This is a genomic window from Neorhizobium sp. AL 9.2.2 (genome assembly GCF_013317225.1).
Classification (GTDB): Bacteria; Pseudomonadota; Alphaproteobacteria; order Rhizobiales; family Rhizobiaceae; genus Neorhizobium; species Neorhizobium soli.
In genome coordinates this window covers 1-57,671 of the sequence record NZ_JAALXU010000009.1, presented here as the reverse complement: position 1 = coordinate 57,671, position 57,671 = coordinate 1, and the positions used below count along the sequence as shown (strand labels likewise).

The 57,671-nt window shown below is 60.5% G+C and carries 50 protein-coding genes, 2 tRNA genes and 1 rRNA gene (1 of these 53 running past the window's edge); 40 read left to right on the top strand and 13 right to left on the bottom strand.

Going from position 1 to position 57,671, the window contains the following annotated elements:
* From G6K99_RS18025 to modC, 5 genes are all read left to right on the top strand, one after another.
* Window positions 1–163, top strand: the 3' end of a protein-coding gene (locus G6K99_RS18025) for an isocitrate lyase (RefSeq protein ID WP_174197873.1). Its footprint begins 1,430 nt before the window's first position; only the last 163 of its 1,593 coding nucleotides appear in the window; the start codon falls outside the window, past its left edge; the stop codon is at window positions 161–163.
* Window positions 164–230: 67 nt separating this feature from the next.
* A complete protein-coding gene (locus G6K99_RS18020; protein WP_174197375.1) occupies window positions 231–407 on the top strand; it encodes a hypothetical protein in 177 nt (58 codons plus the stop codon).
* Window positions 408–639: 232 nt separating this feature from the next.
* The gene (gene modA / locus G6K99_RS18015) at window positions 640–1,383 is read left to right on the top strand and encodes a molybdate ABC transporter substrate-binding protein (RefSeq protein WP_244631561.1); all 744 of its coding nucleotides are present in this window, start codon (window positions 640–642) and stop codon (window positions 1,381–1,383) included.
* 48 nt (window positions 1,384–1,431) lie between these two features.
* Window positions 1,432–2,133: a molybdate ABC transporter permease subunit gene (gene modB / locus G6K99_RS18010; protein WP_174197373.1), complete on the top strand. Its 702-nt coding sequence runs from the start codon at window positions 1,432–1,434 to the stop codon at window positions 2,131–2,133.
* Complete coding sequence (modC, locus tag G6K99_RS18005) at window positions 2,130–3,200, top strand: molybdenum ABC transporter ATP-binding protein (protein ID WP_174197372.1); 1,071 nt, start codon at window positions 2,130–2,132, stop codon at window positions 3,198–3,200. The genes modB and modC overlap by 4 nt, the downstream gene beginning before the upstream one ends.
* 84 nt (window positions 3,201–3,284) lie before the next feature.
* Here the strand turns inward: modC and G6K99_RS18000 are convergent, their stop codons facing one another.
* On the bottom strand, window positions 3,285–4,634 hold the full coding sequence (locus tag G6K99_RS18000; RefSeq protein WP_062454408.1) for an MFS transporter: 1,350 nt from the start codon (window positions 4,632–4,634) through the stop codon (window positions 3,285–3,287).
* Window positions 4,635–4,938: 304 nt separating this feature from the next.
* Here G6K99_RS18000 and cyoA point away from each other — a divergent pair, with 304 nt between their 5' ends.
* Genes cyoA through G6K99_RS17970 form a run of 6 tightly spaced genes read left to right on the top strand, consistent with a single transcriptional unit; the run spans window position 4,939 to window position 11,764 of the window.
* Entirely contained in the window at window positions 4,939–6,060 is a 1,122-nt protein-coding gene (gene cyoA / locus G6K99_RS17995; RefSeq protein WP_244473942.1) for a ubiquinol oxidase subunit II, read from the top strand.
* 11 nt (window positions 6,061–6,071) lie between these two features.
* Window positions 6,072–8,075 (top strand): cytochrome o ubiquinol oxidase subunit I, encoded by a 2,004-nt coding sequence (gene cyoB / locus G6K99_RS17990; RefSeq protein WP_062454404.1) that lies wholly within the window; start codon window positions 6,072–6,074, stop codon window positions 8,073–8,075.
* A gap of 5 nt (window positions 8,076–8,080) precedes the next feature.
* Window positions 8,081–8,701 carry a cytochrome o ubiquinol oxidase subunit III gene (gene cyoC, locus G6K99_RS17985; protein WP_062454402.1) on the top strand — a complete coding sequence of 207 codons (621 nt, stop codon included), beginning with the start codon at window positions 8,081–8,083 and terminating at the stop codon, window positions 8,699–8,701.
* Complete coding sequence (cyoD, locus tag G6K99_RS17980; protein ID WP_062454400.1) at window positions 8,698–9,099, top strand: cytochrome o ubiquinol oxidase subunit IV; 402 nt, start codon at window positions 8,698–8,700, stop codon at window positions 9,097–9,099. Before cyoC ends, cyoD begins: the two co-directional genes overlap by 4 nt.
* A gap of 7 nt (window positions 9,100–9,106) precedes the next feature.
* Window positions 9,107–9,862, top strand: a complete 756-nt coding sequence (locus G6K99_RS17975; protein ID WP_174197371.1) for an SURF1 family protein — start codon at window positions 9,107–9,109, stop codon at window positions 9,860–9,862.
* A gap of 33 nt (window positions 9,863–9,895) precedes the next feature.
* A complete protein-coding gene (locus tag G6K99_RS17970; protein ID WP_174197370.1) occupies window positions 9,896–11,764 on the top strand; it encodes an adenine deaminase in 1,869 nt (622 codons plus the stop codon).
* Between the two features lie 7 nt (window positions 11,765–11,771).
* Here G6K99_RS17970 and G6K99_RS17965 read toward each other — a convergent pair whose 3' ends face one another.
* Genes G6K99_RS17965 through G6K99_RS17955 form a run of 3 tightly spaced genes read right to left on the bottom strand, consistent with a single transcriptional unit; the run spans window position 11,772 to window position 14,663 of the window.
* The gene (locus tag G6K99_RS17965) at window positions 11,772–12,806 is read right to left on the bottom strand and encodes a proline racemase family protein (RefSeq protein WP_174197369.1); all 1,035 of its coding nucleotides are present in this window, start codon (window positions 12,804–12,806) and stop codon (window positions 11,772–11,774) included.
* 21 nt (window positions 12,807–12,827) lie between these two features.
* Window positions 12,828–13,856: a cyclopropane-fatty-acyl-phospholipid synthase family protein gene (locus tag G6K99_RS17960; protein ID WP_174197368.1), complete on the bottom strand. Its 1,029-nt coding sequence runs from the start codon at window positions 13,854–13,856 to the stop codon at window positions 12,828–12,830.
* Window positions 13,857–13,868: 12 nt separating this feature from the next.
* Window positions 13,869–14,663, bottom strand: a complete 795-nt coding sequence (locus tag G6K99_RS17955; protein ID WP_174197367.1) for a DUF1295 domain-containing protein — start codon at window positions 14,661–14,663, stop codon at window positions 13,869–13,871.
* 197 nt (window positions 14,664–14,860) lie between these two features.
* Between G6K99_RS17955 and G6K99_RS17950 the strand changes: the two genes are divergently transcribed.
* Genes G6K99_RS17950 through G6K99_RS17930 form a run of 5 tightly spaced genes read left to right on the top strand, consistent with a single transcriptional unit; the run spans window position 14,861 to window position 19,080 of the window.
* Window positions 14,861–16,222 carry an NAD(P)/FAD-dependent oxidoreductase gene (locus G6K99_RS17950; protein WP_062577453.1) on the top strand — a complete coding sequence of 454 codons (1,362 nt, stop codon included), beginning with the start codon at window positions 14,861–14,863 and terminating at the stop codon, window positions 16,220–16,222.
* Window positions 16,219–17,034 (top strand): DUF1365 domain-containing protein, encoded by an 816-nt coding sequence (locus G6K99_RS17945; RefSeq protein WP_062454385.1) that lies wholly within the window; start codon window positions 16,219–16,221, stop codon window positions 17,032–17,034. The genes G6K99_RS17950 and G6K99_RS17945 overlap by 4 nt, the downstream gene beginning before the upstream one ends.
* Complete coding sequence (locus tag G6K99_RS17940; protein WP_174197366.1) at window positions 17,021–18,253, top strand: cyclopropane-fatty-acyl-phospholipid synthase family protein; 1,233 nt, start codon at window positions 17,021–17,023, stop codon at window positions 18,251–18,253. Before G6K99_RS17945 ends, G6K99_RS17940 begins: the two co-directional genes overlap by 14 nt.
* Complete coding sequence (locus G6K99_RS17935; RefSeq protein WP_113110204.1) at window positions 18,246–18,626, top strand: DUF2147 domain-containing protein; 381 nt, start codon at window positions 18,246–18,248, stop codon at window positions 18,624–18,626. The genes G6K99_RS17940 and G6K99_RS17935 overlap by 8 nt, the downstream gene beginning before the upstream one ends.
* A 37-nt stretch (window positions 18,627–18,663) precedes the next feature.
* Entirely contained in the window at window positions 18,664–19,080 is a 417-nt protein-coding gene (locus G6K99_RS17930; RefSeq protein ID WP_062454982.1) for a DUF2177 family protein, read from the top strand.
* A gap of 48 nt (window positions 19,081–19,128) precedes the next feature.
* Here G6K99_RS17930 and G6K99_RS17925 read toward each other — a convergent pair whose 3' ends face one another.
* Window positions 19,129–21,672 (bottom strand): DNA translocase FtsK, encoded by a 2,544-nt coding sequence (locus tag G6K99_RS17925; RefSeq protein WP_174197872.1) that lies wholly within the window; start codon window positions 21,670–21,672, stop codon window positions 19,129–19,131.
* A gap of 362 nt (window positions 21,673–22,034) precedes the next feature.
* On the opposite strand from G6K99_RS17925, the gene paoA reads away from it, so the two are divergent.
* Genes paoA through paoC form a run of 3 tightly spaced genes read left to right on the top strand, consistent with a single transcriptional unit; the run spans window position 22,035 to window position 25,840 of the window.
* Window positions 22,035–22,682 carry an aldehyde dehydrogenase iron-sulfur subunit PaoA gene (gene paoA, locus G6K99_RS17920; RefSeq protein WP_062454375.1) on the top strand — a complete coding sequence of 216 codons (648 nt, stop codon included), beginning with the start codon at window positions 22,035–22,037 and terminating at the stop codon, window positions 22,680–22,682.
* Window positions 22,679–23,629 carry a xanthine dehydrogenase family protein subunit M gene (locus G6K99_RS17915; RefSeq protein ID WP_174197364.1) on the top strand — a complete coding sequence of 317 codons (951 nt, stop codon included), beginning with the start codon at window positions 22,679–22,681 and terminating at the stop codon, window positions 23,627–23,629. Before paoA ends, G6K99_RS17915 begins: the two co-directional genes overlap by 4 nt.
* A 3-nt stretch (window positions 23,630–23,632) precedes the next feature.
* Entirely contained in the window at window positions 23,633–25,840 is a 2,208-nt protein-coding gene (gene paoC, locus G6K99_RS17910; RefSeq protein ID WP_174197363.1) for an aldehyde oxidoreductase molybdenum-binding subunit PaoC, read from the top strand.
* 56 nt (window positions 25,841–25,896) lie between these two features.
* Here the strand turns inward: paoC and G6K99_RS17905 are convergent, their stop codons facing one another.
* Entirely contained in the window at window positions 25,897–26,295 is a 399-nt protein-coding gene (locus tag G6K99_RS17905; protein ID WP_062577462.1) for a hypothetical protein, read from the bottom strand.
* Window positions 26,296–26,547: 252 nt separating this feature from the next.
* Here G6K99_RS17905 and G6K99_RS17900 point away from each other — a divergent pair, with 252 nt between their 5' ends.
* Entirely contained in the window at window positions 26,548–27,315 is a 768-nt protein-coding gene (locus tag G6K99_RS17900) for an EAL domain-containing protein (RefSeq protein WP_113110206.1), read from the top strand.
* Window positions 27,316–27,565: 250 nt separating this feature from the next.
* On the opposite strand, the gene G6K99_RS17895 is transcribed toward G6K99_RS17900, so the two are convergent.
* The 4 genes from G6K99_RS17895 to secA all read right to left on the bottom strand — a co-directional run bounded on the left by G6K99_RS17895 (window position 27,566) and on the right by secA (window position 33,310).
* Window positions 27,566–27,650 (bottom strand) — tRNA-Leu (locus tag G6K99_RS17895).
* Window positions 27,651–27,732: 82 nt separating this feature from the next.
* Window positions 27,733–28,962, bottom strand: a complete 1,230-nt coding sequence (locus tag G6K99_RS17890; protein ID WP_244631559.1) for a GNAT family N-acetyltransferase — start codon at window positions 28,960–28,962, stop codon at window positions 27,733–27,735.
* Between the two features lie 53 nt (window positions 28,963–29,015).
* On the bottom strand, window positions 29,016–30,437 hold the full coding sequence (locus G6K99_RS17885) for a lipopolysaccharide biosynthesis protein (protein WP_371816231.1): 1,422 nt from the start codon (window positions 30,435–30,437) through the stop codon (window positions 29,016–29,018).
* Window positions 30,438–30,598: 161 nt separating this feature from the next.
* On the bottom strand, window positions 30,599–33,310 hold the full coding sequence (secA, locus tag G6K99_RS17880) for a preprotein translocase subunit SecA (protein WP_092664569.1): 2,712 nt from the start codon (window positions 33,308–33,310) through the stop codon (window positions 30,599–30,601).
* Window positions 33,311–33,571: 261 nt separating this feature from the next.
* Between secA and G6K99_RS17875 the strand changes: the two genes are divergently transcribed.
* The 6 genes from G6K99_RS17875 (at window position 33,572) to G6K99_RS17850 (ending at window position 37,608) form a co-directional block, all read left to right on the top strand.
* A complete protein-coding gene (locus tag G6K99_RS17875) occupies window positions 33,572–34,450 on the top strand; it encodes a peptidylprolyl isomerase (RefSeq protein ID WP_062454286.1) in 879 nt (292 codons plus the stop codon).
* Between the two features lie 57 nt (window positions 34,451–34,507).
* Complete coding sequence (gene argJ, locus G6K99_RS17870; RefSeq protein ID WP_174197362.1) at window positions 34,508–35,749, top strand: bifunctional glutamate N-acetyltransferase/amino-acid acetyltransferase ArgJ; 1,242 nt, start codon at window positions 34,508–34,510, stop codon at window positions 35,747–35,749.
* A gap of 8 nt (window positions 35,750–35,757) precedes the next feature.
* Window positions 35,758–36,528: an N-acetyltransferase gene (locus G6K99_RS17865; protein WP_062454968.1), complete on the top strand. Its 771-nt coding sequence runs from the start codon at window positions 35,758–35,760 to the stop codon at window positions 36,526–36,528.
* 8 nt (window positions 36,529–36,536) lie between these two features.
* Entirely contained in the window at window positions 36,537–36,941 is a 405-nt protein-coding gene (gene mutT / locus G6K99_RS17860; RefSeq protein WP_062577544.1) for an 8-oxo-dGTP diphosphatase MutT, read from the top strand.
* 111 nt (window positions 36,942–37,052) lie between these two features.
* Window positions 37,053–37,373: a hypothetical protein gene (locus G6K99_RS17855; RefSeq protein WP_062454284.1), complete on the top strand. Its 321-nt coding sequence runs from the start codon at window positions 37,053–37,055 to the stop codon at window positions 37,371–37,373.
* Between the two features lie 61 nt (window positions 37,374–37,434).
* The gene (locus tag G6K99_RS17850) at window positions 37,435–37,608 is read left to right on the top strand and encodes a Flp family type IVb pilin (protein WP_062454283.1); all 174 of its coding nucleotides are present in this window, start codon (window positions 37,435–37,437) and stop codon (window positions 37,606–37,608) included.
* Window positions 37,609–37,635: 27 nt separating this feature from the next.
* On the opposite strand, the gene G6K99_RS17845 is transcribed toward G6K99_RS17850, so the two are convergent.
* Window positions 37,636–38,514: a methyltransferase domain-containing protein gene (locus G6K99_RS17845; protein ID WP_174197361.1), complete on the bottom strand. Its 879-nt coding sequence runs from the start codon at window positions 38,512–38,514 to the stop codon at window positions 37,636–37,638.
* 93 nt (window positions 38,515–38,607) lie between these two features.
* Here G6K99_RS17845 and G6K99_RS17840 point away from each other — a divergent pair, with 93 nt between their 5' ends.
* From G6K99_RS17840 to G6K99_RS17815, 6 genes are all read left to right on the top strand, one after another.
* Window positions 38,608–39,366 carry a ComF family protein gene (locus G6K99_RS17840; protein ID WP_244631521.1) on the top strand — a complete coding sequence of 253 codons (759 nt, stop codon included), beginning with the start codon at window positions 38,608–38,610 and terminating at the stop codon, window positions 39,364–39,366.
* Window positions 39,367–39,422: 56 nt separating this feature from the next.
* Window positions 39,423–39,680 (top strand): glutaredoxin 3, encoded by a 258-nt coding sequence (gene grxC, locus G6K99_RS17835; protein WP_062454280.1) that lies wholly within the window; start codon window positions 39,423–39,425, stop codon window positions 39,678–39,680.
* A gap of 12 nt (window positions 39,681–39,692) precedes the next feature.
* Window positions 39,693–40,553 carry a carbon-nitrogen hydrolase family protein gene (locus tag G6K99_RS17830; protein ID WP_174197359.1) on the top strand — a complete coding sequence of 287 codons (861 nt, stop codon included), beginning with the start codon at window positions 39,693–39,695 and terminating at the stop codon, window positions 40,551–40,553.
* Complete coding sequence (locus G6K99_RS17825; RefSeq protein ID WP_174197358.1) at window positions 40,550–40,978, top strand: DUF1178 family protein; 429 nt, start codon at window positions 40,550–40,552, stop codon at window positions 40,976–40,978. Before G6K99_RS17830 ends, G6K99_RS17825 begins: the two co-directional genes overlap by 4 nt.
* A gap of 143 nt (window positions 40,979–41,121) precedes the next feature.
* Window positions 41,122–41,195: transfer RNA gene (locus tag G6K99_RS17820), tRNA-Ala, on the top strand.
* A gap of 149 nt (window positions 41,196–41,344) precedes the next feature.
* Entirely contained in the window at window positions 41,345–42,436 is a 1,092-nt protein-coding gene (locus G6K99_RS17815) for an acyltransferase family protein (protein WP_174197357.1), read from the top strand.
* A 3-nt stretch (window positions 42,437–42,439) separates the two neighbouring features.
* Here G6K99_RS17815 and ubiG read toward each other — a convergent pair whose 3' ends face one another.
* On the bottom strand, window positions 42,440–43,186 hold the full coding sequence (gene ubiG / locus G6K99_RS17810) for a bifunctional 2-polyprenyl-6-hydroxyphenol methylase/3-demethylubiquinol 3-O-methyltransferase UbiG (RefSeq protein WP_174197356.1): 747 nt from the start codon (window positions 43,184–43,186) through the stop codon (window positions 42,440–42,442).
* 291 nt (window positions 43,187–43,477) lie between these two features.
* Between ubiG and G6K99_RS17805 the strand changes: the two genes are divergently transcribed.
* From G6K99_RS17805 to clpB, 7 genes are all read left to right on the top strand, one after another.
* Window positions 43,478–44,371, top strand: a complete 894-nt coding sequence (locus G6K99_RS17805) for an SH3 domain-containing protein (protein WP_092664587.1) — start codon at window positions 43,478–43,480, stop codon at window positions 44,369–44,371.
* Window positions 44,372–44,664: 293 nt separating this feature from the next.
* A complete protein-coding gene (locus G6K99_RS17800; protein ID WP_062454275.1) occupies window positions 44,665–45,939 on the top strand; it encodes an aspartate kinase in 1,275 nt (424 codons plus the stop codon).
* A gap of 81 nt (window positions 45,940–46,020) precedes the next feature.
* The gene (ptsP, locus tag G6K99_RS17795) at window positions 46,021–48,288 is read left to right on the top strand and encodes a phosphoenolpyruvate--protein phosphotransferase (RefSeq protein ID WP_174197870.1); all 2,268 of its coding nucleotides are present in this window, start codon (window positions 46,021–46,023) and stop codon (window positions 48,286–48,288) included.
* Window positions 48,289–48,320: 32 nt separating this feature from the next.
* A complete protein-coding gene (gene prfA, locus G6K99_RS17790; protein ID WP_174197355.1) occupies window positions 48,321–49,403 on the top strand; it encodes a peptide chain release factor 1 in 1,083 nt (360 codons plus the stop codon).
* Window positions 49,400–50,314, top strand: a complete 915-nt coding sequence (prmC, locus tag G6K99_RS17785) for a peptide chain release factor N(5)-glutamine methyltransferase (protein ID WP_174197354.1) — start codon at window positions 49,400–49,402, stop codon at window positions 50,312–50,314. Before prfA ends, prmC begins: the two co-directional genes overlap by 4 nt.
* A gap of 314 nt (window positions 50,315–50,628) precedes the next feature.
* Entirely contained in the window at window positions 50,629–51,633 is a 1,005-nt protein-coding gene (locus G6K99_RS17780) for a DUF4167 domain-containing protein (protein WP_174197353.1), read from the top strand.
* 394 nt (window positions 51,634–52,027) lie between these two features.
* Window positions 52,028–54,628, top strand: a complete 2,601-nt coding sequence (clpB, locus tag G6K99_RS17775) for an ATP-dependent chaperone ClpB (protein WP_174197352.1) — start codon at window positions 52,028–52,030, stop codon at window positions 54,626–54,628.
* Between the two features lie 68 nt (window positions 54,629–54,696).
* Here the strand turns inward: clpB and G6K99_RS17770 are convergent, their stop codons facing one another.
* Complete coding sequence (locus G6K99_RS17770; RefSeq protein WP_174197351.1) at window positions 54,697–56,631, bottom strand: M23 family metallopeptidase; 1,935 nt, start codon at window positions 56,629–56,631, stop codon at window positions 54,697–54,699.
* Between the two features lie 744 nt (window positions 56,632–57,375).
* Between G6K99_RS17770 and G6K99_RS17765 the strand changes: the two genes are divergently transcribed.
* Window positions 57,376–57,671 (top strand): 16S ribosomal RNA (locus G6K99_RS17765); the annotation flags it as partial.

Here is a 57,671-nt window from a genome sequence, read left to right as displayed (position 1 = left end):
CGCCGGCGTTCAGCGGCAGGAAATTCGCCAGGGGATCGCAGCGGTGAAGCACCAGAATATGGCCGGTTCGGATCTGGGCGACGATCACAAGGAATATTTTGGTGGCGATGCGGCGCTGAAGGCGGCTGGAGAGCACAATACGATGAACCAGTTTGCAGCTTGAGCTGCAGGATCATACGCCTCGAAGGAGCGATGCTCCTTCGAGGTACACTTTCAACGGAGGAGCTGAAATGTCGACAAATACTGAGACCAAGACGTCACAACCCGAACGATCGAGAGCCGTCTTCTCAAACCAGGACTTCGAACTCATCCGGGTCGCGATCAGTCACTATTTGCAGGAAATCAAGGAGCAGCCGGAGGCGGTAAAATACTCGAACCTGTACCACCGGCTCGGTCGCGTTGTTTGAACCCGCAAAGCAGCACCGGTGATTAAGACCATCGGTGCGGCACTCGATGCTGGTGCTTGGGGCCGATTGCTGTGGAGCGTTCTGGATTGGCTTACCCAGCGAGATATTTCGCGGAATATATCCCTTGGCAAAAATTCCGCGTGCGATATATCGAGATGGATATCTTGCTTATGCCTGGGAGCGCGATTGGATGAATGGTAAGACTCGACGTTCCTATGTTTTTCAAGGGTTGATGACCGTCCTCGCAGCCTCCTTGTCTCTCGCCTTGCTGGCTGCTCCGGCCGCGGCGGATGAGAAGGTGACGGTGTTTGCTGCAGCCAGCATGAAGAATGCGCTCGACGCTGCCAACAAGGCCTATGGCAAGCCGGTGACCGCCTCCTATGCGGCAAGCTCGGCGCTCGCCAAGCAGATCGAAAGCGGTGCGCCGGCAGACGTGTTCATCTCCGCGAATCTCGACTGGATGAACTATCTGTCCGACAAGGCTCTGGTGAAGGAAGACACAAAGTCCAACTGGCTCGGAAATCAAATCGTGCTGGTCGCGCCCAAAGAGAATGCCGCACCGGTCGATATCATCAGGGGTCTCGACCTTGCCCGGCTTCTGAACGGCGGCAAGCTTGCCATGGGTGAGCCGAATTCGGTTCCTGCGGGCAAATACGCAAAGTCGGCGCTGGAAAAGCTCGGCATCTGGTCGTCGGTCGAAAAAAGCGTCGCCGGTGCCGAAAGTGTGAGGGCAGCCCTCGCGCTGGTGTCGCGGGGAGAAGCGCCTTACGGCATCGTCTATGCAACCGATGCCGCTGCCGATCCGGGTGTCGCGGTGGTCGGAACCTTCCCTGCGGACAGCCACGCGCCAATTATCTACCCGATTGCGATTCTATCGGATTCAAAATCGCCGGATGCCGCGGGTTATCTCGATTACCTGAAGTCCGCCAAAGCCGCGCCTTTCTTCGAAAAGGAAGGCTTTACGGTTCTGAAGTAAGCCAGTTTGACTTGGGCCCCTTGGGCTGATGTCTGAAGGGAAGCAGCGTTGGACTGGTTGGTACTCAGCGAGGAGGAATGGACGGCGGTGCGCCTGAGCCTTCGGGTCTCGAGCGTGGCCGTCCTTGTCAGCCTTCCGCTCGGCATTCTCGTCGCCTATGTCTTGGCGCGCGGAAAATTCTGGGGCAAATCGATCCTCAACGGCATCGTGCTTTTGCCGCTGATCCTGCCGCCTGTTGTGACCGGATTCCTGTTGCTCATCGTCTTCGGCAGACGTGGCGTGGTGGGCTCGTTCCTCGCGGATTATCTCGGCATCGTCCTCTCCTTTCGCTGGACGGGTGCCGCCCTTGCCTGCGGGGTGATGGGATTTCCCCTGATGGTCCGCTCGATCCGATTGTCGATCGAAACTGTGGATCGGAAGCTGGAGGAGGCGGCCGGCACGCTTGGCGCCAGTCCCCTCTGGGTCTTCCTCACCATTACCCTGCCGCTCATTCTTCCCGGCATTATCGCCGGCATGATTCTCGCCTTCGCAAAGGCCATGGGTGAATTCGGTGCGACGATCACATTCGTGTCCAATATCCCCGGCGAAACGCAGACGCTGTCGGCAGCGATCTACACGTTCACGCAGGTTCCCGGCGGTGATGTCGGCGCCATGCGTCTTACCATCGTGGCGATCGCGATCTCGTTTGCGGCGCTGCTCGCGTCCGAATTCATGGCCTATCTGGTCGGACGCAAGGTGGCGGTCGAATGACGATGATCGTGGACGTGCGGCAGTCGTTTAAGAGCTTCGTGCTCGACGCATCCTTCACCTCGACAGGCGGCGTGACGGCGCTGTTCGGCCGCTCGGGATCCGGTAAGACATCGCTGGTGCGCGCCATTGCCGGCCTCTCCAAACCGCAGCGCGGACGGATCGAGATCGACGGCGATGTCTTGCTGGATACCGAACGTGGCATCTTCGTGCCAATGCACAGGCGTCGCTTCGGATATGTCTTCCAGGAAGCACGGCTCCTCCCGCATCTAAGCGTCCGTCAGAACCTTCTTTACGGAAAATGGTTCGCGCCCAAGTCAGGGCAGGTCGAGAATATCTCGCATGTCGTCGAACTGCTCGGCATCGGTCCGCTCCTCGACCGCCGGCCGGGCAACCTTTCCGGTGGCGAAAAGCAGCGTGTGGCAATCGGCCGAGCGCTTTTGTCGTCACCCAGACTGCTCCTGATGGACGAACCACTCGCAGCGCTCGACGACGAGCGAAAGGCCGAAATCCTGCCCTATCTGGAGCGGATGCGCGATGAGACCGCGATGCCCATCGTCTATGTCAGCCATTCGGTAGCGGAGGTGGCGAGGCTCTCGGACCGCGTCGTGATGATGAGCGACGGTCGCGTGGAGATATCAGGCACACCGTCGGATGTGCTGTCCGGCAGCCAAGTGCTGGCCACAGAGCGCCGCGAAGCCGGCGTGGTGCTTTCCGGAACCGTCGAAGCGATCGATTCGGCGCATGGCTTGGCGACTGTGCGGCTTTCGTCCGAAGTTCTCGTCGTTTCGAACGCGCGGGCGCAGGTTGGACAGAGCGTCAGGCTCCATGTGCCGGAGCGAGATGTGATGCTCGCCACCAGGAAGCCCGAAGGGCTGAGCGCCCTCAACATTCTGGAAGGGCAGATCGCCCAGATGGATGCCGAAGGGGAGGGCATGGTGCGCGTCAAGATCCGGTGTGGCGAAGACGTGGTGCTTGCCCGGATCACCGGCCTGTCGGTTGAGCGTCTTGCACTTCAAGCCGGACTTCCCGTCTATGCGGTGATCAAGACCGTCGCCCTGGCACGGTAATTGGCCGGGTAAGCTGTGCCCGAAATAAAAAGGGCCAGCGCTGGCTGACCCTTTTCGTCTGTCTATAGGCTTTAACCCGTTCGATCAGGTCGCGACACCCTGCGGGCTGTCGGCCGACCTGTCGGGTGCACGGCTGAGCATCAGGGCGACGATCGTGCAGATGGCACCCGAAATCAGGTATCCGCCGATGAAGATGATGCCGAACTGGCTCGCGAGACCGAGCGCGGTCAGTGGCGCAAAACCTGCGCCGACCAACCATGCGAGGTCGGAGGTCAGGGCCGAACCGGTGTAACGGTAAGGCTGGCTGAAGCGCGACGAAACCGAACCGGAGGCCTGACCAAAGGAAAGGCCGAGGATGGCAAAGCCGATGATGATGAATGCATCCTGGCCGGTACCGCCCGCATTCAGCAGGAACGGCGCCGTAAAGCTGAAGATGGCGATGATCACCGCACCAATGATCAACTGGCGGCGACGACCGATCCTGTCTGCAAGAAGACCGGAGATCACGACCGTCACGAGTCCGAGCAAAGCACCGATGACCTGGACGAACAGGAATTTCCCGGCGCTCTGGCCACCGAAAAGTGTCACCCAGCTCAGCGGGAAGATCGTTACAAGGTGGAACATCGCGAAGCTTGCAAGCGGGGCAAAGGCGCCGAGAACGACGTCGCCCCCGTGAACGCGCAGCACTTCCAGAACCGGCTTTGCCTGCAATTCGTGCGCTTCGAGCGCATCGCCGAACTCTTTCGATGCAACAATGCGCAGACGAGCAAACAGGGCCACAACGTTGATGGCAAACGCGACGAAGAACGGATAGCGCCAGCCCCAGCTCAGGAAGTCGGCGTCGGAGAGATTGAAGACGAAATAGCCGAACAGGACGCTCGCGAGCGCAAACCCGAATGGCGCGCCGAGCTGCGGGATCATCGCGTAAAGGCCGCGGCGGTTCGGGGGTGCATTCAGTGCCAGCAGCGATGCAAGACCGTCCCAGGCTCCACCCAGCGCAAAACCCTGGCCGAGACGGAACAGCGCCAGCAGAGCCGGCGACCAGTATCCGATCGTCTCATAGCCGGGCAGGAAGGCGATCGAGGCCGTCGAGCCACCGAGCACGAGAAGGGCAATCGTCAGCTTCGTGCCGCGTCCATAGGTACGGTCGACCCACATGAAGACCACCGAGCCAACAGGACGCGCGATGAACGCGAGCGAGAAGATCGCAAACGAGTAAAGCGTGGCGGTGACCGGGTCTCCGGCAAACGGAAAGACCACGCGAGGGAAAACCAGGACCGAGGCGAGGCCGTACACGAAGAAGTCGAAAAATTCCGACATTCTGCCGATGACGACCCCGATAGCAATATTGCTCGGTTCGACCGGCTTGTCGTCGTGGATCTGCCGGGCATCCCGTTCCATCTCTGTGGATGTAGGATTGGCAAGTTGGCTCATGAATGTGTTCTCCTGCACGTCTGTTTCCACATGAGAATGTCGGGCGTACCAGCTGTCAATCAAGACGTCGCGCAAAAAGCATATTTTGGGCGGATTTTGGTGTTTTCTGAGGCACCCATGGCAACAGATGGACATTGAGGCGGAGTTGATGTTTTTGCAACGACCATCATCAATCCACACACCCCGCTTGCATTGCAGCGCGAAAAAGTTATTGCACTGCGACGAAACACCTCATGGAGATCAGTTGCTTGCTCCGTTAGGCCGACTGGACACATCGAAAGTTTCGAGCAGACCAATGTTCCCAATGTTGAAACGTCTCATCCAAATCGCTTTGCTGCCGCTTTTGGCCACCCTTTCGGGCTGCAATCTCGTCGTGATGTCGCCATCAGGCGATATCGCCAGGCAGCAGGCAGATCTGATTATCGTCTCGACCGTTCTGATGCTGCTGATCATCGTGCCGGTCGTGTTTCTCACGCTCTACTTCGCCTGGCACTATCGTCATGCGAACACCACAGCAAAATACGATCCGGAATGGCATCACTCGACACGGCTCGAAGTGGTTATCTGGGCCGCGCCGCTGGCGATCATTGTGGCGCTCGGTGCGATCACCTGGATCAGCACCCACCGTCTCGACCCGTATCGTCCTCTCGACCGCCTCGATGCGGAACGTCCGGTTCCCGCCGAAACGCGGCCTCTGACGGTTCAGGTCGTGGCGCTCGACTGGAAGTGGCTGTTCTTCTATCCAGAATACGGCATCGCCACGGTCAACGAGATGGCCGCACCGGTCGATCGCCCGATCACGTTCGAGATCACCTCGAGCTCGGTGATGAACTCGTTCTACATTCCGGCGCTCGCCGGCCAGATCTACGCGATGCCGGGGATGCAGACCAAACTGCACGCCGTCATCAACAAGGAAGGCGAGTTCGAGGGACTTTCGGCAAACTACAGCGGTGCCGGGTTCTCGCACATGCGCTTCAAGTTCCACGGCTACACGGCCGAAGGCTTCGACGGCTGGATCGCAAAGGTCAAGCAGCAGGGTACCGCACTCAACCGCGATGCCTATCTAAAGCTTGAGAAGCCGTCCGAGCGCGAGCCGATCCGCTATTTTGCGGCGGCCGACAAGGATCTCTACAGCGCGATCCTCAACATGTGTGCCGAACCGGGCAAGATGTGCATGAACGAGATGATGCATATCGACATGATGGGTGGTGCCGGCACCGAGAGCCACGAGAACCGCGCGAAACTTCAGTATGACAATCGTCGTATCGGAGATGCGGAAGGTACAAACGCCGCGACTTTCCCCGCGACTGGCACCCCTGCCAAGAGCGATGAACAGCCGCACAATGAGCAAGGTCACGGCAACCACTCGATGCCGGACACGAACAATGGCGACGCCGATCCGGCGCCTGCGCAGATCAACAATTAACGGGTTGTCCCATGTTTTCCAATCCTGACATCCTGAAGTTTATCTTCGGAAGGTTGTCCTTCGAATCACTGCCGTTTCACGAACCGATCCTGATCGTGACGTTTGCGGCCGTGTGTCTGGGCGGCATCGGCGTGGTGGGTCTCATGACCTACTTCAAGCTCTGGGGGCCATTCTGGCGCGACTGGGTTTGCAGTGTCGATCACAAGAAAATCGGCATCATGTACATCGTGCTGGCCATCATCATGCTGTTTCGCGGCTTTGCCGACGCAATCATGATGCGCGTACAGCAGGCCATCGCCTTCAACGGCAACGAGGGTTACCTCAACTCTCACCACTACGACCAGATCTTCACCGCCCATGGCGTGATCATGATCTTCTTCGTGGCGATGCCCTTCGTTACCGGTTTCATGAACTATATCGTGCCGCTGCAGATCGGCGCGCGTGACGTCTCGTTCCCGTTCCTGAACAACTTCTCGTTCTGGATGACGACGGCCGGTGCGATCATCATCATGATCTCGCTGTTCATCGGCGAGTTCGCACGTACCGGCTGGCTGGCCTATCCACCACTGTCGGGCGCTGACTACAGCCCGGGCGTCGGGGTCGATTATTACATCTGGGGTCTGCAGGTGGCGGGCGTCGGCACGACGTTGTCGGGTATCAACCTGATCGCGACGATCGTGAAGATGCGTGCTCCCGGCATGTCCTTCATGAAGATGCCGATCTTCACCTGGACGGCACTCTGCACCAACATCCTGATCGTTGCCTCGTTCCCGATCCTGACCGCAACCCTCGTGCTGCTGTCGCTTGACCGTTACGTCGGCACCAACTTCTTCACGAACGACCTCGGCGGTAATCCGATGATGTACGTGAACCTGATCTGGATCTGGGGTCACCCGGAAGTCTACATCCTGATCCTTCCGGTCTTCGGGATCTTCTCGGAAATCGTTGCGACCTTCTCCGGCAAGCGCCTGTTCGGCTATGCCTCGATGGTCTACGCGACTTGCGTGATCATGATCCTGTCCTACCTCGTGTGGCTGCACCACTTCTTCACGATGGGTTCGGGTGCTTCGGTCAACGCCTTCTTCGGCATCACCACGATGATCATCTCGATCCCGACGGGCGCGAAGATGTTCAACTGGCTGTTCACGATGTATCGCGGTCGTATTCGCTACGACGTTCCGATGCTCTGGACGGTCGGCTTCATGGTGACCTTCGCCATCGGTGGTATGACCGGCGTCATGCTGGCTGTTCCGCCTGCCGACTTCGTGCTCCACAACTCCCTGTTCCTGATCGCCCACTTCCACAACGTCATCATCGGCGGCGTGCTGTTCGGCCTTCTCGCAGGCGTCAACTACTGGTTCCCGAAGGCGTTCGGCTTCAAGCTGAACCAATTCTGGGGCAAGGTATCGTTCTGGTTCTGGTTCGTTGGCTTCTACTTCGCCTTCATGCCGCTCTACGTTCTTGGCCTGATGGGCGTCACCCGCCGCGTATCGCAGTTCGAAGATCCGTCGCTGCAGATCTGGTTCATCATCGCAGCCTGCGGTGCAGGTATGATTGCCATCGGTATCGCCTCATTCATCATCCAGATCGGCGTCAGCGTCTGGAAGCGTGATGAACTGAGGGACGAAACCGGCGATCCGTGGCACGGCCGTACTCTGGAATGGTCGACATCGTCGCCGCCACCGGACTACAACTTCGCCTTCACTCCGGTGGTCCACGATCACGACAGCTGGTACGACATGAAGAACCGCGGTTATGCGCGTCCTCTTCAGGGTTTCAAGCCGATCCACATGCCGAAGAACACCGGCACCGGCGCGATCCTCTCCGGCATCAGCGTGGCACTCGCCTTCGGCCTGATCTGGTACATGTGGTGGCTTGCTGCCCTGTCCTTCATCGCCATCATCGTTGTGTCGATCGTCCATACGTTCAACTACAACCGCGACTACTACATTCCGGCGGACGACGTTGTCGCGGAAGAGAACAAGCGGACCGAACTGCTCGCTAGGCAGGTGTGATAACCATGAGTGCTTCTAAAACAGAGACGGCGGAAAACCCGCAATTCTACCTGGAAGAAGATCATCATCCGGAGAACAGCACCAATCTTGGGTTCTGGCTCTACCTGATGAGCGACTGCCTGATCTTCGCGATCCTGTTCGCCACCTACGCTGTCGTCGGCCGCAATTATGCGGCCGGACCATCACCGGCGGATCTGTTCGACCTGCCGCTCGTCGCGCTCAACACCGCGATGCTGCTGTTCTCGTCGATCACCTACGGGTTCGCGATGCTTCAGATGGAGCGTGGCGCCAAGGCGGAAACGCTGTTCTGGCTGGGCGTGACCGGCGTGTTCGGTCTCGCCTTCCTCGGCATCGAACTCTACGAATTCAGCCATCTCCTGCACGAAGGTGCCGGTCCGCAGCGCTCTGCGTTCCTGTCGGCGTTCTTCACGCTGGTCGGAACCCACGGTCTGCACGTCACCTTCGGTATCATCTGGCTGGTCACGCTGATGGTGCAGGTTTCAAAGCATGGCCTGATCCCGGAAAACCGCCGTCGCCTGATGTGCCTGTCGATGTTCTGGCACTTCCTCGACGTCATCTGGATCGGCGTCTTCTCCGTCGTTTACCTCATGGGAGTCCTCGGATGACCGACAAAGCACCCGCGCACGAAGATGCGCACGCCGCGCATCACGCCCATAGCCACGGGCACGAGGCGAGCCACGGTTCGCTGAAAAGCTATACGACCGGCTTCATCCTGTCGGTGATCCTGACGGCGATACCGTTCTGGCTTGTGATGGGCGACGTCTTCGACAACAAGGCTGTCACCGGCGCTCTGGTTATGATCTTCGGCGTCATCCAGATCGTTGTGCACATGATCTACTTCCTGCACATGAACACCAAGTCCGAAGGCGGCTGGACGGCGATGGCACTGATCTTCACGATCGTCATCGTGGTCATCGCTCTCTCCGGCTCGCTCTGGGTCATGCACCATCTCAATGCAAACATGATGGTCATGTCGCCGGAGATGATGAAGAACATGCCTTGAGGCGGTCATGAGACCGGTTGAGACAGACACCAATCAAAGTGGCGCGGGTCATTCCGCGCCACTTTCCCGTTCTCGCTCCCATATCATGCGGGCGTTTCTGGTCTTCGCGACGCTGATTTTCGTGGCGCTCGGATCCTGGCAGGTGCAACGCCTGTTATGGAAGCTCGATCTTATCGCAAGGGTCGACGCCCGTGTGCATGCAACGCCGGTGGCACCTCCGGCAGCCGGCCAGTCACCTGACGATATCGAATATCTCCACGTCGCCATCTCCGGGTCCTTCGATCACACGAAGGAAGCGCTGGTTCAGGCCGTGACGAAGCTCGGGCCCGGATACTGGGTCGTGACGCCGCTGAAGCTTGAAGACGGCAGGACGATCCTGATCAATCGCGGCTTCGTGCCCCCTGACCGCAGGGATCCCTCAACCCGGGTTGAAAGCCAGACCGTCGGCGAAGCCGCCGTCACAGGTCTTGTCCGCCTCTCCGAACCCGGCGGCGGCTTCCTGCGGGAGAACGATCCGGGCAACGAGCGTTGGTATTCGCGCGATGTCGCAGCGATCAGCGCGTCGCGCGGTCTTCAGGGCGTCATGCCCTATTTCATCGATGCGGACGCAACGTCGAACCCGGGTGGCTATCCGGTTGGCGGCCTGACCGTCATCCAATTTCCCAACAGTCATCTGAGTTACGCACTGACCTGGTTTGCGCTCGCAATCATGTCTCTCGGTGCTGCGATCTTCTTCGGACGCTTGCAGCGCGCGGCCGGTTGATCCGCAACGATTTCATCTTGAGGAGAACGCGCCTTGGATACTCCCGCCATCAACGATATTGGCCTCGATTCTGATGTCGAGATCGCGGTTCGCCAGGAACTGACGCTCGTCGCACTTGGCAAGTTGCCAGCCGATACGGCGCTCCGGGTAGGCCGGCTGCTCGATGTCAGCACGCGGACATGGCGCACGAATCAGGAAATCATCATCAAGGGCCGCCGCATTGCCTATGTCGGCGATGCGGGATCCTATCCGGGCACCGTCGCTCACCGGGTGCATGAACCCGATCTGGCTGCCATTCCAGGGCTTGGAGAGGTGCACAAGCATATCGAAAGCTCGCATTTGACACCGGAATGGGAAGCAGCACTCGTTCTTCCCCGCGGCAATACCTGGACCTGTGAGGCAAGCCATGAGTTTTCGAACGTCAACGGCGCAAAGACGCTTGAATTCTGGCTGAAGGCCCGCGCCGCCGGCTCGCCGCTCAAGATCTTCCCGCTGCCCGGATCGGCCGTGCCGCCCACCGGTTATGAGCATGGCGGCGGGTATCTCGGTTATGACGAGCAAAAGCAGTTCATGTCCGAAAGCCTGATGGTTGCGGGCCTCGACGAGGTGATGGACTGGCCGGGCGTGTGGGACAGAACCAGCCCTTCCTACGACCGCCTCTGGGGCATGATCCGAGCAACGTTCGAGAAGCGCGGAGTCGTTGAAGGTCACGCGGCGGGCATTCGCGACATCCCAACGATCAACGCTTTCGCCGCGGCCGGTCTGGCATCGGATCACGAAGCCTGGACGGTCGAGGAGTTCTGGGACAAGCTGACCCGCGGCCTGTTCATGGAACTGCGCCCGCACAGTTTGCCGGAGGTTATCGCCGGTCTCCTCGAGAAGGGCCTCGCCGACTGGTCGCAGATCGCGCTGACGACCGACGATCGCAGCGCCTCCGATACTCTGAAACTCGGCGCCACCGATTACAATGTTCGCCTCGCCATCGAGGCAGGCCTTGCGCCCGAGATAGCCATCCAGTGCGTGACCATCAATCCGGCCCGTCACATGCGCCTTACGCCGTGGGTGGGCACGATCGCGCCCGGACGTTATGCCGATATCGTGCTTCTCTCCGACGTCGATAAATTCGAGATAGCCAAGGTCTGGGCCGATGGCATCCAGGTCTCTGACGACAAGCGCTATCTGCCCGAGGTGCCCAAAATCGACTGGCCAGACTGGGCAACGAAGACAATCAATATCGGCCGTGAGCTGACAGCTGAGGATTTCGCAATCGCCGCTCACCCCGGACGCGAGACGATGACGGCTGCCGTGTTGCGGCCGTTCCACTGGACCGATGATTTCCTGACCATCGACCTTCCTGTCCAAGATGGTCTCGTTCAGCGGGATGCCGATCGCAACATAACCAAGTTCTCGATCATCGACCGGTTTTCGGGCAAGGGAGCGGTGTCGAAAATGTTCTGGCTCGGCTGCGGGCCGCGGACCCCGGATACGGCGATTGCCTGCTCCATGGCACATGACAAGCACAATATCTGGTGCGTCGGCTCATCGGATGAAGCCATGGCCGCAGCCGTTAACGCCGTCGCTGCCAATGATGGTGGCTGGGCACTGGTTCGCGATGGAAAGGTCGTCGCGCGGGTTCGCTACGAGGTGGCGGGGCTGATGAGCTGCCGGTCGGCCGACGCTCTGCATGAGGAGATGCAGGCGCTCTATGCCGAGGGTGAAAAGGTCGAGTGGATGTTCGAGCCGAGTTTTCATCCGCGCTGGTCCGCAGGTTTCCCGGAGCGTCTCGCCTTTGCGACGCTCACCTGCGCACCCTGGCGCTGGGTTCTGGTCGCCCCGAGCGATTACGCGCCGGAGGGGCTCGTCAACGTCCAGACAGGCAAAACCCATCCGGTCGTTTTTTGACGCCGCTTCACGCTCCGAGCTTCGGCCAGGTATCCGAAAGACGGTAACCGCCCGGCCATGGGTCCGACGGATCCAGCATCAATTGATGCGTTCCGATAATCCAGGCGCGGCCGGAGATCAGCGGATAGATTGCCTCGCGATCACCGACACGCGTCGTCGACTCGATACGGCAGTGGAATTCCGAACCGATGATCGAGCGGCCGATATAGGTCTCGCCGATTGCCATCTCGCCACGCGCATGGAGAACCGCCATGCGCGCCGAGCAGCCCGTACCGGTGGGAGACCTGTCGGTCTTGCCCGGCTGGATGACGACGGCGTTTGCACCGCTCAGCACGCCGTTTTCCCGGGTGAGGGGAGTTACAATCTGGCAGAAGGAAATGTGGTCCCAGCCGGCATTGTCCGGATGGGTAAAGCCGATCTGCTCGTTGGCGGCCGCGGTAATCTTCACGCCCGCTTCTGCAATCTCGCGTGCCTCGTCGGGTTTCACCTCGAACCCCAGTGAAGCCGCATCGACGATGACGAAACTGTCGCCGCCATAGGCTGTGTCGACCGTGAGTGTTCCGAAGCCGGCCACTTCCAGCGACACTGCGAGCTTGTCTGTAAAGGATGGCACGTTGCGCACCGTGATCCGATCGGCCTTGCCGTCGCGGCATTCCGCTGTGACCTCGACCAGGCCGCCTGGCGCTTCGAGCGTCATGCGTGTCACCGGCTCGGTCATGGGAATGATGCCGGTGTCGAGCAGTACGGTCGCAACACAGATGGAGTTGGAGCCGGACATCGGTGGCGTGTCGGCGGGCTCCATGATGATCCAGCCCATCTGGGCGCGCGGATCCTTCGGCGGCACCAGCAGGTTCACATGCCGGAAGACACCGCCACGGGGCTCGTTCAGCACGAAGTTGCGCAGCGTTTCGTCACGGGCGATGAAGCGGGACTGGTCCCAGAGTGTATCGCCCGGCGGCGGGAGTACACCGCCGACGATGACATCCCCGACTTCGCCCTCCGCATGGCAGCTGACGATGTGGATGACCTTTGATGTGCGCAAACGCGACCCCCCCGGCAGATGTTACCGCTTGGGTGTCATCAGGTAATGCCCGACGCCCCAGACCTCTCCCTTGTCATGGCCGAACAATCCGGCAGTGGCAAGGAAGAACAGACGCCAGCGGCGCTGCCAGAGGCAGGCGTCCTTGCCGTAGACATCCTTCAGGATCGGCTGGATTTGCCCGATCTCGCGATCGAAATTTTCAAGCCAGTGCATCGCGGTGCGGCGATAGTTGAGACCCGACCAGCGCCAGTCTTGTTCGACGGTGAAAATATCATCGAAACGACGCGGCAGGTCGTGCGCGGGCATGATGCCGCCTGTGAAGAAATGGTGGGCGATCCAGTCCGCTGGGTTGTCGTGCTCGAACCGGTAGGACCGATCCTTGTGGGTGAACACGTGCAGGAACAGCTTTCCGTCGGGCTTCAGCCAGCCTCTAGTGTGCTCCATAAGGCCTCGCCAGTTCGACATGTGTTCGAACATTTCCACCGAAACGACCCGGTCGTAGGTCTCGTCCGTCGAAAAGTCGTTCATGTCGGCGGTGATGACGGTGAGGTTGTCGAGCTTCAGCCGCTCGATTTCGCTGAGGATGTGCTCACGCTGCGGGGCCGAGTTGGAGACGGAGGTGATCCGGGCATTGGGAAAATGCTGGGCCATGTAGAGCGACAGCGAACCCCAGCCGCAGCCGAGCTCGAGAATGTCCATTCCATCACTCAGTTCCGCGTGACGCACGGTCTCGGCCAGCGCGTAGGATTCCGCTTCCGCAAGCGTTGTATCGTCAGCCAGATACAATGCGCAGGAGTATTTTCGCTGTGGACCGAGAGCGAGGCTGAAGAACTCTGGCGGCAGTTCGTAATGCTGGCGGTTGGCATCATCCGTATGGGTGGCGATCGGAAAGTCGGCCATCGACCTTGCGAACGCGTCCTCGGCGGTTGCCGGCGTGGAGGCCAGCTTCCGCTTGGTGCGACCGCATAGAAAGTCGATCCCGGCAAGCGTCACGCCATCGCTTAAGGGTGCTCGTTCAGCCGTATTGATGGCAAAGGCCAGCATGTTCATCGTGGCGTTCCCTTATTGTGTTGAGAGTTTGGATCGACGCGGACCGGGGAAAAATGCGTTGACGCGTGCCTGGACAGCACGGAACTGGTCACCCCGGGATTTCAGCATGTGTTCCTCAAGCGGCGGAATGCCGGAGACGTGCACCAGCAGCCAGTACATCATCACAGGTGCGAGAAGCGCGATCGCGGCAAAGCCCAGCGCCGGAAGCGCCATCAGCGGCCAGCTGCACCAGAACAGCCATTCGAAGAAATAGTTAGGGTGGCGGGAGTAGGCCCACAGCCCCTTCTGGCAGATTTCCCGCTTGGCTTCCGGCGTCTTGCGGAATCTCGAGAGCTGAACGTCGGCTACCATCTCGCCGATAACGGCAATCGCTGCCACGGCAAGCGCGAGAAGATCGCCCACCTGCGGGTATTCTGCCGGGTTCGAAGCGGCGCAGTAGACTGCAAGCACAAGAATAAAGGCAGCGAACGCCTGGATCTGGAGAAAATAGAACAGGCGGAAGGAAGCGCGATCGCCCCATTCCTTGATAAGCTTTTCGTAGCGGGGATCCTCGCCACCGAGCCGCGTGCGGGCGCCAATATGGAAGGCAAGCCTCAGCGACCAGGCCGCAACGATGACGATTGCCGTCACGCGGCGCTCGACGGGACCGGCCGCCAGATAGGCTGCAGCCACGCCGCCGACGCCGACCGCCAGCGACCAGATCGTGTCTATCCAGCCGCTCGCACCCGTCGCGCGTTGTACGGCCCAGGAGATCGCCATGGCCAGCGACAGGCCTATCGCCAGAAAAATGAGGTGAATGTAATCCATTGGTCTCCTCGAACGTAGAAAGCCCGACACGTTCTTTGTGTCCCTCTACGGCTGACATAGCCAATCAGTTTCATGGGCTTGGAAAAAATGTCGCAAAAAGAAGTGATATTGCGTGAAACTCTCTATCTCAATCTCTCGTAATGATTACAGAGCCCACGGGGCAGGTGATCGATTGCTTTGGGAGCTGGGGGAATTGTATGGCATTTCGTGAGACGCATAGGACCTCGGGACGTCGACGCATCGCAGTTGTCGGCAGTGGAATATCCGGCATGTCCGCTGCATGGCTTCTGGCCAAGGCCCACGATGTTACCATGTTCGAGGCAGCCGATCGTATCGGTGGCCACAGCCATACCGTGGATTTCGACGCATCGGGAAGAACCGTTTCCGTCGACACCGGCTTCATCGTCTATAACGAGGTGACCTATCCTAATCTGACGGCGTTGTTCCGTCATCTGGATGTTCCAACCACGGCCTCCAGCATGTCCTTCGCCGTCTCTCTCGACGATGGCGGTTTCGAATATTCTGGTGGCACAGGGTTCGGACTGTTCGCCCAGAAGTCCAACATCGTCAGCCCACGCTTCTGGTCGATGATGCGCGATCTCGTCCGCTTCTACCGCAATGCTCCCCGTGATCTGTCGACGATGGGCGGTTTGTCACTCGATGACTACCTCGACCGACATCACTACGGACGGGCGTTCCGCGACGACCATCTCTACCCGATGGCGGCTGCGATCTGGTCGATGCCCGCGGGTAAGGTGGGTGAGTATCCCGCGGTCAACTTCGTCCGTTTCTGTGGCAATCACGGGTTGCTCGAACTCTGGAACCGTCCGATCTGGCGCACGGTGACGGGCGGAAGCCGGGAATATGTGGATCGCCTGACAGCTGACTTTCGCGATCGCATTCGCCTGTCGACACCCGTCCAAGCGATCAGGAGAACCGGTGGCGGTGTTGAAATTTCTACCGGACCGGACGGATGGCAGGCATTCGACGAGGTGGTGATCGCCACCCACGCAGATCAGGCACGTCGTCTTCTGTCGGACGCTGATGACCACGAGACACGCATTCTGGGTGCCTTCCGCTATTCCCGCAACGAGGCGATTCTGCACAGCGACCAGAGCTTCATGCCGAAGCGCAAGGGCGCATGGTCCAGCTGGAATTATTCGGCAAAGACCGGCGAGGCGCAGGTCCAGCCTGCCATCACCTACTGGATGAACAAGCTGCAGCCGCTTGGCGATGCGCCGCCGACCTTCGTGACACTCAATCCCCCACGTCAGCCCCGCGAGGACGCAGTCATCCGACGCGAGATCTACGAGCATCCGATCTTCGACATGGCAACCGAGCGGGCACAACGGGAAATCTGGTCGCTTCAGGGTGTGCGCAACACATGGTTCTGCGGCGCCCACTTCGGCTCGGGCTTTCATGAAGACGGCCTCCAGGCAGGCCTGGCGGTCGCGGAAGATCTTGGCGGCGTTCGGCGTCCCTGGAAGGTCGCCGAGGAAAGCGCCCGGATCGTGCGCCGGCCGCTCGGCGCTACCGTTCCGATCGAGGTCACGGCATGACGGCTTCGTTTCGGTCGGCGCTTTATCCCGGTCATGTCACGCATGCACGCATGCGGCCGAAAGAGCATCGGCTGGCCTACAGGATCTATTCGCTGCTGATCGATCTCGATGAGCTCGACGCGCTTGATCGCGGCCTGAAACTGTTTTCCGTCGACCGGTTCAATCTATTCTCGTTTCGGCAAAGAGATCGCGGCGACCGCTCGGGATCCGATCTTCGGGGCCAGATAGAGCAATGGATGCGCGCCGCAGGGCTCGAGCCTGATGGCGGGTCGATCAAGCTTCTCACCATGCCGAGAATACTCGGCTGGGCCTTCAATCCGCTCAGCATCTTCTTCTGCTACGGACGCGATGGCGAGGTGAAGGCGATCCTGTGGGAAGTGGATAACACATTCGGGGAACGCCATGGCTACCTCATCCCGGCCGATAATCGTGTCGGCGGCGAGATCGTCCAGCACTGCGACAAGGCATTTTATGTCTCGCCGTTCATGGACATGGACCAGCGCTATACCTTTCGCGTGACGCCGCCGTCCGAACGGCTGTCGATCAAGATCGATACATTCGATGCCGAGGGGCCAATGCTGACTGCCCGTCATCTCGCCCACCGCCGTGATCTGACAGACCGGGCGCTTCTGAAGGCCTTCTTCGCCATTCCCTTCCTGACGCTCCGGGTCGTCGGCGGCATCCATTGGGAGGCACTGAAAATCTGGCTCAAGGGCGTGCGTTTGCGCAAGCGTCCAAAGCCACCGGAAAACCCCGTCTCCGTCACTCCTGCTGTTCCCCTACGCAAAGTGGAAATCCATGAGCCAATCTGACGAATTCACCTCCGTAACGACCGATCGCACACCTGGAGCTGGCGTTGCCGGCTTCGGTGCGCGGGTTGTGAACCGGCTGCTGAGCGGTATCCGCTACGGTTCCATTCGCGTTGTGCTGCCTTCCGGTCGCACCATAGAGATGGCCGGGCCGGAAAAAGGGCCGGACGCCGTTATCGTCATCAAGCGCTGGCGGATGCTGAGCCGCGTTCTGCATGCGGGCGACATCGGCTTTGCAGAAGGATATCTCAAGCAGGAATGGACGACACCTGATCTTACCAATGTGATCCGGTTTGCTGCGCGCAACCGGCATGGGCTGACGCTTGCGACCCATGGGGGCTATCTCGGCCGGATCGCGGTTCGCCTGTCGCATCTTCTCAACGCCAATACCAAGCGTGGCAGCAAACGCAATATCGAGGCGCATTACGATCTCGGCAACGAGTTCTACGCTGAGTGGCTAGACCCTTCGATGTTCTATTCCTCGGCGCTCTACGAGCATCAGGGACAGTCTCTCGAAGATGCCCAGCGTCAAAAACTCGAGCGTATCCGCGAAAAGCTCGCCATGAGCCACGGCGACAGCGTGCTTGAGATCGGCTGCGGCTGGGGCGCTCTTGCCTTGGACCTCGCACAAAACGTCAATGCCCGGGTCACCGGCCTTACTCTTTCTCCTTCGCAGCTGGCCTTTGCAAACGAGCGCATCCGGCAGGCCGGCGTGGAAGGGCAGATCGATCTCCGACTGCAGGACTACCGCGATACATCAGGGCAATTCGACCGGATCGTCTCGATCGAGATGTTCGAAGCGGTCGGAGAGGCCTATTGGCCAGCTTATTTCGACACCATCCGTCGCTGTTTGAAGCCCGGTGGCCGTGCGGTTTTGCAGGTGATCTCGATCAACGAGGACCGCTTCGATTCCTACAGGCGCAATCCGGATTTCATCCAGAAATACGTGTTTCCGGGAGGATTTCTTCCCTCGGACAGCGCGTTCACGGCAGCCGTTGAGAAATCCGGGCTTGTCGTCAGCGACATCGAACATTTTGGCGCGTCCTATGCGCGGACGCTGGCCGAGTGGCGGACGCGGTTTCACGCCGCTTGGCCGAAGATTGCGGAACTCGGTTTCGACGGCCGTTTCCGTAGGTTGTGGGACTACTACCTTTGCTATTGCGAGGCTGGCTTCGAGGAGGAAGCGATCAATGTTGGCTTCTATACGATTGAACATGCGTAATCTGGGTTTGCGCAGCGGTGCTGTCGCAGCACTCTTGTCACTGTCGGCAGGGCCGCTTCTTGCCGCTGATCTGGACGGCAACTGGGCTCGTGGCGACGGCAATGCCAAGGTCGAGATTGCGCCTTGCGGCGCCCAGATCTGCGCCACCAACACCTGGATCAAGCCCGGATCGGGAAGCGAGAAGGCCGGCGACAAGCTGGTCATGACGATCGACCGGACAGCTGACGGCTCTTATTCCGGTACCGCCTTTGATCCACAACGCAACATGACGTTCAAGATTACGGTCGTTGTCGCGGAAAAGAAGATGACGACGAAAGGCTGCGTTGCTGGCGGTATTCTTTGCCGTGCCGTCAACTGGTCCCGCATCGACTGACACAAATAGAGGGAACGAACCCATGACGAAGATCTCGCTGAAGACGCTGGCTCTTGCCTACATCACCACGTTCATCGTGTTCGGCGCGATAGACTCCGTCTGGCTCAGCACGATGACAAGCCTGCTTTACCGGCCGGTCATGGGCGATATGCTTCTGCCGAGTTTCCGTCTCGCGCCTGCCGTGATCTTCTACCTTCTCTACATCGGCGGACTGACGCTGATGGCAGTGCGTCCGGCCCTGATTGCAGGCGGTGTCGGAGCAGCGGTGCGGCAGGGAGCGGCGATCGGGTTCATGTCCTACATGACCTACGATCTCACCAACCATGCGGTCATGAAGAACTGGTCGACGCTGCTTTCCGTGGCCGACATCATTTGGGGTACCTTGCTTTCGGGTCTCGCCAGCGGTCTTGCCACCTGGATCGTTCTGCGGTTCTTCAGAACAAAACACCACTAGCGTTCGAAAACAATATGGCCGGGAAATCCCGGCCATATCTTTGAGCTATTACTGTTCAGGCTCCTCGACCACGGTCGGCTGACCGCGCTGGTCGAGTATCTCTCGCTTGCCCACATGGTTGGCCGGGCCGACCAGCCCATCCTTCTCCATGCGTTCGACAAGCGATGCGGCCCTGTTGTAGCCGATCGACAGGCGGCGCTGGATGTAGGAGGTCGAGCACTTCTTGTCGCGCATGACGACCTTGATCGCCTGCTCGTACATCTCGTCCCGGTCTTCCTCGCTGATCGCGGACCTGTCGAAGACCGCCTGGTCTTCCTCCTCGACCTCTTCACCCTCTTCGTCTTCCGTGACGCTGCCGAGATAGAGCGGCTGACCTTGCGTCTTCAGATGCGCAACGATGCGCTCGACTTCCTGGTCCGACACGAAGGGACCGTGAACGCGGGCAATGCGTCCGCCGCCCACCATATGCAGCATGTCGCCCTGACCGAGCAGGTTTTCAGCACCCTGTTCGCCAAGGATCGTACGGCTGTCGATCTTGGACGTCACCTGGAAGGAGATACGGGTCGGGAAGTTCGCCTTGATCGTACCGGTGATGACGTCGACCGAAGGCCGTTGCGTCGCCATGATCAGGTGGATACCGGCAGCACGCGCCATCTGCGCAAGCCGCTGGATCGCGCCTTCGATCTCCTTGCCGGCCACCATCATCAGATCGGCCATCTCGTCGACGATGACGACGATATACGGCAACGGCGTCAGGTCCATGTCCTGCTGCTCGTTGATCGGCTCGCCGGTCTGACGGTCGAAACCGACCTGGACGCTGATCGAGATGACCTCGCCGGATGCGGACGCGGCCGCCACACGAGCGTTGAAGCCGTCGATATTGCGAACGCCGAGACGCGACATCTTGCGATAGCGGTCTTCCATTTCGCGCACGGCCCATTTCAGCGCCAGAACCGCTTTCTTGGGGTCGGTCACGACAGGGGTGAGCAGATGCGGGATACCGTCATAGGCCGACAATTCGAGCATCTTCGGATCGACCATGATCAGCCTGCACTGGTCCGGCCGCAGACGGTAGATCAGCGACAGGATCATCGTGTTGACCGCGACCGACTTGCCTGAACCGGTCGTGCCGGCGACGAGCAGATGCGGCATCTTTGCAAGCTCGGCGACGACGGGTTCTCCGCCGATCGTCTTGCCAAGGCAAAGCGGAAGCCTGAAGCCGGTACCCGCATAGGTGCCGCTTTCGATCAGCTCACGCAGGTAGACTGTTTCGCGCACGGGGTTTGGCAGTTCGATACCGATCACGTTGCGACCGGGAACGACAGCAACACGCGCCGAAAGCGCCGACATCGAGCGGGCGATATCGTCCGAAAGGCCGATCACGCGGGAGGATTTGACGCCGGGTGCCGGGGCGAATTCGTAGAGCGTCACGACAGGGCCGGGACGAACGTCGATGATCTCGCCGCGGATGCCGAAATCTTCGAGCACGCTTTCCAGAAGCCCCGCGCTCTGTTCCAGGCTTTCCTGGCTGACGGGGCTGATCTGGTCGTCCACCGGTGCCTGCAGCAATTCGATCGACGGGAACTCGTAGTCGTCGGACGCATGCAGCGGTTCGGTGTTAAACGGCCGGATCGGAGAGATCGCGCGGGTCGCCATGACAACCTGCCGCGTCGACTTTATTGGCACAACGGGAGCGACCGCAGGCGCCGGGGCCTCGACGACGGTCTCAGCGATGACGGGCGCAACGATAACAGGCTCAGGAATGACAGGCTCAGGAATGACCGGAGCAGCGATGACGGGCGCATCCTGCACTGGAGGCACCACCGGATTTGGCGCAGCATCGTGGCCGGCCTGGCGCAACGTGATCGAACGATAGAGATCAAGCGGCGACGGCCCCACCGGAATTTCTTCAACCAGACGTTTGGTCAGGGTCTCGATCGGCTGGCGAATGACCGGCGCCCTCAGGGCAACCCGCACAGGTTCGGGCCGGACCGGCTGTTTCGGATAGGTCGGGAGCGGACGCTGAGCAACGAACACAGGTCTCTGCTCGACCTTTGGCGGGGGAGGCGGGGTCAGCGCGAACTCTTCGCCGGTGGCCTCTCCAAGGCTCATCACCTCGAAGAACAGATGATCCGGCAGGTTGGCGATCGGAGACTGTCTTTCAGTGCTAATCACGGGAGCATCAATCACTGCTTCAGGCTGCGGCGGCGCAACTGCGACCAGCACCGGTTCAACGGTTTCCCTGGCAAACGTGGCCCGGCGTTCCCTCAGCGCCTGATCGAGAGTGCCGACGAGATTGCGGGCGCCGGGTTCAGGCGACAGGAAGCTGGCGATAGAGGTCGACAGCGCGTCGCCGTCATGTCTTTGGGTGAAAGTAATCTCGGAAATCTCCTGAACGGCTGGCGCCGCCATAGAGGGAATGACAGCCTCGGGGACGGCGTGGGAAGCGACGGCTTCGCCCTCCGCTTCCGGGCCGGAGGGTGCCCCACGCCTGGAGATGGTCTTCTCCGGCGTGCGGGTGAAACGAACGGTCGGGCCCAACATGAAGGCCTTCTGCCAGTCCGGCAGCGCCTCGATCTCGTGGGCCTGCATCTGGACTGTCGACACGATGTCGCAAGCCACCTGTTGCCCCGCATTCGGGGGCTCAGGCGGATTTATGGGGTGAGAGTGGCCGGTATCCGGCAGTTCGGAAGCCTGGGCTTCCAGCTTGTCAGTTTCGCGAAATTGCGGGCCTGTGAGACGCATTGCCACCAATGAAACCATATGAACAAATCTGGGACACGAACGTCCTTGGATATAAAACAAACATTAACCATGCGTTGCCGGCGCCGATAAATCGTCGAGTGCGGTGATCGCCTGTGACAAAAGGCGCCGGTGAAATGGTCTTTGGGACGGAACAGACTCGGGCAGTTGGTGGTTATTGGGTCAACTGTAGTCGTCAAGATGGAGCCCCCATGTCGAGTCCGAATTCGTTTGAAATGTCACGACGGGATCTTCTCGTCGCAACCGCTGCCGGCTCTGTGGCCGTGGCAAATAGCAACAGAGCTGCAAATGCGCAGGCGGCAACACCGCCTCCTCGGCCGGGGACGGCGACGTCGCGGGTGGGTTTTGTCGTCAACGGCACACGCCAGGATCTCGATCTCGACAACCGCACGACCCTGCTCGACGCGTTGCGTGAGAACCTGCACCTGACCGGCACCAAGAAGGGTTGCGATCACGGCCAGTGCGGCGCCTGTACTGTCATGGTCGATGGTCGCCGCATCAATTCGTGCCTGTCGCTTGCCATCATGCACGAGGGCTCCGAGATCACCACGATCGAAGGCCTCGGCACACCGGACGAGATGCATCCGATGCAGACGGCATTCGTCAAGCACGATGGCTTCCAGTGCGGCTACTGCACACCCGGGCAAATCTGTTCCTCCGTTGCCGTTCTTGAAGAAATCAAGGCCGGCATACCGAGCCATGTAACGGAAGACCTGACAGCCCCCACGCAGGTTTCCGAGATGGAAATCCGCGAACGTATGAGCGGCAATATCTGTCGATGCGGGGCCTACCCGAACATTGTTGCGGCTATCACGGAAGTTTCGGGGAGGCAGGCATGAAACAGTTTACTTATGAACGCGCCGCATCACCGGCTGAAGCTGCGTCCAAGGCCGCCAACAACCAGAACGCCAAGTTCATCGCGGGAGGCACCAACCTCCTTGACCTGATGAAGCTAGAGATCGAATCACCGACCCATCTCATCGACGTCAACGGTCTCGACCTCGACAAGATCGAGCAGAGCGAAGATGGCGGCGTCCGGATCGGAGCGCTCGTGCGCAATACGGATCTCGCTTCGGACGAGCGCATCCGCCGCGACTATGGCGTGCTTTCGCGCGCACTTCTCGCAGGCGCATCGGGTCAGCTTCGTAACAAGGCAACGACGGCCGGCAACCTGTTGCAGCGGACGCGCTGTCCTTACTTTTACGACACCGCCCAGCCTTGCAACAAGCGCAAGCCCGGTAGCGGTTGTTCCGCCATCGGCGGCGTGACCCGCCAGCTGGGTGTGATCGGCGTCAGCGATGCCTGTATCGCCACCCACCCCGGCGACATGGCAATCGCCATGCGTGCCCTCGATGCAACCGTTGAGACGGTCAAGCCCGATGGCGCAACACGCGCGATCCCGATGGCCGACTTCCATAAACTGCCCGGCGATACGCCCGAGATCGAAACCACGCTTGAGCGCGGCGAGATCATCACGGCCGTTACGCTGCCGGCGCCTGTGGGTGGCAAGCACGTGTATCGCAAGGTGAGAGACCGTGCGTCCTATGCGTTCGCTCTTGTGTCGGTTGCCGCGATCATCCAGCCGGATGGCACCGGTCGCGTTGCGGTCGGCGGTGTGGCTCCCAAACCATGGCGCGTCGAAGAAGCGGAAGCCGACTTGCCGAAGGGGTCCAAGGCCGTGATGGCCAGGGTCTTTGCAGGCGCAAAGCCAACAGAAGAAAATTCGTTCAAGGTGACACTGGCGGAGCGCACGCTCGCCGGCATCCTTGAAGAAACCAAGGGGTAAGCCATGCTATTCGATCGTCCCGCCACGACCAATCCCATCGACCAGATGAAGGTGGTCGGCCAGCACATCACGCGTATCGACGGCCCTAAGAAGGTCACCGGCACGGCGACCTATGCCTATGAATGGAACCACGCCAACCTCAATGTTGCCTACGGCTATCCCGTAGGCGCCGGCATCGCAAAGGGTCGGATCAGCTCGATGGATATCCAGGCGGCCCGCAACGCTCCGGGCGTTCTGGCTGTCGTCACGGCGGAAACGGCTGGCAAGCTCTCCAAGGGCAAGATGAATGCGGCCAAGCTTCTCGGTGGCCCCGAGATCTCGCATTATCACCAGGCCATCGCCGTCGTCGTCGCTGAAACCTTTGAGCAGGCCCGCGCCGCAGCGAGCCTTATCAAAGTGGATTACGTTCGCGCTCCCGGTTCCTACGATCTTGAAGCTGCGAAGGACACGGCCAAGAAGCCGGAGGGCTCCGAAGGCGAAGACGCAGACACCTCTGCCGGCAACTTCGACAAGGCTTTCGCGGAGGCAGCGGTCAAGTTCGACCAGACCTACACGACACCCGACCAGTCACATGCGATGATGGAGCCGCATTCGTCTCTAGCCATGTGGGACGGGGACGAAGTTACGGTCTGGACCTCGAACCAGATGATTGCCTGGAACAAGTCAGAAATGGCGATCACGCTCGGCATCGATCCGGAAAAGGTCCATATCATGTCGCCGTTTGTGGGCGGTGGTTTCGGCTCAAAGCTTTTCCTCCGGTCGGATGCGGTGCTTGCAGCGCTTGGTGCGAAAGCGGCGGGACGCCCCGTCAAGCTCGCGCTTCCGCGTCCGTTCGTGATGAACAACACGACGCACCGCCCGGCTACGATCCAGCGCATTCGCATCGGAACGACGCAGGAAGGCAAGATCACCGCGATTGCCCATGAAAGCTGGAACGGCAACCTGCCGGGTGGCAGCCTGGAGACAGCCGTGGCGCAGACTCGCCTTCTCTACGCCGGCGAAAACCGGATGACCTCAATGCGGCTTGCGGCGCTTGATCTGCCAGAGGGCAATGCGATGCGCGCACCGGGCGAAGCGCCTGGCCTCATGGCGCTTGAAATCGCCATGGACGAACTGGCCGAGCGGCTCAACCTCGACCCCGTCGAGTTGCGGATCATCAACGACACGCAGGTGGATCCGGAAAAGCCTGAACGGAAGTTCTCGCACCGTCAGCTGGTCGAATGTCTTCGCCGGGGTGCTGAAACCTTCGGCTGGGACAAGCGCAACGCCGAGACGGGTCGCGTCAAGGACGGACGCTGGATGGTTGGCATGGGTGTTGCGGCAGCGTTCCGCAACAACATGAACATGAAGTCTGGCGCCCGCGTGCGGCTCGATTCCGAAGGCGTCGTGACTGTCGAAACCGACATGACGGATATCGGTACGGGTAGCTACACGATCATCGCCCAGACCGCGGCCGAAATGATGGGCGTAACGATCGACAAGGTTGCCGTAGAACTCGGCGATTCCCGCTTCCCGGCGTCGTCGGGATCGGGCGGACAGTGGGGCGGAAACAGCTCCACCGCCGGCGTCTACGCCGCATGCGTGGCGCTGCGGGATGCGATCTCGCAAAAGGTCGGTTTCAACTCCGCAGATGTCACGTTTGCCGACGGCCAGATCCGTTCCGGCAACCGCAGCATTGCTCTCGCTGAGGCAGCTGGCAAGGATGGTGTCGTTGCGGAAGATACGATCGAGTATGGCGATCTTGCAGAAGAGATGCAGCAATCGACATTCGGTGCCCATTTCGTCGAGGTCGGCGTCGACATGTACACGGCTGAAATCCGCGTTCGGCGCATGCTGAGCGTCTGTGCAGCAGGGCGCATTCTCAACCCGATCACGGCCCGCAGCCAGGTCATCGGTGCGATGACGATGGGCGTCGGCGGCGCCTTCATGGAAGAACTGGCCGTCGACAAGCGTCGCGGCTTCTTCGTCAACCATGATCTCGCCGGCTACGAAGTTCCTGTCCATGCCGATATTCCGCATCAGGATGTCATCTTCCTCGATGAGACGGATCCGACCACCTCGCCGATGAAGGCAAAGGGTGTTGGCGAACTCGGCCTTTGCGGTGTGGCGGCAGCGCTTTCGAACGCCGTGCACAACGCAACCGGCGTGCGTATCCGTGATTACCCTGTCACGCTCGACAAGCTGCTGCGGGACATGCCGCAGGTCGGCTGATCCGCTCGGCATCGTTATGCAAAACTCTGGCCGGAGCATCCACAGATGCTCCGGCCTTATATTTTTAGAACCTCGTCGCGCCAGAAGACGATAACATAGCCGCCGCGTGCTTCAGCGTTGGATGCCCATGCCTTGAACTGCGGCATATAGGGCGGATGACGCCACAGATCGGGATAGTCGGGATCGGCAAGGACCGTAATCTGCTGTCCTTCCCCATAGACCATCAGGTGGGATCTTTGAGGAGCCCACTCGTCGCCCAGTCCTTCGCGCGTTAGCCAATGGCACACGAAGTCGCGGCAAAGCATCGGTCGATCCTGGTAGATGGAACAGCCTTGTCCGGCAACGCAGTGCCTGCACCACTCGTCCGCAGGCTTGTTGAGATCATCAATGTCCGGCAACCGGCAGCAAAGGGTGCAGGTTCCGCACGCGCGGCCCTCGACAATGGCTGGTGTCATTCTTGCGATACGCTTCCTGCGTCTTGGGGATACCCCCGGTCTGCGACCTTCAAACAGTTTCGTTCAAGAGCCGCACGCGATTGAAGAGGCTGCCGGATCCAGAGTTGGGTGCGGGAGGCCGCAAAACGGCACCGCCCGGATATCACCGCAGGGGTGTGTGACGCAAGAAAAGCGCTTTGGTTTCGACGCATGCGGGAAACGGAAGTTTAATCGATGAGCCTTAGGTCTGATGCAAACGGAGATTTTTCCATAATGACGACGAGTTGCCAAGGCTGCCGCGACGGCGCAGCATTCGAACTACCGTTCTCGATGGCATTCCAGCCGATTGTCGACATCGCAACAGGCAAGATTTTCGCCCACGAAGCGCTTGTTCGCGGTCTAAACGGAGAAGGTGCCGGGTCAGTTCTATCGCAGGTGCAGGCCGACAACCGCTATGCGTTCGATCAGCAGTGCCGGGTCAAGGCGATCGAACTTGCCGCGCAGCTCTACGACCCCGCTGACGACGTGAAACTGTCGATCAACTTCATGCCGAACGCCGTCTACGAACCGCGGGCGTGTATCCGCCTGACGCTTGCCACGGCCATGAAGACGGGTTTTCCGCTTGATCGCATCATCTTCGAGTTCACCGAGAACGAGGAGTTGGATACCAAGCACGTCCTTCACATCCTGCGGACATACCGGGATATGGGCTTCAAAACTGCGATCGACGACTTCGGTTCAGGCCACTCCGGCCTCGGCCTCCTCAGTCATTTCCAGCCCGATATCGTCAAGCTGGATATGGACATGATCAGAGGGATCGACACCGATCCGGTCCGGCGCACCATCGTCAAGCACACGTTGCGGATGCTCGAAGAACTCAACATCGTGCCGCTCTGCGAAGGCGTCGAAACCGTCGGCGAAATGTCGGCCCTGCGGGACCTGGGCGTGTCCCTCATCCAGGGCTACCTGCTCGCCAAGCCAAGCTTCGAACACCTCGCCATCCCGGCTTCCGCGAAGGCGATGCTTGCTGCTGCTGCCTGAGAAGCGGCGGGATAGGCGACCCAGAGCGGAATGAAGGTCCGGGATCGGTATCGACGCAGTGGAAACAGGCAGAGATGCCGACTGGACGCTGGCAAGGGCAAGCTCAGGCTAGCTCGATTTGACGAGTGAAACAGCGCGTTCGTTCACGTTCGAGACAGCTTGACGTCAATCGAGACAGTACTTTTCGCGCCTGAATTCAGGTGGGGGATATTTCCAGAAGGGATGCAAAATCAACGCTCTTACGCGCGAGTGGTGCCCCATGCCGGAATCGAACCAGCACTCCTTTCGGAACTCGATTTTGAGTCGAGCGCGTCTACCAGTTCCGCCAATGGGGCACGGAGGGTATGGTGAAGGCCTCTAACATGGCCTCGGCGGCGGATGCAAGAAGAACTATTCGGATCGCTGCAAACCGCGATGTCAGGCATTGCGTCCGGCAATCGCCAGGATCTTTTCGCGCAGCAGACGCGCCATGTTGCGGGTGTTGCGGTAGAGGTGAAGCTGTGTCGCCACCTGTCTCACGTCGCGGTCGCTGTTGCGGGCAAGGCCGATCACCAGCGTTCCCATTTCCTCGCGCTCTTCCCATAGCCTGCTCATGATCGGATGATCGGGCACGGCGCAGCTGTCGGTGCGCAGGATGTTGGCATCATCAAGGTGCCAGTCGGTCAGCTTCATGACCAACAGCTTGCCGGGCGAATAGCGGCTGAGGCTCTCGTCATAGGCGGTCTTCCAGGTATAGGCCTCGCCGGCCATCAAGAAGATCACGATCGAGGCGATCGCGCGGCCGTCGAGATTGATCGTGTGGATGCGCACGGCGTCCACTTCGGCAAGATTGGTGATCGCTTCGCGAGCAAAGGCTGCGCGGTAACGGTCGTTGATCAGGGCCGAACGCTTGCGGCCTTTCCAGCCTGTCGATTCAAGCGCCAGGAATTCCTCCATCCGCTGGCGCACCTCTTCCGGCTGACGGGCGACGGCGTATTCAAGCCTTCCCAGCTGTCCGAGCTTTCGCCACTGGCGCTGCATCTCGCGGTAATGGTGCGGCGAGACGGAGGCCTTCATATAGGTTTCGCCGTCCTGAAGGCTTTCCAGCATCGGCCGGCGAAAGCTGTCGGTGACGGCAACGGGCAGGTCGCGGCCGATGGCAACGGCGCGCGCAAGCTGGGCAAAGCGGCCGCCTAAGCGCACGTCGGGCAGAACGAGAACGGAGGGAAGTTTTGCTTCCCGGGCAGTCAGGGCCTCCAGGAGGTTGTCGATGGTTTCGGCCGCATCTTCGGCATCCACCAGTGGCGTACCGAGCGGGCCGAACGGATTGGACCAGACGCGGATGATCGGGGCACCCATGGCAAAGCCTGGTTTCTCCACGGTAAACGGCATCAAAAGGCGAAGGCGGCTATGGCTTTCGCCTTCGTCGCGGATGAGCGCCAGTCGCACCTGACGGTCATCGATTCGCGGCATGGCTGGGGCAAGAAGCCGCGCCGAGAAGAAGATGTTGGGCTCCATCGCGCGGTGAGACAAAAATTCGAGTTCTTCCTGCAGATCGTAACCGAGACCTGCCGGATAGAGGCAAAATTCGCGGCCGGGCCGGCCGATTTCTACCCGTGTATCGGCATCCGGGCGGTCTGCACGAAGACGCGACGCGACGTTCGGCATTGTGACGTCGTCGTATTCCTTTTCGCTCCTGTTCGGGGGAAGAGCCATTGTGTCTATCGAACCTTGAACGAGGGTCTGGGCAGTGGATCGGAAAAAGCGAATAGCACGATTCCGAGCGTGAGGCGTACTGCTATGTGCAGCAACGTCGCCTCGATCATCATGGCGCCGGCGGTCGCCATCGCCGCACCGACCAGCCCATAATGTGGTATCAGCACGACATTGAGGACGATGCTGCCGGCAAGCGTTGCCGTATAGACTGCAACGCAGAGCTTTTGCCTGCCCGCCATGCTGAGCAGAACTTCTCCGGGGCCGACGAGCGACTTGGACAGAATGCCAGCAAACAGGATCACCATCAGGATATAGCCTGAAGTGAAAGCGTCGCCGAACAGCGACAGAAGCAGTTCACCCGCAGCAAGCGTGGTCAACCCGACGACGAGCGACGGCCAGAAGGTCCAGCGGACGGTCTGGCCCGCGAATGTGGCCAACGCCGTCATGTCGCCTTCCGCCATGATGGCGGCGAAACGGGGAGCCGCGGCCGCCTTGATGGAGAAGTAGACGAACTGCACGAGGACGATCGTTTTCGACGCCGCAAAATAGATCCCGACATCGTCCGGCGGCAGAAAGATGCCGACCACGACCACGTCCGCATTGGTCAGCAGGAAGCCGATGCCGTCGACCACAAATAGCGGGATCGAGTATCGGATCCATGAGCCAAGCCGGTAGCGCCGCGATGCATTGCCGTAGCTGCCTTTCAGCCGAAGTATGAGCTGCGTCAGATGCGCAAACGTTGTGGCGTATGTGGCGGCAAGCGCCGCCAGCATGGCGGTCTGCGCATCGCGCGGCGCATCGGACAGGACGGCTGCCGTCATGAAAGTGAGGATCAGGATGGGCCTGAGGATGTAGGTTGGCGCCAGCGCCGATATCGTCCAGCCATGGGTACGGGCAATCCCGTCGAGGATGTCGCCGATGCCGATCATCGGAATGATGAAAAGAGCGATCGAAACCGGCACGATGTAGTAGGGCTCGATGCTGCTGCCGAACGCCCAGAGAAAGGCAAAGCCGAGGCCGCCGATCACGGTCGAGGTGACGAGCGCGACAAGGCAGGCGGCAAGGCTCAAGCCGCGGATCTCGCCGTTTTCACCCTCTGCCGAATGCTGGTGGATGAAGCGGATGATCGAGGTGTGAAAGCCGAGGCAGGAGAGATTGCCGACGAGGATGACGATCACCCAGACGAAGGCGAACAACCCGTATTCGAACTCGCCCATCAGCCTGGCCATGACGATCTGGGACAGGAAGGCGATAGCGGCGCTGAAAATGCGGATCGCAAACGCGGTCATGGCCTGGCGTTGCGCCCGCGCCGTATCGCTGTTTTCGGTGACAGTGGCTCTGATCCTGCCCGTCAGCGGTGCGACTCTGGCACGCAAACCGGCCGGAAGCAGTCTTTCCGCTGTTTCGATCACCGCCATGATGGGCACGCAATACTCGTTACGCTACAGGAGCCATGCTCGCAAATCTGCCACAGCAGGGTTAAGAAACGGTTGGCTCAGCCGACCCGAACGTTAAGACGGCGACGATCCCGCAAACGAAAAACGCCGCCCGAAGGCGGCGTTCTATCGATAACACTGGTGTTGCCCGATCAGGCCTGTTCGAAGGCGCCGTGGCAGTGCTTGTATTTCTTGCCCGAACCACAGGGGCAAGCCTCGTTGCGGCCGACGCGCCCCCAGGTAGACTGGTCTTCGGGATGACGATCGGCAGGCGCTGCGATGAAGTCGCTGCCGTCTGCGCCCGACACCTGGTCTTCGCCGGTCGTCGGGTCGAAATGATGCTCCTCGAACACCGATGGCGGTACCGGCGGCTCGGGGTTCTGCACAAGCTCGACGCGCATCATCTGGGCGGTCACGGCTTCGCGCAGGTTCGCAAGCAGCGCCTGGAACAGCTCGAAGGCTTCCGCCTTGTATTCCTGCAACGGATCGCGCTGCGCATAGCCGCGGAACCCGATGACGGAGCGCAGGTGGTCGAGATTGACGATATGCTCGCGCCACAGGGCGTCCAGCGTCTGCAACACCACGGAGCGTTCGACGTAGTTCATCACGTCGGCACCAAACCGCTCTCGGCGATCCTTGACGGAAGCTTCAGCGGCGGCGGTGATCCGCTCGCGGATATCGGTTTCGCCGATACCCTCTTCGGTCGCCCAGTCCTCGATCGGAAGATCAAGGTTCAGCAGGCGATCAACGTCTTCGCGCAGTTCCTTGACGCTCCACTGTTCGGCATAGGCCCGCTCAGGGATGTGCTTGGCAACGAGAACCTCGATCACTTCGTTGCGCATGTCCTCGATGGTCTCGGATACGTCTTCCGAATCCATCATCTCGATACGCTGTTCGAAGATCACCTTGCGCTGGTCGTTGGTGACGTCGTCGTATTTCAGAAGGTTCTTGCGGATGTCGAAGTTACGCGCCTCGACCTTTTTCTGCGCCCGCTCGAGCGCCTTGTTGATCCAGGGGTGGACGATCGCTTCGCCTTCCTTGAGACCAAGCTTTTGCAGCATCGAATCCATCCGGTCGGAACCGAAGATGCGCATCAGATCGTCCTGGAGCGACAGGTAGAATTTCGAGCGGCCCGGGTCACCCTGGCGGCCGGAACGGCCACGCAGCTGGTTGTCGATGCGGCGGCTTTCGTGACGTTCCGTGGCGATGACGTAAAGGCCACCGGCTTCCAGAGCCTTGCCCTTCAGGACCTTCACCTCGGCACGGACGGCAGCCTCCTTGGCAGCGCGTTCGCCCTCGTCCTCGATGCCTTCGAGCTCGCGCTCAAGGCGCATGTCGATATTGCCGCCGAGCTGAATGTCGGTACCGCGACCGGCCATGTTGGTGGCGATCGTGACGGCACCGGGCACGCCGGCCTGCGACACGATATAGGCTTCCTGCTCGTGGTAGCGTGCGTTTAGAACGTGGAATTTCTCAAAACCGGACTCGCGCAGCATGGTTGCCAGAAGTTCGGACTTTTCGATCGAGGTCGTACCGACCAGAACCGGCTGGTTGCGTTCGCTGGCCGCCTTGATCTCGACGATGATCGCCTTGAACTTTTCCTCAAACGTCCGGTAGACTTCGTCATCTTCGTCGATACGCTGGATCGGCAGGTTGGTCGGAACCTCCACCACTTCCAGCTTGTAGATGTTGCCGAATTCTTCCGCTTCCGTCTGCGCCGTACCGGTCATGCCGGCAAGCTTGTCGTACATGCGGAAGTAATTCTGGAAGGTGATCGAGGAGAGCGTCTGGTTCTCCGGCTGGATCTGCACCTTTTCCTTGGCTTCCAGCGCCTGATGCTGACCTTCGGAATAGCGGCGGCCCGGCATCATGCGGCCGGTAAACTCGTCGATGATGACGATCTCGTCGTTGCGGACGATATAGTCCTTGTCGCGGGTGAAGAGCTTGTGGGCCTTCAGCGCGTTGTTGATGTGGTGGACGATCGCCACGTTCTCGACGTCATAGAGCGATTCGCCCTTCAGCAGGCCGGCCTGACGCAGCAGGCCTTCGAGCTTTTCGGTTCCCTCTTCGGAAAAGTTGGCCGAGCGCTGCTTTTCGTCGATTTCGTAATCTTCCGGAGACAGCAACGGAATGTAGGCGTCGATCGTGTTGTAGAGATCGGAACGGTCGTCCAGCGGGCCTGAGATGATCAGCGGGGTGCGGGCTTCGTCGACCAGGATCGAATCGACTTCGTCGACGATCGCGAAGTTGTGGCCGCGCTGCACCATCTGGCCGCGCTCGTATTTCATGTTATCGCGAAGATAATCGAAGCCGAGCTCGTTGTTCGTCGCATAGGTGATGTCGCAGGCATAGGCCTCGCGGCGTTCGTCGTCCGACAGGCCGTGGACGATGACACCGGTCGAAAGGCCAAGGAACCCGTAGAGGCGGCTCATGATGCTGGCGTCGCGCTGTGCGAGATAATCGTTGACGGTCACCACATGCACGCCCTTGCCCGACAGTGCATTGAGGTAGACGGGCAGGGTTCCCACCAGCGTCTTGCCTTCGCCGGTCTTCATCTCGGCGATTGCGCCGTCGTGAAGGATCATGCCGCCGGTCAGCTGGACGTCGAAGGGTCGCATGCCGAGAACGCGGAGGGCCGCTTCGCGAAGCACCGCAAAGGCAGGGATCTGGATATCCTCCAGGGTCTTGCCGTCTGCCAGCATCTGGCGGAACTCCGCCGTCTTGTTGGCGAGCTGCTCATCGGTGAGCGCCTTGGTGGCTTCCTCGATTGCATTGATCTTCTCGAGCATCGGCTTGTAGCCCCGCACGCGGCGCTCGTTTGCAGATCCGAACAGTTTGCGGGCAATGCCGCCAAAGCTGACCATACGAATGGCCCTTTCTGATGTCAGTCCCTGATGTCACTCGTCGAGACCACGATTGAGCTTGTCGGCCGGCGGCGCCTCTGACAATTCAACCCGTGGCGCCCGCAAAGCTTCTGGACGCGAAGTTGCGTGACAGATAAGAGGGGGTCCGAATTATGTCAACGGTGACGGCCGATACAGAATGGCCACAATCCGGTGTTTGTGAAGGTTTTCCGGCCGGTGCCAGACGTTCTGGATCCGGTTCACCAATCGAAAGGTAACTCGATGCTGCGCCACAAACTTCTCGTATCGGCTGCTCTTGCCGCTGCGATCTTCGTCCAGGCCCCGGCTTTCGCCGCTGACGATACGGTCGTCGCCAAGGTGGGCAGCCTGAACATCACTCAGGCCGAACTCGACGTCGCGGTCCAGAACCTCGACCCGCAGCTGGCCCAGCTTCCCGAAGAACAGAAGAAGGTTGCGGCCCTTTCCGGCGCAATCGACGTGAAGCTTCTGGCAAGCGGTGCTGCCGCCGAAGGCCTTGGTAACACCGAGGACTACAAGAAGCGCATGGCCTATATCGGCGATCGCGAGCTGCACAACGCCTACTTCCGCAAGCACGTGGTCGATGCCACGACGCCCGAAGAAGTAAAGGCACGCTACGACAAGGAAATCGCGTCGATCCCGAAGCAGGAAGAGGTCAATGCTGCCCATATCCTGGTAAAGACCGAGGATGAAGCAAAGGCCGTGATTGCCGACCTCGACAAGGGTGGCGATTTCGCAGCCATTGCCAAGGAAAAGTCGCAGGATTCGAACAAGGACGAAGGTGGCGATCTCGGCTGGTTTGCCCAGGGCCGCATGGTTCCGGAATTCGAGCAGGCCGCGTTTGCCCTCGAAAAGGGCGCCTACACCAAGACCCCGGTCAAGACCCAGTTCGGTTTCCACGTCATCAAGCTTCTCGACAAGCGCGAAGCCGCTCCGCCGGCACTCGACCAGGTCGAGGACCAGGTCAAGCAGCTCGTGATGCGCGACAAGTATGTCGCCATTATCGAAAAGGCGAAGGCCGACCAGAAGATCGAGATCATGGATGAGGGCCTGAAGAAGGGCTACGAGGACGTTAGCAAGATGCAGGACGGTGCAGAAGCGCCGGCACCGGCACAGCAGTAAAATTCGCATCTGGGCCCGGTATATCCGGGCCCTTTCCTATTCAGCCAGGTTGTTCAGATGTCCTCTTCCGTCTCGCCGCTCGCCCCGAAGTCCTATCCCGAAATGCCGGCCCTGCGCGGCGTCCGCATGGCGACAGCTGCCGCCGGCATCAAATACAAGAACCGTACCGACGTGCTGTTGATGGTGTTCGACGCACCGGCAGCGGTGGCCGGCGTGTTCACCAAGTCGAAATGCCCGTCGGCACCGGTGGATTTCTGCCGCGCGAACTTAGCCCATGGCACCGCGCGGGCCGTGGTGGTCAATTCCGGCAATGCCAACGCGTTTACCGGCGCCAAGGGCCGCCAGGCAACGGAACTTACCGCACAATCGGCAGCGGCTGCTGTCGGATGCAGCGAGAATGAAATTTACCTCGCATCGACAGGCGTCATCGGCGAACCGCTCGATGCCACGAAATTTGCAGGCGTGCTTGGCGATATGCACGGGTCGGCCACGGGCGATTTCTGGCAGGAGGCTGCCAAGGCGATCATGACCACGGATACCTATCCGAAGGTCGCGACCCGCATGGCGGAGATCGGCGGCGTCGCGGTTACGATCAACGGCATTGCCAAGGGTGCCGGCATGATCGCGCCTGACATGGCGACGATGCTGTCTTTCGTCGTCACCGACGCCGATATCTCGTCTTCGGTGCTGCAGTCGCTTCTCTCTGCAGGCGTCGAGCCAAGCTTCAATTCCATGACGGTCGATAGCGATACGTCCACGTCCGATACGCTGATGCTGTTTGCGACGGGGGCTGCGGCTTCCGACGGCCAGACGCAGATCACCGATCCCGCCGATCCGGCGCTTGCCGCTTTCCGGGATGCGCTGAACGCGCTTCTGAAGGACCTGGCGATCCAGGTTGCCCGCGATGGCGAAGGCGCCACCAAGATGCTCGAGATCACCGTCACGGGCGCGGAAAGCGATGCCGCCGCCAAGACGATCGCACTGTCGATCGCCAATTCGCCGCTGGTCAAGACCGCAGCCGCTGGCGAAGACGCCAACTGGGGCCGGATCGTCATGGCCGTCGGCAAGGCCGGCGAAGCCGCGGACCGAGACAAGCTGGCGATCTGGTTCGGCGATGTCCGGGTTGCCGTCAATGGCGAACGCGATCCTGCCTATTCGGAAGAGGCCGCGTCCAACGTGATGAAGGGACAGGACATTCCGGTCAAGGTCGAACTCGGACTTGGCTCCGGCACCGCCACGGTCTGGACCTGCGACCTCACGAAGGAATACGTCGCCATCAACGGAGATTACCGGAGCTGATGACGGATATGACCGCATCTCCCGTTCAAGCCGATCTGCCCCTGGTTCGAAGGCTGGAAGCGGTCGGCTTCCGGGCCTGGCCCGCGGCGTCCGTGGTCTATGACGGCAGCTGGCAGGTTCGGTTGACGGGGAGCCATCCGTCGAAGCGGTTGAACTGCATCGTGCCGCTCGACCCGTCGGATTATCGGGACATGGACCTGCGGCTCTCGAAGGCCAGAAAGCGTTTTGCCGATTATGGACGGTCTCTGGTGGTGCGCGAAACGCCGCTCGCACCGCCGCACCTGATCCGTCATCTGGAGGATGATGGCTGGCAGATGTTCGAGACCGCAGATGTGATGATCGGCGATCTCGCCCACCTTCCGCTGCCGCCGACGCTTGGTCATCTTCCCAGCCACGATATCGGCCGTTTCGTCGATGCCTGCATTGCAGTGGGGCAGGACGACGCAGCGCTGAAGCCGGCACTGGCGGAGATCCTCAGTTCCATCAAGCCGCAATCGGGCTTCTTCATCAAGGAAAGCCCACGTCACGGCGCCGTCGCCGTGGCGCTTTGCGTGCAGGACAACGATCTTGCGGGCGTCATGTCGTTTGCCGTGTCGCAAACGGTTCGGCGGCAGGGCATCGGCTCGGAAATACTTGCCTCGGCACTGCGCTGGGCCCGCGTCAGCGGCGCCCGTTCGGCATGGCTGCAGGTGGAGGCAGACAACGAACCGGCGATTGCCCTCTATCGCCAGTTCGGCTTTCGCAAGGTCTATGAATACCGCTACTGGCGCAAAGGGTGACCGATCTCATGTCGAGGAAAATTCTTCTCGTTGCAGCCTGCGCGCTGATCGATGCCGATGGCCGCATCCTGCTTGCGCAGCGCCCTGAGGGCAAGTCGCTGGCCGGGCTCTGGGAGTTTCCGGGGGGTAAGGTGGAGCCTGGCGAAACGCCCGAGGAGACGTTGATCCGTGAACTCGACGAGGAGCTCGGGATCCAGACGAAGGAAGCCTGCCTCGCGCCGCTGACATTTGCGAGCCACACTTATGAAACCTTCCATCTGTTGATGCCGCTCTATGTCTGTCGCCGTTTCGAGGGCATTCCGCACGGGCGCGAAGGGCAGGCGATCAAGTGGGTCAAGCCGAACGCGCTTCGGGACTATCCGATGCCGCCCGCCGACGAGCCTCTGATCCCGATCATTCAGGATCTTGTCTGATCGAGATCAGTCGAATTAGCGCAGTCGAATTCAGAGCCTGTTAACCTTTAATTCAGCCCATCGTGGCATCGTCAGGGGGATCAGTGACTGCGTTGACGAGGCTTTTCAGCGATGGAAGACGAATTCTGGAAAACTGTGCAGGCCCGCCAGCGGGCAAAGCACAGATCCGGTAGGACCGGCGCCCTCAATATTGCTCTGCTGTTTGGCACCGCTGCGGTTGCGCTTGCGCTGATCGTGACGCCGATGCTCGCCGGTCACGACGACCAGCAGCGGCTGGCAACGGTCAAGCAGGACTTCGACATGATCACCACCGGCTCGATCAAGCCGGTCGAGAAGGGCACGAAAACCTACACGATCCGCCGTAGCGTCCTTCAGGACACGCCGGGCTCCGTCTGCATCGTACAGGGCTACGGCGCAAACGATGGCTGCTAATTAACGATTAGTCGCTATAGTCGGGCGACAGATCAGCGGTTTACCGGATAAAGGGCAAGTCATGCGTCTCCTGCGTTCCTTCATGCGCGATGAATGTGGGGCGACGGCTGTCGAGTACGGCCTGATCATCGCGATCATATCGGCCGCCTTGCTCGCCGGTTTCGGCGCTTTTTCCTCGGCGCTCAGCAATATGTTCAGCTTCCTCGGCGGCAAGGTCGACAAGCCGATTACCTGACCCTCCCCCGATCGTTACCCTGATCTATCAGTTTTCGTTCTGCGATCCGCGCAGCGCATCTTCCAGCCGCATCTTGGCCGATCCCGGCTTCAGGGGCTTTTGCTGGCTTTCATGCGGCGCCCATCCCGATGCGTAGATGATCGAAAACGTGGCCCGGATGCGCCCATCCGGATCCGAGTAGCGATCGGCATAAAGCTCGGCGGCTTTCAGGAAAAAGCTCTTCGTCAGCGGCTTGCGGCTGCGGCCAGCGAGCGCATTGGTCATGCCCATGCCGCGCAAGTCCCGCATCAGTGCAAACAGGTTGTCGTAGCGCACCGTATAGGTTTCCGCATCGATCACGGGCAGGGCAAAACCCGTCCGCTGCAGTAGCCCGCCGACGTCGCGCACGTCCGCAAACGGAATGACACGCGGGCTAGCGCCCCCGGTCATTTCCACCTCGGCCGACAGAAGTACATCGCGCAGCTCGGCAAGCGTGCCGGATCCGGGAATGGCGGCAAGGAACAGCCCATCCGGTTTCAGCGCCCGGCGGATGCGGACCAGCGTGCCGGGAAGATCGTTGATCAAGTGAAGGGCGAGCGGTGAGACGATGAGATTGACCGTATCCGGCTCAAGCGGCACATCGTCGAGCGGTGCGACCGTGATGTCTTCGCCAGAGACGGCGAAGGTAGGATCGCTCTCGACCCGGACCATGTTGTCGATCTTGCCGGTTGCTTTCGCTTCGCGGGCTGCAGTGCCGGTACCGCCATGCAACTCGACACCCTGTTCGAACTGCCGTTCGACCACGGACAGCCGCTCGGCCAGTTCGCGTCCGGCTATATCCAGCAAAAACGCCGCGTTGTGGTCGCCAGCGGCAATCGCACGCCGGCGCCGTGCTTCGACCAGTTCGGCGTCAAAAATGATGTCCATGTTTTCCACTCAATTTCCGCGGGTCGCAAAGTCGCTCTCCGTCGATTAATGTCAAGCATGTCTTCGTCCCCCGCCTTGCGATCGCTGAGGAGCATGGTATCGGCCGCGTCCGTCTGGACACGCCGGATAGGCGACGTCGTCTACCCGCCAGCCTGTCCCGGATGCGGCGTGATCACCGGCAGCCATCGCGGTTTCTGTGCACAGTGCTGGAGCGGTGTGCGCTTCATCGAACGTCCCTACTGCGAGGTTCTAGGCCTTCCGTTCTCCTATGATCCTTCCGATCCCGCTTTGGATGAGCAATTGCTGATCTCGCCGGAAGCGATCGCCAATCCCCCGGTGTTCGACCGCCTGCGGGCTGTGGCAATCCACGAAGGTGCGGCACGCTCGCTCGTCCATGCGCTGAAATATAGGGATCGCACCGACCTCGCCGCAATGATGGCCGGGTGGATGCTGCGCGCGAGCGAGACCCATGTGGCCGATTGCGACGCTATTCTCCCGGTGCCGCTGCATCGCTCGCGCATGTTCTGGCGTCGGTTCAATCAGGCAGCCGAACTCGGGCGGCATCTCGCCGCTCAATCCGCAAAGCCCTTTCTTGCCGCAACATTGCTGCGCACGAAGAGCACTCAGCGCCAGGTGGGGCTGACCGCGCGGGGCCGCGAGGAGAACGTCCGCGCCGCGTTCAAGGTGGCCGCGGGTCGCGAACAGGACGTGTTCGGCAAGCATATCGTACTGGTCGACGACGTGTTCACGACAGGCGCAACAGTGTCTTCCGCAACCCGGGCTCTGAAGCGGGCAGGGGCTGCCGAGGTGACGGTTTTGACCTTTGCAATGGCCATTGCCGGGCCTATATGACAGAGACGGCAATTGTGACGCGCTGCACAAAGTCCTGACAGTACGTGGAGAAAATCATGGCAGATGTGATCATTTACACCCGCGAATATTGCGGTTACTGCGCCCGCGCCAAGGCGCTGCTCGAATCCAAGGGCGTTGCCTTTACCGAGCATGACGCGACCTATTCCAAGGAACTGCGCGCCGAAATGGTGCAGAAGTCGAACGGCGGTTCGACATTCCCGCAGATCTTCATCGATGGTCGGCATGTCGGCGGTTGCGACGACCTGCATGCGCTCGACCGTGCCGGCAAGCTCGATCCGCTTCTGGCGGCCTGAGGAGATTTTTCGATGACCGCGGTCAAGGTTGCAGCGATCCAGATGTGTTCGGGCGTCGATCCCGTCAGGAATGCGGCCGACATGGCGCGTCTTGTCCGTGACGCTGCAGCCCATGGCGCGACCTATATTCAGACCCCCGAAATGACCGGCATGCTGCAGCGTGACCGCAAGGCAGCGCGCGAGGTGCTCCGGGGCGAGGCGGACGACGTGATCGTCTCGACGGCGCGCGATCTCGCAAAAGAGCTTGGTGTCTTCCTGCATATCGGCTCGACCGCCATTGCCCGCGACGACGGCAAGATCGCCAACCGCGCTTTCCTGGTTTCGCCGGACGGCGCAACCGTCTGCAGCTACGACAAGATCCACATGTTCGATGTCGATCTCGACAACGGTGAAAGCTGGCGCGAAAGTTCGGCCTATGAACCCGGCAACGAAGCGCGGGTCGCCGACCTCGGTTTCGGCCGGCTCGGTTTCGCGATCTGCTACGATGTGCGGTTTCCGCAGCTGTTCCGAGCCGAGGCCTTGGCCGGCGCCGAAATCCTCACGGTTCCGGCTGCCTTTACCCGCCAGACGGGCGAGGCGCATTGGGAAATCCTGCTTCGGGCCCGCGCCATCGAGAACGGCACGTTCCTAATCGCTGCGGCGCAGGGCGGCACCCACGAAGATGGCCGCGAAACCTTCGGTCATTCGATGATCGTCGATCCCTGGGGCAAGGTTCTGGCGATGGCTGGCGGCACCGGCGAAGAGGTCCTGATCGCCGAGATCGATCTCGACCAGGTCCGGGCGGCACGCCAGAAGATCCCCAACCTCAAGAATGCCCGGGAGTTTTCCGTGGCGATCGTCCCCGACCGCGGTGACGGGGAAGAGGCGGCGTGATTAAATATTCGCTCGGCTGCGAGAACGGACATGCGTTTGAAGGCTGGTTTGCCCAAAGCGCCGATTTCGACCGCCAGGTGGAAAGCGGCTTTTTAACCTGTCCGGTCTGCAATTCCACCGCGATCTCAAAATCCCTGATGGCGCCCTCCGTTTCGACAGCACGGAAGAAGGAAGCCAAGCAGGAGTTGGCGATGAATATGGCGCGCCATGAGGTGATGGCGAAGCTCAAGGAAGCCGTCGCCGGTATCCGCGCCAGTTCCGAAGATGTCGGCGAGAAATTTCCGGAAGAGGCGCGCAAGATCCATTACGGCGAGGCCGATGCGCGCGGGATTATCGGCAAGGCAAGTTTCGACGACGTGCGCGAGCTGATTGATGAGGGCATCGGCATCGCCCCCTTGCCGACGCTCCCGGAAGACGGCAACTGACGCCGGTCTTCAAGTTCATTAGCGATGTCGGAAGTATCTTGTAAGTATTTCTTCCAAGACATGCATCTTTACCATGCCGGTTTACCGAACTCTAACCTGACTGCGCTATCTCTGCGGACGGGCTGCCGAAAGCCGTCCGTGATGAACTGGTGCCAGACTGAAATGGAGCGGGCCCGCAAGCCCGTACATGCAGGTTCAAATCCTGCCCAGTTCTCCAAGGACCACACTCCGGCGACGAATTGGCAGACGTCGACCAACATCGCATTCGACATGACCCTCTGGATTTAGACCAAACAGGCCGGATCGTTGCGATCGCAGCGCAAGGGCGTCCCCGTAACCTTGATCAGACAGAAAGTGCTCTGCAGCATGGAAAAGATTGATCGTTTAGCGTGGGTCGACGCCGCCAAAGGTGTCTCGATCATCCTGGTTGTGATGATGTACTCGGCCTACAATACCGGCGAATATACCGGGCAGGTCGGCTTTCTACACTATGTCATCGGTTTCGCCACGCCATTCCGGATGCCGGAATTCTTCCTGATCTCGGGTCTGTTCCTGTCGCAGGTTATCGCCCGCCCGTGGTTGCAGTTCGTCGACCGCCGGGTGGTCCATTACCTTTATTTCTACGTGCTCTGGGTCACGATCATGCTTGGCCTCAAGATCGGGGTCTACGAGCTCGATCTCAGCAAAATGCTGAAGGAGCTGGCCTTTGCGATGGTCCAGCCCTATGGCGTGCTGTGGTTCGTCTATCTGCTCGCAATTTTCGGACTGGTGACGAAGCTGTTATACCAGCTGTCTGTCCCGGCCTGGGTGGTTCTTCCGGTCGCGATCGGCCTCGAGGTCCTGTCGCCCCATTCGGCGAGCTATGTGGTGACGCAGTTTGCTGCGTATTTCGTCTTCTTCTATCTCGGCTTCCTGACGGGTCCCGCAATTTTGAAGCTGGTCGATCTCTGCCAGCGCTATCCGGCGAGCGCCTGGGCTGCGCTGTGCGTCTGGGCGCTGGTCAACGGAGTGCTCGTGTTTTCACCCGGCTATGCGGTTCAACCGGTCGGGATGCAGATGGGGTCTGCGGTGTTGCCAGGGATGCATTTCGTGCTTGCTGTCGCTGGAACGCTGGCGCTTTGCATCGCTTGCGGCCTCGTCGTCCAACTGCCGTTCTCGCGCTGGCTGGTCTGGCTCGGCAAGCATTCGCTGGTTGTCTACCTCGCCTTTACCATCCCGATGTCCCTGTTCAGGGCAGTAGCGCTCAAGACCGGACTGTTTACCGATACGGGACTGCTGAGCGTTTCGGTGATGATCGTGTCGATCGTGAGCTCGCTCATCCTCTACGCGATTGTCAGGGCGACAGGGATCGGCAACTTCCTTTTCGAGCGGCCCCGTTGGGCCTCGCTTTTGCACCGCAAGGGCGGCTCCGTCGACGCCGTTACTGCCACACCCGCCACGGCTGTCGTCAAGGATTGAAGCTCAGCCCGGACGCCGCGCCAGAAGCATGTAATTGACGTCCATGTCGGATGACAGGTTCCAGCGGTCGCTGAGCGGGTTGAAGAACACGCCGGTGCGGTGAATGATCTCCATGCCGCTTTTTGACAGCGGTTTTTCGATCTCTTCCGGGCGCACAAGCTTGTCGTACTGATGGGTGCCGCGCGGCAACCAGCGGAGAATGTTTTCCGCAGCAAAGATCGCCAGCGCGCCGGCCTTCAGCGTGCGGTTGATAGTCGCGACGAACATCAGGCCGCCTGGCTTCACCAGCGACGCGCAGGTCGTGATGAAAAAATCGACGTCAGCGACGTGTTCGACTACTTCCATGTTCATGACCACGTCGAACGTCTCGCCCAATGCGGCCAGGTCTTCGGCGGTGACTGCGCGATAATCGACGCTAACGCCGGTTTCAGCGGCGTGGGTGGAAGCGATGCCGATGTTCTTTTCTGACGGGTCCGCGCCGACAACGGTCGCACCCATGCGGGCCATCGGCTCCGACAACAGACCGCCGCCACATCCGATATCGAGGATGCGAAGACCGGCAAGCGGCTGGTGACCGTTGGGGTCACGGCCGAAATGCTCGCAGATCCGGTCGCGAAGATAGGAGAGGCGGACCGGATTGAACTTGTGGAGAGGCCGAAACTTCCCTGTCGGGTTCCACCACTCGGCTGCCATTTTCGAGAACCATTCAACCTGGTCCTTATCGACTGTGCTGCGTGTGGTTTCGGTCATATCGTCATCCTCTCGTACTAGGGCCTGAAGTCGGACGATCCCGGGTTGATGTCAAGGGGTGACATCGCCGCGGACGTCGCGCGACAGCTTAGTCATTGTTTTCCAGTGAGCGGGCGGGATGAACCGTTGCTTACGGCGGGGAGAAAAAGGGTGAATGAAAGTCAAATACATCATTCATTCGCCATTCAGCCGACAACTGGAACAATAGGTCGTTCCGAGCATTTAGGCTGAAAATTACGGGGCGCAAAACGGAAGCAATTCCGACCGCTTATGTTTTCCAGGAGGAAACAGGTGAAAAAGTTACTTTTACGGGTAGCCGCTCTCGGCGCCTTGATGCTGGCGCCGTCGATTGCTTCGGCTGCCGTGCAGGGATTCGCAACCGCGAACGTGAACATGCGGTCTGGTCCGAGCACCGCCTATCCGGCGGTTACAGTGATCCCGGTCAGCGCGACCGTTACCATCAACGGCTGCATGAGCAGCGTGAACTGGTGCGACGTTTCGTTCTACGGCGGTCGTGGCTGGGTGTCGGGAAACTATGTCCAGGCGGCGTACCGTTCGAACCGCGTCTATGTCGCGCCCGACTACTATCAGGGTCTCGGCATCCCGACGGTGACCTTCGAAGTCAACGACTACTGGGGCCGCCATTACAGAGAGCGCAATTTCTATCGCGAACGTGATCGCTGGCGCGATTACAATTGGCGCGCCGATCGTCAGCCGCCGCCACCGCCGCGTTGGGATCGTGACAGACGTCCGCCGCCACCGCCTCCGGGTTGGGACCGCGACCGCGATCGTGACCGCTGGGACAACCGTCCCGGTTGGGACCGTGATCGCGGCGACCGCCGTGACCCGCCACGCGTCGACCGTGACAGGGACGATCGTCGCCCACCGCCGCGTATCGATCGTGACGACGACCGTCGTCCTCCACCACCGCGTATCGACCGCGACCGGGATGACCGCCGTCCACCACCGCGGATTGATCGCGACGACGACCGTCGCCCACCACCGCCGCGCATGGATCGTGGCGATGACCGCAGGGACGATCGCCGCCCGCCGCCGCGTGCCGAGCGCAATGACGAACGCAGAGAAGAACGTCGTCAGGAACCGCGTGCAGAGCGCAACAACGACCGTCGCGCCCCGCAGGGTGAAACTGAGCAGTGCGTCGGCCCGGGTTGCCGCAATCGCTAAGGCGACAAGCGTAGACGAGCTCCGCCGTGAATGGTTACAGTTGATGATAGTCGGGGGCCGCGAAAGCGGCCCTTTTCATGTTCGGCGATTTTCCGCGGATAATCGCGAAATACTGCCTCCGGTTTTTGCCGGGCGTACCGTTCTGGCCTGTTCCGGCCATTGCACCGCCAGCCCCTTTTCGATATGAGACCCCCGCAACTTTGTGACTCCAGGCCTTGAGGCCCGGATAGCAGAGAAACGGGAAGCAGACGTTCCAGCGGTTCGTGCCGGGACGAAACAGTGGTTTTTGTCGAATGGCTCGCATCGTGATGAAGTTCGGCGGCACGTCCGTCGCCAATCTTGACCGTATCCACAATGTGGCACGCCATGTGAAACGCGAGGTCGACGCGGGCCATGAAGTGGCCGTCGTCGTTTCCGCCATGTCGGGCAAGACCAACGAGCTGGTGGGCTGGGTACAGGACACGCCGAAGGTCAATGGCGCTGACTCTCCCTTTTACGATGCGCGCGAATACGATGCCGTCGTCGCCTCCGGCGAGCAGGTGACATCAGGTCTGCTGGCGATCGCGCTGCAGTCGATGGGAATAAACGCTCGCTCCTGGCAGGGCTGGCAGTTGCCGATCCGCACCGACAATGCGCATGGCGCGGCACGCATTCAGGAAATCGACGGTTCCGACATCATCAAGCGGATGGGCGAGGGCCAGGTGGCCGTCGTTGCCGGCTTCCAGGGCATCGGCCCGGACAACCGGATCGCGACGCTGGGTCGCGGCGGTTCCGACACATCGGCGGTGGCGATTGCTGCCGCTCTCAAGGCCGATCGCTGCGACATCTATACGGATGTCGATGGCGTCTATACGACGGACCCGCGCATCGTGCCCAAGGCGCGGCGCCTGAAGAAGATTTCGTTCGAGGAAATGCTCGAAATGGCATCGCTCGGCGCCAAAGTGTTGCAGGTGCGCTCAGTAGAACTTGCCATGGTTCACAAGGTTCGCACCTTCGTGCGCTCCAGTTTCGAGGATCCCGATGCACCGGGCATGGGCGACCTCATCAACCCGCCCGGTACTTTGATTTGCGACGAGGAAGAGATCGTGGAACAGGAAGTCGTCACCGGCATCGCCTACGCCAAGGATGAAGCGCAGATCTCCCTGCGTCGTCTCTCCGACCGGCCAGGCGTTTCTGCCGCCATCTTCGGCCCGCTGGCTGAAAATCACATCAATGTCGACATGATCGTCCAGAACATTTCCGAGGACGGATCAAAGACCGACATGACCTTCACCGTGCCTTATGGGGACGTGGCCAAGGCCATCAGCGTTCTTGAAGACAACAAAGAGAAGATCGGCTTCGACGTCGTTCAGAGCGAATCGGGTCTCGCCAAGGTGTCGGTGATCGGCATCGGTATGCGCAGCCATGCTGGCGTCGCCGCGACCGCTTTCAAGGCACTTGCCGAAAAGTCGATCAACATCAAGGCCATCACCACCTCGGAAATCAAGATTTCGATCCTGATCGCCGGTGACTACTCGGAACTTGCAGTTCGGTCTTTGCATTCCGCCTACGGTCTCGATAAGACTTGATCGTCAACCGGTTTGCCGCGTGGGTGTGAAACTCGCGCGGCCACTTCCGGATTAAAGATGCATTCGGGAGCAATGATGCCGATGAGAGACATGTCGGCCGGGCCGCGCGTTCTTCTGAAGCGGCTCCGCGAGTTGATGGCCGAGCCACTTGAGCCGCAGGAGCGGCTTGACCGGATCGTGCGCCAGATCGCCAGCAACATGGTGGCGGAGGTTTGCTCCGTCTATGTGTTGCGCTCCGACGGCGTTCTCGAGCTTTACGCCACCGAAGGCCTCAACAAGGAGGCCGTCCACACATCGCAGCTGAAGATGGGGCAGGGCTTGGTCGGCACGATTGCCGCATCGGCACAGCCGCTCAATCTTTCCGATGCGCAGGCGCATCCGGCGTTCCGCTACCTGCCCGAAACCGGCGAAGAGATCTACCATTCCTTCCTTGGCGTGCCGATCCTGCGCGCCGGCCGCACGCTCGGCGTTCTCGTTGTGCAGAACAAGGCCAGCCGCAACTACCGCGAAGACGAGGTCGAGGCGCTCGAGACGACGGCGATGGTGATCGCCGAGATGATCGCGACCGGCGACCTGAAAAAGATCACGGCACCGGGGCTGGAGCTGGACCTCACCCGTGCCGTCACGATCGCGGCCAACGGCTATAACGAGGGCATCGGGCTCGGCCATGTCGTGCTGCACGAGCCGCGCATCGTCGTTACCAATCTTCTCAACGAGGATTCGGACAAGGAAATCCTCCGTCTGGCCGAAGCGCTCGGATCGCTCCGGATCTCGATCGACGACATGCTGCAGCGCCGCGACGTGGCGCAGGAGGGCGAGCACCGCGAGGTTCTCGAGACCTACCGCATGTTTGCGCATGACCAGGGATGGGTGCGCCGCATGGAAGAGGCGATCCATAACGGACTGACGGCGGAAGCTGCGGTCGAAAAGGTGCAGAGCGACACCAAGGCGCGGATGATGCGCCTGACCGACCCTTATCTGCGCGAGCGGATGCATGATTTCGACGATCTGGCCAACCGGTTGCTGCGCCAGCTGACCGGCTATTCCGGCCGAGCAACGGACGAGAACTTCCCGCTCGATGCGATCATTCTTGCGCGCGCCATGGGCGCTGCTGAACTGCTCGATTATCCGCGCGAGAACCTGCGCGGCCTGGTGCTGGAAGAAGGTGCGGTCACCAGCCATGTGGTGATCGTGGCCCGTGCCATGGGTATTCCGGTTGTCGGCCAGGCGACGGGCCTGGTTGCGCTTGCCGAAAACGGCGATCCCATCATCATCGACGGTGACGACGGCCAGGTGCATGTGCGCCCGATGGCGGATCTGCAGAAGGCCTATGAGGAAAAGGTCAAGCTGCGGGCCCGGCGCCAGGAACAGTTCAAGGCACTGCGCTCGGTCGAGCCGGTGACCAAGGATGGCAAGGCGATCAGCCTCAATATGAATGCCGGCCTTTTGGTGGATCTGCCGCAGCTTGCTGAATCCGGTGCGCAGGGTATCGGCCTGTTCCGCACTGAGCTGCAGTTCATGATTGCCTCGACTATGCCGAAGCTTGAGGAACAGGAGGCGTTTTATCGCGCCGTGATCCGTCAGGCGGCGGGCCTTCCGGTGACGTTCCGCACGCTCGATATCGGTGGCGACAAGGTGGTCTCGTACCTCCGCAGCCAGGAAGAGGAAAACCCGGCGCTGGGATGGCGGGCGATCCGCCTGTCTCTCGATCGGCCGGGCCTGCTGCGCACCCAGATGCGCGCGCTGCTGCGGGCATCGGCGGGTGCCGAGCTGCGCATGATGCTGCCGATGATCACCGAGGTTTCAGAAATCCGCGCGGTGCGCGAGCTGTTCCAGAAGGAAGTCCAGCATCTTTCCAAATTCGGCCACAGCCTGCCGCGCAAGCTGCAGTTCGGCGCGATGCTGGAAGTGCCGTCGCTGATGTGGCAGCTGGATGAACTGATGGCGGAAGTGGATTTCGTATCGGTCGGCTCAAACGACCTGTTCCAGTTCGCCATGGCCGCTGACCGGGGCAATGCCCGCGTTTCCGACCGATTCGATATTCTCGGCAAGCCGTTCCTGCGCATTCTTCGTGATATCGCCCGCGCCGGCGAAAAGAACCGGACGCCGGTGACCTTGTGCGGCGAGATGGCCGGCAAGCCGCTTTCGGCCATGGCGCTGATCGGCGTCGGTTTCCGCTCGGTCTCGATGGCGGCAACCTCGATCGGGCCGGTCAAGGCGATGCTGCTTGGTCTCGATGCAGGGCAGTTGGCCGAGGAGCTGAACGCCGCGCTGGACGACGTGCGCTCGGACGAGCCGATCCGCAATTTGCTGTTGCGGTTTGCGGAAACCAACAACATTCCCGTATAGAAAAACACAAAGAACAAGAGTGGAGTGATTGGGTGGCGAAGCTTCCTGTCGAAAAGATGCGCGAACTGGAACGCCGGTTCGGCGAGATCGAGGCGCGCATGTCGGAAGGTCCGGCTGCCGATGTCTATGTGAAGCTGGCATCGGAATATTCCGAACTGCAGCCGGTGGTCACCAAGATCCGTGAATACGAAAAGACGCTGGCTGAAGTCGCAGACCTGCGTGCGATGCTTGTCGACAAGGCGACCGACCGCGAGATGCGCGAGCTGGCCGAGATGGAGCTGCCGGATGCGGAAGAACGCATCGAGCAGCTGGAAAAGGACATGCAGATCCTTCTCCTTCCCAAGGATGCGGCCGACGAGCGCAGCGCCATCCTGGAAATCCGCGCCGGCACCGGCGGCAACGAGGCGGCGCTGTTTGCCGGCGACCTGTTTCGCATGTACGAGCGTTACGCGAGTGCCCATGGCTGGAAGGTGGAAGTGCTGTCTGCCAGCGACGGCGAAGCGGGCGGTTTCCGCGAAGTCATCGCCACCGTGACCGGCCGCGGCGTGTTTTCCAAGCTGAAATTCGAAAGCGGCGTGCACCGGGTGCAGCGCGTGCCCGATACGGAAACGCAGGGGCGCATCCATACGTCGGCCGCGACGGTCGCAGTTTTGCCCGAAGCGGAAGAGATCGATATCGAGATCAAGGCGGACGACATCCGCATCGATACGATGCGGGCATCAGGCGCCGGCGGCCAGCACGTCAACACCACCGACTCTGCCGTTCGCATCATCCACCTGCCGACGGGGCTGGTTGTCACCAGTTCGGAGAAATCGCAGCACCAGAACCGTGCAAAAGCCATGCAGGTCCTGCGCTCGAGGCTCTACGACATGGAGCGGCAGAAAGCCGACAGCGAACGCTCTGCGGACCGCAAGAGCCAGGTCGGTTCGGGCGACCGTTCGGAGCGCATTCGCACCTACAATTTCCCGCAAGGGCGCGTGACCGACCACCGTATCAACCTGACGCTCTACAAGCTCGACCGGATGATGATCGGCGAGATCGACGAAGTCGTCGATGCGCTGATCTCGGACTATCAGGCCGGACAGCTGGCGCAGCTTGGCGAGCAGCACGGATGAGCCAGCACCCGGCGTCTGTGCTGAAGGCGGTGGTGGCGGATGCAAGGGCGCAGCTTGCCGCAGCAGGCATAGCCGATGCGGCCATCGAGGCAAGGCTTCTGATCGGCGGCTTGCTGGGACTTTCCTCGACCGAGGTGTTCGTTGATGGCGACCGTGTGGTCGATGCCCTCGACATGGCCCGGATTGCGGATGCCGTGGCCAGGCGCCTGGGTCACGAGCCGGTTCACCGTATTCTAGGCATGCGGGCGTTTCACGGGCTGGATCTGTTGCTCTCGAAAGAGACGCTGGAGCCGCGGCCGGATACCGAACTCCTGGTCGAATGCATGCTGCCCGTGCTCAGACGGATCGTTGCGGATAAGGGCCATGCCCGCGTGCTCGATCTTGGCACCGGGACCGGCGCCATCATTCTGGCGCTGTTGAGCGAGGTTCCGCAAGCGACGGGCGTCGGCTCCGATATTTCCGAGGATGCGCTTTCGACGGCGACGCGTAATGCGCAACGTCTTGATCTTGCCGAGCGGTTTCAGGGCGTCAGAAGTCATTGGTTTGACGCAATTGACGGGCGTTTCGACATAATCGTGTCAAACCCGCCCTATATCAGAAGCGATGTCATTCCTGAACTAGAGCCGGAAGTTCGCGATTTCGATCCGCCGGCAGCGTTGGACGGCGGACCCGACGGCCTGGATGCCTACCGGGCAATCGCATCGCAGGCCGAGCACTTTCTCGAACTGCGTGGTCCACAGGAAGACGGCTCGTTTCCCAAGGACGAAGGGTCGATCGGCGTCGAGATCGGGTTCGATCAGCGAGACACCGTGACGCGTATCTTCGAGGACGCAGGCTTCATCTTGACGCAAGCAAGACGTGATTATGGTAACAACGATCGCGTGCTTGTCTTTACGAGAGGTGGCCCTTGATTATCCAGGCTTTCGATGTTGCAAAGCAAAAGAAAGGGCTTGGAATCCTTCAGGAAGCGAGTTAGCGTAAATCACGCATCGGGGCGGCTGGGAGTGAACAACGATTCGTTCTCGCTAAAAGGTCAACCGTAGAACCGGCTCTTTTCGAAGACCGAGCAGGTTGAGCAGATCCAGTGCGTGATCAGGTAATTTGACTTTGAAAGCGGCAGGCCGCCTTGGTCGACCTGCGCATGGCACGCGAAGTCCTGTTCCGGCGATGACCGGCGGGCCGCGTGGCCTTTTATCAGCGAAGACAGAGAGTTGGTGAACGATATATGAGGCCAGGACAGCAAAACAAGCGCGGTCGGGGGCGTGGCAGCAACAATGGCGGCAGCAGCAATGGCGGCGGCGGCAGCGGCGGTGGAAACAACAATTTCAATCGCAAGGGCGGCAACCCGCTCAGCCGGTCCTATGACAGCTCCGGCCCGGATGTAAAAATTCGCGGCACCGCTCAGCATATCGCCGAAAAGTATTCGACCCTTGCTCGTGATGCGCATAGCGCAGGCGACCGTGTCATGGCCGAAAACTACCTCCAGCACGCGGAACACTATTACCGCATCATTGCTGCAGCGCAGGCCCAGATGCAGGACCGTTTCCAGCATCAGGAGCGTGGCGAATACCAGGACCGCGACGGCAACTCGATCGATCAAGACGATATGGATCAGGGTGACGGCGACGATCTCGGCTACGGACAGCAGCCGATGATGGACGAGCAGCCGCGCCGCGAGCACAATTCCAACCAGAACTCTGGACAGCACTCAGGCCAGAATTCCGGTCAAAACTCTGGACAGAACCCGGGTCAAAACTCTGGGCACAACCAGGGCAGCCAGTCCGGCCAGGACCAGCAGCCGCGCGAAAACCGGCGTGACCGAAACGAGCGCCGCGAGCGTCGCCCGGAACGTCCCGACCGCCCAGAGCGTCAGGACCGTGCAGAGCGCGCACCTGAACAGGGCAGCGAGCAGCCGATGGAGCAGCCTGCTGCACCTGCTGCCGAACAGCCGGTCGCTCCGACACGGACCAGACAGCGCGCGCCTCAGGTCACCGAAGCTCCGGTAGCCGTTGCGCCTGTGGTCGATGGATCCGGACCGCAGCCTGATATCGAGGGCACTCCGGTCGAGGTTTCGGTCGAAGAGGAGTCGCAGACGGAAGCCACGCCACGCCGTCGCCGCACGGCAGGTAACCGTCCACGTCGCCAGACCCGCAAGGATGCCGATGCGGCAGACGGCGGCGATGCCGGCGACGGTGACGACAAGCCGGCCCTGGCAGAAGCTGGCGAATAAGCCGGTCTGACACTGTACGATTGATATGAAAACTCCGGTCGAAAGGCCGGAGTTTTTCTTTGAGGGGTAGCCGAATGCTCGTGCGGGAGATCGCCATGCTGCACCTGGCTCGTCTTGGATCCTGTCCCTTGCACGTTTTGCACCTGTTACCTCGCCGGTCTTACCCGGGTGCGGCGGCGAGTTGTCGGCTCGACGACAACGCGCGATCCCGGCTCGATCGACGCCGCGCCAATATCGCCTAAATCCTCTTCTCCGCGTCTTTAAATCACAAAATCGCGCTCCCATATCTTCACCAAGGCCGGTTGGCCGGCCGGGTTCGCCTTTAAAGGGAGCCCCATCTCAATCATCGGTCCGTGCCTCCATGGAGGGCGGGGCGATTCAGGAGGTTTATCTTATGAACATCGAAAAATATTCCGAGCGGGTACGGGGCTTCCTTCAGTCTGCCCAGACCCAGGCCCTGTCCGCTGGTCATCAGCAGTTTACGCCAGAGCACCTGCTCAAGGTTCTGCTCGACGACGACCAGGGCATGGCTTCCGCATTGATCGAACGCGCTGGCGGCAGCGCCAAGGATGCGCGCATCGCAAACGACGCTGCACTTTCCAAGCTTCCGAAGGTATCGGGCGGCAATGGCGAGATCTATCTTTCGCAGCCGCTGGCAAAAGTGTTTTCGACAGCGGAAGAAGCCGCCAAGAAGGCCGGCGACAGCTTTGTCACGGTCGAACGACTGCTGCTGGCGCTTTTGATCGAAAGCTCGGCCTCGACATCGGCCAGCCTGAAGAAGGCGGGGCTGACGGCGCAGGGTCTCAACCAGGTCATCAACGACCTGCGCAAGGGCCGCACCGCCGATAGCGCCACCGCCGAACAGGGCTTTGAGGCGCTGAAGAAATATGCCCGCGACCTGACGACCGAAGCGCGCGATGGCCGGCTAGATCCGGTGATCGGCCGTGACGACGAAATTCGCCGCACGATCCAGGTTCTGTCGCGCCGCACCAAGAACAATCCCGTCCTGATCGGTGAACCCGGCGTCGGCAAGACGGCGATCGCCGAAGGACTGGCGCTCCGTATCGTCAATGGCGACGTGCCGGAAAGCCTCAAAGACAAGAAGCTGATGGCGCTCGACATGGGCGCGCTGATTGCGGGTGCCAAATATCGCGGCGAGTTCGAAGAGCGGCTGAAGAGCGTGCTGAACGAGGTGCAGTCGGAAAACGGCGAGATCATCCTGTTCATCGACGAGATGCACACGCTTGTCGGAGCCGGCAAGGCGGATGGCGCGATGGACGCGTCCAACCTTCTGAAGCCCGCTCTCGCCCGCGGCGAGCTGCATTGCGTCGGCGCGACCACGCTCGATGAATACCGCAAGCATGTGGAAAAGGATCCGGCTCTTGCTCGTCGTTTCCAGCCGGTCATGGTTGAGGAACCGTCGGTCGAGGATACGATCTCGATCCTGCGCGGGCTGAAGGAAAAATACGAGCAGCACCACAAGGTCCGCATCTCGGATTCGGCGCTGGTTGCGGCTGCGACCTTGTCCAGCCGTTACATTGCCGACCGGTTCCTGCCGGACAAGGCGATCGACCTGATGGACGAAGCTGCATCGCGGTTGCGCATGCAGGTGGATTCCAAGCCCGAAGAGCTGGACGAACTCGATCGCCGCATCATGCAGCTGAAGATCGAGCGTGAGGCGCTGAAGAAGGAAACCGACACAGCCTCGGCCGACCGGCTGGTCCGTCTCGAGACCGAAGTGACGTCGCTTGAAGAGCAGGCGGATGCGCTGACCGCGCGCTGGCAGGCTGAGAAGCAGAAGCTCGGACTTGCCGCCGATCTCAAGGGCAAGCTCGACGAAGCACGCAACGAACTGGCCACTGCCCAGCGCAAGGGTGAGTACCAGCGTGCCGGCGAGCTGACCTACGGCGTCATTCCCGATCTCGAAAAGGAGCTCGCACAGGCGGAAGCACAGGACAGTTCCAGCAACGCGATGGTGCAGGAAGTGGTCAATCCGGATGCGATCGCGCATGTGGTGTCCCGCTGGACCGGTATTCCCGTCGACAAGATGCTGGAAGGCGAGCGCGACAAGCTGCTGCGGATGGAAGACGAGTTGGCGAAATCAGTCGTCGGCCAGGGCGATGCGGTGCAGGCCGTGTCGCGCGCCGTGCGCCGTTCCCGTGCCGGATTGCAGGATCCGAACCGGCCGATCGGCTCGTTCATCTTCCTCGGCCCAACCGGGGTCGGCAAGACCGAGCTTACCAAGTCGCTCGCACGCTTCATGTTCGACGACGAAACCGCGATGGTGCGCTTGGACATGTCGGAATACATGGAGAAGCATTCCGTCTCGCGGCTGATCGGCGCGCCTCCGGGCTATGTCGGTTATGACGAAGGCGGTGCGCTGACCGAAGCCATCAGGCGCAAGCCCTACCAGATCGTTCTGTTCGACGAGATCGAGAAGGCACATCCCGATGTGTTCAACGTTCTCCTGCAGGTTCTCGACGACGGGCGCCTGACGGACGGGCAGGGCCGCACGGTCGACTTCAAGAACACGATGATCATCATGACCTCCAATCTCGGAGCCGAATATCTGACCGGTCTTCGCGAGGACGAGGATTCGGAAAGCGTGCGCGAGCAGGTGATGGGCGTGGTGAAAGCCTCGTTCCGGCCGGAGTTCCTCAACCGCGTCGACGAGATCATTCTGTTCCACAGGCTGAAGCGCAACGAGATGGGCGCGATCGTCGATATCCAGCTGCAGCGCCTGCTGAAGCTTCTGGCCGATCGCAAGGTCGAACTGGACCTGGATGGCGATGCCCGCGAATGGCTGGCGAACAAGGGCTACGACCCGGTCTATGGCGCCCGGCCGCTAAAGCGGGTGATCCAGAAGTTCGTGCAGGATCCACTCGCCGAGCAGATCGTCGCCGGACAGATCCCGGACGGATCAACGATCAACGTGACATCAGGCTCAGACCGCTTGCTGTTTCGCATCAAGGGCAGCATGAGCGAAGCGGCATAAACGCAAACCGCGATCGAAAAATGAGGCCGCACCGGAAACGGGGCGGCCTTTTTCGTATCGGGGCAAGATTAGCGGCTGGCGACTTCGGCCGGCTTCGATGTGCTCTTCAGCAGCGCATCGATGCGGGTGCGCTCTTCCTCGAACCGCGCCAGCGCCTTGCCGTCGAGCGACTTGCCGCCGGGCAGGCGCACCTTCATCGGATCGACCTTGGTGCCGTTGACCACGAGTTCGTAATGGAGATGGGCGCCGGTCGACTGGCCGGTCGAGCCGACATAGCCAATCACCTGACCCTGGGTCACCTTGGCGCCTTCGCGCACGCCCTTGGCGATCGCGCTCTGGTGGTTGTAGGACGAGACGTAACCATTGGCATGGCGCACAAGCGTCTGGTTGCCGTAACCGCCGCTGTCCCAGCCCGCCTTTTCGACGGTGCCGTTGCCGGTGGCGATGATCGGCGTGCCGCGCGGGGCCGCCCAGTCGGAACCGGTATGCATCAAGGCACGGCCAAGGATCGGATGGTTGCGCATGCCGAAGCCTGATGTGAACCGTCCGTTCGGAACCGGATTGCGCAGCAGGAACTGCCGGACACTGCGGCCGTCCTGATCGAAGTAATCGACCGAACCGTCGTCCTGGTCCTGGAACCGGTAAAAGCGGGTGGTCGTGTCGCCGAACCGGGCGTTCACATAGAGGAGTTCCGAATCGCGGCTGGCCTGGCCCTTTTCGTCCGCGACGGAGAAGAAGGCCTCGATCATGTCGGAGGGGCGCAGCTGTGCCTGGAGATCCACATTGCTGGCCAGAAGCTTGACGAGCAGCGATGTCATATCGCTGTTCATGCCGTAGGAAAGGGCGGCGCGATAGATGCCGTCATAGACATCGGGCAACTCGCGCCCGGCGACGATGGCGGGTTGCTCGCTGAACGCGGATGCGACCGCATCCAGCATCTGCGGTTCCTTGCCGTCGATGAAATGGCCCTTGTCGTCGGCGGCAACCGTGATCTGGTGATTGCCGCGGCGATAGATGCTGGCGCGCACGACGAGGACCATCTGGCCCTCCTGGATCACGCCGATGCGGATCACGTCGCCGGCTGCCACATCTTCGCTGCCGATCCGCGACTTGAGATAGCCGGCGATTTCCCGGGCCTTGGTCTCGGGGTAGCCGACCGACGTCATCGCCTGGGCGATCGTGGTCGGCTGACGGACCGGGATGATATCATCTGCATATTCGCGGCTGCGCGCCGTAAACGGTTCGGGCGTCGAGACCGACATGTTCTGCTCGACAATGCGGGCCGCCAGACCCGATGTCAGGTCGACATCCTCATCTTCGGAGGAGAAGCGCTGCGGGTCGACATAATAGAGTGCCGAGAGCTGGGTATTGCCTGACGTTAGCACGGAGCCGTTGGATCGGACGTTTTCTTCCACTTCCTCGAGCGTCATCGGCGCCGCATAGGCATAGGTGCCGCCCTTGACCGGGAAGGGCACCGTCTGCAGGCTGACATCGGATTCCACGTTGGAACCGTAGATCACGCCGGTGCGGCTATTGGGCGGCGGCGCTTCGCTGGAAGAGAAGATGCTGAGCGGATCGAATTTCGGATAGGCTTCCGGCGAGACGTTGTTGACCGCAAGGTTCATCTTCACATGCGCGAAGGGCCGGCGGCGCACGACTTCCTTATTGCCCTCGTGAACGACCGTCGACACTTCCATGATCCGCCGGTCGGTCGGCATGGCAACGATATTGCCGCCGAGCAGACGCTTGCCGCGCGACGTGATGTCGTCGTCATGATCTGAAGGGACCGCGGCAGAGGCTTCGGCAGGCGTGGCAAGCTGCTGGCGCCCGTCAAGCGCTGCAAACAGCGCGACGCCCATCAGGAGAGACGATGTAATGCCGGTCAGGAACGTTCCCGAAAGCCAGCGCATGGAAATTTCGCGCCGATCCGGCGCGCGACGGCCATCGGCGAGGATCGGCGGTTCGTTGCCGAGCGTGCGTATCATGCTGCGGGCCGTCATCATACCAGTCTTTGCCAGTCCCGTGATGCGTGTTCTTCCATAGACAGCAAGGGAATGCTGCCTGCAGTACCTTGGGCCAACCATGTGCCCGTTTCAGCGACATGAGTCAAACTTGGCACCTCAGGGAACCCGCCGCATACGCGTGTACTCTATAGGGGCGAAATCACTCTTCATATGCAGAGCTCTTCCCATGCGATTGTGAAGATGTCGGGGCGGTTTCAAGGCAAGGCCAAAGACAGGGCCGATTGCACACATAAACCTGGCGCCAAATACCCCGTTCCGGGGCCTCTTTCCAGAAAATCCTGATTTTATCACGCTATATCAGCACCTTACCGTTTTCTTGAAGTTTTTGCGACGCCCCCTGTTGACTTGCTCGGGGCCTCGGATCTATAACCCGCTCACTGAACGAGGGCGGCGGCGCTGCTAGCGACGGACTTCTTCGTTTCGGTGAAAACCTAAAAAGATTGGCAGATGCTGATTGGGGCCGGGTTACGGTTTGGCTCTTGGGTTTTGTGACGTTTTAGCCTTTTGGGGTGGGAATGTCGGTTCTTTGACAATTGAATATGAGAAGAAAGAGAAACGTGGTCGGCGGTCTCGCAGGATGGGTTTAGGCCCATCTGTTAGAAGACAAATGACGGTCACGTTTTGATATGAGAACACCAGATATCTGGTCGCAGTGATGCGGTTAGGTATCGGATGAGTTCTCGTCAATTCAGAACATAAAGTGATTAGTCATGATTGAATTCTCAACTTGAGAGTTTGATCCTGGCTCAGAACGAACGCTGGCGGCAGGCTTAACACATGCAAGTCGAACGCTCCGCAAGGAGAGTGGCAGACGGGTGAGTAACACGTGGGAACGTACCCTTTACTACGGAACAACTCCGGGAAACTGGAGCTAATACCGTATGTGCCCTTCGGGGGAAAGATTTATCGGTAAAGGATCGGCCCGCGTTGGATTAGCTAGTTGGTGGGGTAAAGGCCTACCAAGGCGACGATCCATAGCTGGTCTGAGAGGATGATCAGCCACATTGGGACTGAGACAC

Coding starts and splice junctions, on each gene's coding strand:
- G6K99_RS18020 (WP_174197375.1), top strand. CDS start 231: ATGTCGACAAATACTGAGACCAAGACGTCACAACCCGAACGATCGAGA.
- modA (WP_244631561.1), top strand. CDS start 640: ATGACCGTCCTCGCAGCCTCCTTGTCTCTCGCCTTGCTGGCTGCTCCG.
- modC (WP_174197372.1), top strand. CDS start 2,130: ATGACGATGATCGTGGACGTGCGGCAGTCGTTTAAGAGCTTCGTGCTC.
- G6K99_RS18000 (WP_062454408.1), bottom strand. CDS start 4,634: ATGAGCCAACTTGCCAATCCTACATCCACAGAGATGGAACGGGATGCC.
- cyoA (WP_244473942.1), top strand. CDS start 4,939: ATGTTGAAACGTCTCATCCAAATCGCTTTGCTGCCGCTTTTGGCCACC.
- cyoB (WP_062454404.1), top strand. CDS start 6,072: ATGTTTTCCAATCCTGACATCCTGAAGTTTATCTTCGGAAGGTTGTCC.
- cyoC (WP_062454402.1), top strand. CDS start 8,081: ATGAGTGCTTCTAAAACAGAGACGGCGGAAAACCCGCAATTCTACCTG.
- cyoD (WP_062454400.1), top strand. CDS start 8,698: ATGACCGACAAAGCACCCGCGCACGAAGATGCGCACGCCGCGCATCAC.
- G6K99_RS17975 (WP_174197371.1), top strand. CDS start 9,107: ATGAGACCGGTTGAGACAGACACCAATCAAAGTGGCGCGGGTCATTCC.
- G6K99_RS17960 (WP_174197368.1), bottom strand. CDS start 13,856: ATGAACATGCTGGCCTTTGCCATCAATACGGCTGAACGAGCACCCTTA.
- G6K99_RS17955 (WP_174197367.1), bottom strand. CDS start 14,663: ATGGATTACATTCACCTCATTTTTCTGGCGATAGGCCTGTCGCTGGCC.
- G6K99_RS17950 (WP_062577453.1), top strand. CDS start 14,861: ATGGCATTTCGTGAGACGCATAGGACCTCGGGACGTCGACGCATCGCA.
- G6K99_RS17945 (WP_062454385.1), top strand. CDS start 16,219: ATGACGGCTTCGTTTCGGTCGGCGCTTTATCCCGGTCATGTCACGCAT.
- G6K99_RS17940 (WP_174197366.1), top strand. CDS start 17,021: ATGAGCCAATCTGACGAATTCACCTCCGTAACGACCGATCGCACACCT.
- G6K99_RS17935 (WP_113110204.1), top strand. CDS start 18,246: ATGCGTAATCTGGGTTTGCGCAGCGGTGCTGTCGCAGCACTCTTGTCA.
- G6K99_RS17925 (WP_174197872.1), bottom strand. CDS start 21,672: ATGCAGGCCCACGAGATCGAGGCGCTGCCGGACTGGCAGAAGGCCTTC.
- paoA (WP_062454375.1), top strand. CDS start 22,035: ATGTCGAGTCCGAATTCGTTTGAAATGTCACGACGGGATCTTCTCGTC.
- G6K99_RS17915 (WP_174197364.1), top strand. CDS start 22,679: ATGAAACAGTTTACTTATGAACGCGCCGCATCACCGGCTGAAGCTGCG.
- paoC (WP_174197363.1), top strand. CDS start 23,633: ATGCTATTCGATCGTCCCGCCACGACCAATCCCATCGACCAGATGAAG.
- G6K99_RS17905 (WP_062577462.1), bottom strand. CDS start 26,295: ATGACACCAGCCATTGTCGAGGGCCGCGCGTGCGGAACCTGCACCCTT.
- G6K99_RS17900 (WP_113110206.1), top strand. CDS start 26,548: ATGACGACGAGTTGCCAAGGCTGCCGCGACGGCGCAGCATTCGAACTA.
- G6K99_RS17890 (WP_244631559.1), bottom strand. CDS start 28,962: ATGCCGAACGTCGCGTCGCGTCTTCGTGCAGACCGCCCGGATGCCGAT.
- secA (WP_092664569.1), bottom strand. CDS start 33,310: ATGGTCAGCTTTGGCGGCATTGCCCGCAAACTGTTCGGATCTGCAAAC.
- G6K99_RS17875 (WP_062454286.1), top strand. CDS start 33,572: ATGCTGCGCCACAAACTTCTCGTATCGGCTGCTCTTGCCGCTGCGATC.
- argJ (WP_174197362.1), top strand. CDS start 34,508: ATGTCCTCTTCCGTCTCGCCGCTCGCCCCGAAGTCCTATCCCGAAATG.
- G6K99_RS17865 (WP_062454968.1), top strand. CDS start 35,758: ATGACCGCATCTCCCGTTCAAGCCGATCTGCCCCTGGTTCGAAGGCTG.
- mutT (WP_062577544.1), top strand. CDS start 36,537: ATGTCGAGGAAAATTCTTCTCGTTGCAGCCTGCGCGCTGATCGATGCC.
- G6K99_RS17855 (WP_062454284.1), top strand. CDS start 37,053: ATGGAAGACGAATTCTGGAAAACTGTGCAGGCCCGCCAGCGGGCAAAG.
- G6K99_RS17850 (WP_062454283.1), top strand. CDS start 37,435: ATGCGTCTCCTGCGTTCCTTCATGCGCGATGAATGTGGGGCGACGGCT.
- G6K99_RS17845 (WP_174197361.1), bottom strand. CDS start 38,514: ATGGACATCATTTTTGACGCCGAACTGGTCGAAGCACGGCGCCGGCGT.
- G6K99_RS17840 (WP_244631521.1), top strand. CDS start 38,608: ATGGTATCGGCCGCGTCCGTCTGGACACGCCGGATAGGCGACGTCGTC.
- grxC (WP_062454280.1), top strand. CDS start 39,423: ATGGCAGATGTGATCATTTACACCCGCGAATATTGCGGTTACTGCGCC.
- G6K99_RS17830 (WP_174197359.1), top strand. CDS start 39,693: ATGACCGCGGTCAAGGTTGCAGCGATCCAGATGTGTTCGGGCGTCGAT.
- G6K99_RS17815 (WP_174197357.1), top strand. CDS start 41,345: ATGGAAAAGATTGATCGTTTAGCGTGGGTCGACGCCGCCAAAGGTGTC.
- ubiG (WP_174197356.1), bottom strand. CDS start 43,186: ATGACCGAAACCACACGCAGCACAGTCGATAAGGACCAGGTTGAATGG.
- G6K99_RS17800 (WP_062454275.1), top strand. CDS start 44,665: ATGGCTCGCATCGTGATGAAGTTCGGCGGCACGTCCGTCGCCAATCTT.
- ptsP (WP_174197870.1), top strand. CDS start 46,021: ATGAGAGACATGTCGGCCGGGCCGCGCGTTCTTCTGAAGCGGCTCCGC.
- prmC (WP_174197354.1), top strand. CDS start 49,400: ATGAGCCAGCACCCGGCGTCTGTGCTGAAGGCGGTGGTGGCGGATGCA.
- G6K99_RS17780 (WP_174197353.1), top strand. CDS start 50,629: ATGAGGCCAGGACAGCAAAACAAGCGCGGTCGGGGGCGTGGCAGCAAC.
- clpB (WP_174197352.1), top strand. CDS start 52,028: ATGAACATCGAAAAATATTCCGAGCGGGTACGGGGCTTCCTTCAGTCT.
- G6K99_RS17770 (WP_174197351.1), bottom strand. CDS start 56,631: ATGATGACGGCCCGCAGCATGATACGCACGCTCGGCAACGAACCGCCG.